This is a genomic window from Paeniroseomonas aquatica (genome assembly GCF_030409335.1).
In the GTDB taxonomy this organism is placed as follows: Bacteria; Pseudomonadota; Alphaproteobacteria; order Acetobacterales; family Acetobacteraceae; genus Belnapia; species Belnapia aquatica.
Genome location: NZ_JAUFPN010000147.1, coordinates 1 through 56,009 on the forward strand (window position 1 = coordinate 1; position 56,009 = coordinate 56,009).

Genomic DNA, 56,009 nt, shown 5'->3' on the forward strand with positions numbered 1-56,009 from the left:
CACTTGCCGCCAGATCAACCTTGAGATCGTGAAGCGATCGGAGTTGCACGAGTTCGTCGTGCTGCCGAAGCACTGGATCGTCGAGCGCACCATCGCCTGGCTCAATCGCTGCCGACGATTGGCCAAAGATTGGGAATGCCTAAATCGCAGCGCGCTCGCCTTCCTGCAGTGGGCCTCCGTCTGCCGCATGCTCCGAAAGCTATGTCAGAAAACCACATGATCCCGGATGGACTCTAAGTGTCCGTCCGAGATCATCTCGTTCGCCCAAAACTGCTTCCTTGATGCGCCGACCGCCAGCTTTATCTCGGTTGGATTGAAAAATTCGTCGAAGAGTGGTGGCGCTTCGACCGGAACACATTGAAATTGTTCGTTATGTTTCGGGTCAGACACTAAGAGCTGCCGGTTTCCACGGTGCCCTGACCACCGCCGTCTTGCTAGACATTCAGCATCTCCGCGACGATGCAGCCAAGGGGAGAGCGGGCCGAAAGGAATCGGCCAGACCCATCCAGTCACAGCCATATTTGAAGATTGGCACCGCCCACATTCGCTTTTGGGCCTTGTATCCCGGGGGGAAGGCGGCGCTACGCGCCGCCGGGGGGCAGAGCCCCCGCCTGCTTGTGCCGCTGTCTTGAACTTGCACATAAAGGCGCACAAGTACGCGGGTTTTCTCAAGCTTATGGCTCACGCCTCTAGCCGCACACTGGAGCTGCTGTAGTTCAGATAAGGGTTCGAATCCCACCCCATCCGCCATGGCACCTTGTGCTTGCTGGCAACGCCGCCATCGATCCGAGACCGGCCTGCCGTTGTTGTCACGGGCCTGTGCGGTGCAGCATGGGTGCCGCCTAGGGTCAGTCGTCGAGGCCGCGCGGCAGCTCCCGCTCGATGACCCGGGCCAGCAACGCCGCGCCGTAGGGGATGGCCTCGTCGTTGAAATTATAGTGCTGGTTGTGGACCGAGGCGCTGTCGCCGTTGCCGACATGAAGATAGGCGCCGGGCACCTGCTGCATCATGAAGCTGAAGTCCTCGGAGCCCATGCCCGGCTGGTTCGTGCGGGTGATCTTGTCCTCCCCGACCAGCTCGGCCGCCGCCGCAGCGAAGCGCTCGGTCTGCTCCGGGGCATTGATGGTGGGGGCGAAGATCAGCCGGAAGTCGAGGCTGGCGCTGGCGCCGAAGCCGGCGGCGACACCCTCGGCCACGCGTTGCAGGCCGGTCTCGATCTGCGCCCGGGCCTTGTCGGAGAAGAAGCGGGCCGTGCCGGAAATCTTCGCGAACTGCGGGATGATGTTGTAGGCATCGCCGCCGGCGATCTTGGTGACGCTGACCACCACGGTATCCATCGGCGATACGGTGCGGGAGACGATGGACTGCAGCGCCGCGGTGATGTGGCAGGCGGCCAGCACCGGGTCGATGCCGGCTTCCGGCCGGGCGCCATGCGAGCCCTTGCCCTCCACGGTGATGTCGAAGAAGGCGCCGCCGGCGGCGGTCGGGCCGGGGCGGATGGCATATTGCCCGACCGGCAGGCCGGGCCGGTTGTGCATGGCGAAGATCTGGTTGCAAGGGAAACGCTCGAACAGCCCGTCCTTCAGCATGGCCAGCGCCCCGCCGCAGCCCTCCTCGCCCGGCTGGAATATGAAATTCACCGTGCCGTTGAAGGCGCGGGTCTCGGCCAGGTAGCGGGCGGCGCCCAGCAGCATGGTGGTATGGCCGTCATGGCCGCAGGCATGCATCCGGCCGTTGGCGGTGCTGCGGTAGGGCAGGTTGTTGGCCTCCTCCATCGGCAGCGCGTCCATGTCGGCGCGTAGCCCGATGGCCTGCTCGCCATTGCCCGAGCGGAGCACCCCGACCACCCCCGTGCCGCCGACGCCGCGATGCACCTCGATGCCCCATTCCTCCAACTTGCGCGCCACCAGCTCCGCGGTGCGGTGTTCCTCCATGCCGAGTTCGGGATGGGCATGGATATCCTGGCGGATGGCGACAAGCTCCGCCTGGGTGCGGGCGATGGCATCGAAGGCGGACATGTGGGCTCCTGGGGTGCGAAAGGCCCAGGAGACAGCCTCGGACAGCACGAGACAAGGGCGGGCCGGCGCGGTGGCCAAGGGGCACGGCTCTGATCAATCCACGGCGGGTTAATCAGCCGGCAACCGCCATGATCAAAAAATCGGCGTGAGGCGATAGTGCTGCCAGGACCCTGACCCATGTCCACCTCATGTCGTTTGCCATGCCCCCGGTGATGAAAGACCCCGCCGAGGGACAGAGCTCCGAGCCGCACCGGGATCCGCTGACCGGTGCCGTGACGGAGGCGGCGCTGCTCCGCTTCCTCGAGGCCGTGCTCGGCATGGCCGAGCCCTCAGGCCCGCAGATCGGGATGCTCTGCCTCGGGATCGACGGGCTGGATGCGCTGGAAGCCTTCCACGGTCCGGCGGTGCGGGATGCGGTGCTGCTCGGCATCGGCGACCGCATGCATGAGCGGGTCCGGGTGCAGGACTTGGTAGGGCGGATCGACGACGGCTTCGGCATCTGCCTGGCCGAGATCTTCCCGGCCCAGGCGGTCGGGGCGGCGGAACGGCTGCTGCGGGCGGTGCGCCGGCAGCCGGTGCCGACCTCGGTCGGGGCGCTGCCGCTGACCTGCAGCGTCGGACTGGTCCTCAGCCGCGGCGGCCTCGACAGCGCGTCCGCCCTGATGGCCCGGGCCCGGGGCCTGCGGGATACCGCCCGCCAGGCCGGCGGCAATGCCCTGTTGACCGCATAACCGGGTCCGCCCCGCCTCCAGGCCCATCGCGCTGCGGCTGCGCTTTGGCCTATGATGGTGCCGTGAACCTGCTCTCCCCACCCCGCGCCCGGCTGCCGATCGAGGTCGTCTTCGACCTGGTCTGCCCCTGGTGCTTCCTCGGCATCCGCCGGCTGCGGCGCACCCTGCGGGCGCGTCCGGACGTGGCGGCCGACCTGGTCTGGCGCCCCTTCCTGCTGAACCCGGACCTGGCGCCGCAGGGCGTGCCGCGGCACGACTACCTCATCCGGAAATTCGGCGGCGAGGACCGGGCGCGGCGGCTGCATGGCACGATCACCGACCTCGGCCGGGTGGAGGGCATCGATTTCCGCTTCGACCGCATCCGCCGGGTGCCGCATTCCCTGGATGCGCACCGGCTGGTGCGCTGGGCCGGTCGGTTCGGCGCCGCCGACCAGATGGTGGAGGCGGTCTTCGAAGCTTACTTCACCGGCGGCGCCGATATCGGCGACCACCAGGTGTTGGCGGGCATCGCCGCTCACCAGGGGCTGGAGGGCACCCTGGCGCGGCGCTTCCTGGCCACCGTGGCCGAGGTGGAGGCGGTGCATGCCGACAACCTCCGGGCCCATCGCCTCGGCATCAACGGCGTCCCCTGCTTCGTCATCGCCGGGCGCAGCGCTATCGCCGGGGCGCAGGAGCCGGAGGTACTGGAACGGCTGCTGGACGTGGCGCTGGTCGAAGGCTGAGCGAGGCTCAGCCGTTCGCTACCCTCCCCTCGATCACGTATTGCGGGTCGTTATAGCCGGGTGTCGAAGGGTGTCCCGGCGAGACCAGGCGGTTCACCAGCGCTTCATCCGCCGCGGTGAAGCGGTAGGCTAGCGCCGCCAGATAATCATCCAGATGCGCCTCGGTGCGCGGGCCGACGATGGTCCCGGTGACGAGCCGGTTGTGCAGCACCCAGCCGATGGCGAAGTGTGCCGCGGTCGTCCCCACCGACTCGGCATGCGCGCGGATTGTCTGGGCGATCTCGAGCGACTCGGCGCGCAGCTCAGTTTCCAACATGCGCTTGTCCTGGCGAGCAGCTCGGCTGCCGGCTTCCGGTGCCTCGCCGGGGCGATACTTCGCGGTCAGCACGCCGCGGGCCAGTGGGCTGTATGGCACCACGCCGAGGCCGTAGCGTATGGCCGCCGGGATTTGCTCGACTTCCGGTTGCCGGTTCATGGCGTTGTAATAGGGTTGCGAGACGATCGGGCGATCAATGCCAGCCTGGTCGCAGAGGTGGCAGATCTCGGCGATGCGCCAGGACCGGTAGTTGGATACGCCGAAGTGGCGGATCTTTCCGGCACGAACCAATTCGGCCAGGGCACGGACCGTGGTCTCGAGCGGCGTCGCATGATCCTCCTTGTGGAGGTAGAGGATGTCGATGAAGTCGGTGCCGAGCCGCTTGAGGCAGGCTTCGGTCGCCTGAATGACCCACTTGCGGGATAGGCCACCCTCATTGGGTCCCTGCCCTACCCGGTTGGCAATCTTGGTGGCCAGTACCCAGGCGTGACGGTTGGCGGCAATGGCGGCTCCTGTGACTTCCTCGGAGCGACCGGCGTTGTAGGCATCGGCGGTATCGATGAAGTTCAGGCCCGACTCGGCGGCCTTGGCGATCAAGCGGGTGCTGGTCACGGGGTCGGTCGGACCGCCGAACATCATCGTGCCAAGACAAAGTCGGCTGACCTTTATTCCGCTGCGGCCAAGGGTTCGGTATTCCATGGAATTCCTCCGAGTCAGACGTCTTTGCTGATGCTGACTCGGGGGTTCGTCAAGCTTCGTAGAAGTGTTTTTGCCGCACTATTCAAGCCGTGGCGTAACGGCTCAAGGCAAGGTCGTTGCTGTCGATCTCGGGTCGTCGTCCGGTGACGAGATCGGCCAGGAGCCGACCGCTGCCGCAGGCCATGGTCCAGCCGAGGGTGCCGTGGCCGGTGTTGAGGTGCAGGTTCCGGTAGCGGGTGGGACCGACCACCGGCGTCCCATCGGGTGTCATCGGCCGCAGGCCGGTCCAGAAACTGGCCTGGGCGATATCCCCTCCCCTGGGGAAAAGATCGGCGACTGAATGAGCCAAGGTTTCCCGTCTTGGTTTCCTCAATTTTAAAGAAAAACCAGCGAGTTCGGCAGTACCCCCAACGCGGATTTTGTTACCGAGTCGGGTGACTGCTACCTTGTATGTCTCATCCATCACAGTGGATACTGGCGCGGCAGCAGCATCAGTGATGGGAAGAGTCAGCGAATAGCCTTTCACCGGATAGACCGGAACGGCAACACCCAACGGGCGGAGCAAGGCCGTGGAATAGCTTCCCATCGCCACCACGTAACTGTCGGCCAAGACCCTCCCCTGGTCGGTGCGCACGCCGATGATCCGATCGCCCTCGGTGTCGAGACCCTCGACGGTCACGCCATGGCGGAAGATCACCCCTTCGGCCGCAGCCAAGGCTGCGAGGCGCTGGGTGAAGACATGCGCATCCCCCGTCTCGTCACCGGGCAAGCGCAGGCCACCGACATACTTGCCGGGCACCAAGCCAAGGGCCGGCTCGGCGGCGATGCAGCCGGCGGGGTCCAGCAGCTCATAGGGAACATTGAAGCTGTCCAGCACGGCGGTATCGCCGCCGACGGCATCGAGCTGCTTCTGGGTGCGAAAGAGCTGCAGCGTGCCCTGGGTGCGCTGGTCATAGGCGATGCCGGTTTCGTCCCGCAGGTCCCGCAGGCAATCGCGACTGTACTCGGCCAGCCGTACCATGCGCGCCTTGTTGGTGGCGTAGGCTTCCTCGGTGCAATTCGCCAGCATGCGGGCGAGCCAGGGGTAGAGGCCGCCGTTCGCCTGCGGCCAGAAGACCAGCGGACGATGCCGCATCATCAGCCACTTCAGCGCCTTGACCGGAATGCCCGGTCCGGCCCAGGGGGCGGAATAGCCGGGCGAAACTTGGCCGGCATTGGCGAAGCTGGTTTCGAGGCCGGCCGCAGGCTGGCGGTCCAGCACGGTCACCTGATGGCCAGCCCGGGCCAGATACCAGGCGCTGGTCACGCCGACCACGCCGCTGCCCAGGATCAACACCTGCATCACCGCCTCCGCTTCACTGCCTGACGGATCAGGGTAGATGGCGGGACCTGCGAATTTCACGCCGCATCGGCGCAGGAACTACGCAATCAAGCCAAAATATTGCATAATATGCGCCGGCTTCGCAGATAATTGCATGCAGGATACTGACGACACCGACCTCGCCATGATCCGGCTGCTCCGCGCCGATGGGCGGATGAGCAATGCTGCCCTGGCCCAGGCTATCGGGCTTTCGCCTTCGGCCTGCCTCAGGCGCCTGCGGCTTCTGGAGCATCGCGGGGTGATCCGCGGCTATACCGCGCTGGTCGGGGATCCCTCCCCCCGCGACGGTGTCGTGGTGATCGTCCAGATCACGCTGGAGCGGCAGACCGACGAACACCTGAAGCGGTTCGAGGCGGCGGTGCGGGGCTGCCCGGAAGTGCGGGAATGCTACCTCATGACGGGGATCGCCGATTACCTGGTCCGGGTGGAGGCGCGCGATGCGGCGGATTACGAGCGCATCCACAAGGAAGCGCTGTCGCGCATGCCGGGCGTTGCCCGGATCCAGTCGAGTTTCGCCATCCGCACGGTCATCCGAGGCAGTTGACGCCTGCGCCATCAGGGCGGCGCAGCATACGGATGGTAGGCTGCCGCCGGGTGATGGCAGCGGGACGGTCCGCTGTCCCCTGGAGCCGGTACAGGCATGGCACGGGTGAGGATCGCCAGCGGAGAGCTGGCAGCGGAGGTGGATCCTGCGGGTGCGGAACTGGTCCTGCTGCAGGATCGCCAGGGCCTGGACTACCTCTGGAATGCCGGCCCCGCATGGCCGCGGCACGCGCCGGTGCTGTTCCCCATCGTCGGCAAGCTGGCGGGAGATGCCTATCGCCATGCCGGGCGGCTCTACCCCATGCGGCAACATGGCTTCGCCCGGGACCGCGCCTTCACCCTGATCAGCAGCGGGGAGGCAGGCTGCGCCTTCCGGCTGGAGGACGACGCCACCACCCGGGCGGTCTATCCCTTCCGCTTTGGGCTGGAGCTGCATTACGCCGTCGAGGGCGCCAGCCTGCGGGTGCGCTACCGGCTCGACAACCCGGGCGAGGTCGCGTTGCCCGCCTCGCTCGGGGCACATCCGGGGTTCCGCTGGCCCTTGCCGGGTACGGCGGGCCGGCCGCATGCCATTCTCTTCGAGCAGCCGGAACCCGCGCCGGTGCGGCGGCTGGCCGGCGGCCTGCTGCGGCAGACCCCGGAGCCGAGCCCGGTGGTGGGACGCCGGCTTACCCTCGATGACACGCTCTTCGCCGCGGATGCGGTGATCCTCGACCACCCGGCCAGCCGCAGCCTCGCCTACGGACCGGTCGACGGAGCAAGGATGCGCTTCGCCTTCACCGGCTTCGACGTGCTCGGCCTGTGGAGCAAGCCGGGGGCCGGATTCCTCTGCATCGAACCCTGGCGCGGCTACCACAGCCCCGAGGGCTGGGACGGCGAGCTGGCGGCGAAGCCGGGAATGCTCTCGGTGCCGCCCGGTGGCCGCTTCGACGCCAGCTGGACGGTGACGCTGCCCGAGGGCTGAGGCGGCAGTGGCGCGCCCGGCAGGGTTCGAACCTGCGACATCGCGCTTAGAAGGCGCGTGCTCTATCCAGCTGAGCTACGGGCGCGAACTGGCTCAATGGGTCCAGTTGTCGGTCCGGCCGAAGCGGAAGTTGTCGGCATAGACCTTGGCCTTGATGCGGACCGGCTTCGGCTCCTCGACCTCATAGGCGAGGCCCCGGGCCTCCGCATAGGCTACGGCATCCTCCCGGCTGTTGAAATGCAGGGAAACCTGGGCGTTGGTATCGCCCGAGCCGGCCCAGCCCATCAGCGGGTCGAGACGCTGGCGCTCACCCGGCTCAAAGGACAGCACCCAGCCCTGGGCCTTGCCGCGGCCGGACTGCATGGCGGAGCGCGGCGGGACGTAGATGCGGGCAAGCTGCGACATGCGTGGTTCCCAATAAGGTATCGGGGCGAGAGGATTCGAACCTCCGACCCTCTGCTCCCAAAGCAGATGCGCTACCAGACTGCGCCACGCCCCGACCGGGGCGCAAACTAGGCTTGGCGCCGCGCCACGGCAACTACCGAAGCGCGGCGCCGGCCATGCGGCTCAGCGCATGGGCCAGGAATACATCAGCCCGCCGTCGGTCCAGAGCCGGTTCAACCCCCGGTCCAGCCCGATCGCGGTCTTCGGGCCGAGATGCCGCTCGAACAGCTCCCCGTAGTTCCCGATTGCCTTGATGACGTTGACGGCCCAGGCCGGATCCAGCTTGAGCGCATTTCCCAGCAACGGATCCACCCCGACCAGGCGGCGGATATCCGGGTTGGGGCTGGACTTCATCGCCTCAAGGTTGGTGCTGTTCACCCCCAGCTCCTCGGCCTGAATCAGGGCGGAAACCGTCCAGCGGACCACGTCGAACCATTCCTGGTCGTCGCGGCGGACCACCGGGCCGTAGGGCTCCTTGCTGAAGCGCTCCGGCAGGATGACGTAGTTGCCGGGCTGCTGGAACTGGCTGCGCAGCGCGGCGAGCTGGGTCGCATCCGTGCCGATGGCGTCGCACCGCCCGGCCTGCAGGGAGGTCGCATTGTCCTGCATGCGCTCCTGCAGCAGCGGGGTGAAGCGCAGGTTGTTGGTGCGGAACCAGTCGGCGGTCACCAGCTCGTTCGTCGTGCCGGGCGAGAGGCAGATGGTCATCCCATCCATCCCCTTGGGATCGGTCACGTTGGCGTCCCGGCGGACCATGAAGCCATGGCCGTCGTAGAGGTTCACCGTGACCATGCGCAGGCCGAGCGAGGTGTCGCGCGACATGGTCAGGGTGGTCTGGCGGATCAGCACGTCGATCTCGCCCGACTGCAGGGCGGTGAAGCGCTGCACGGCGGTCAGCGGGACGAAGCGGACCTTGGCCGGGTCGCCGAACATCGCCGCGGCGAGGCCCCGGCACAGATCGGCATCCATGCCGCGCCAGGTGCCCTGGCTATCCGGCAGGGAGAAGCCGGCGACCCCGACATTGACGCCGCAGATGAGGGTCCCGCGCGCCTTGATGGCATCGAAGGTCTGGCCCGCCTGGGCCGGGGCGCCGGAGACGAGGCCGAGCGCCAGGGCGGCGCCGGCCAGCAGCTGGGTGAAGGACCGCATGGCCTAGCGGATCGGCGAATTGGCGGTCGGCTTCAGCAGCATGGTGGTCTGCTGCTTCAGCGCGCCCAGGGATCCGGTCGCCTTCTGGAACTCGGCCCAGCCGGGGTCGGCCATCATCGCGGTGCGGCGGCGGTCGCGGTCGGCCATGGAGCTATAGGCCCAGGCGAAGACCGCCTGGTTGATCGGCCCGCATTCGGTCACGCCGAACCACAGCAGCTGGCCCAGCAGGCGGTCCTGCACCGGCTTGCCGAGCTTCTCATAGGCATCGATCCAGGCACTCGCCTTGCCGGGATGGAAGTCGTAGGTGCGGTGGTCGACGAACATGCCGGTGCCCTCGATCTTGCGCTCGAAGGGCTGGCCGACCTTCTGCAGCGGCGAGAAGGGCACGGTCTTGATGAGCTTGGCTTCCTGCATCATCAGCGCGTTGATCGGCCGGGTCTCGCCGAGGAAGCGCTGCCACTCCGGATCGGCATCGCGGCGAGCCATGCCGGCCTCGCGCTCGTCGATGTCGTCGAAGCCGCGGACGAAGAGGACGCGGTTGATCTGGCCGAATTCGACCGTGAACATGCCGATCAGCGGCGTCAGGGTGCGGCTCGAGGCCGGGCCGCCGATCTCGGCATAGGCCTTCAGCCAGGCCGGCAGCTTGCCGGGATGCGCGGTGTACATGCGCTGTTCGAGAAACATGGAATTTCCTCCGCCGGATGGGGCCGCACGAGGGCGCGGCCGGGCCGGCCGAGTGCCGCATGTTCGTGCCGCGCGGTCAATGTCGTGCCGTGGACCGGACGGCGGCGGCCGTGGGTCCCCGGGCCGGGTCCCGGGGACGCCCATGGATGCCTCAGGCGGTCAGCGGCGCCAGCTCGTCGAGCCGCCGCAGGATGCCGTCGCGGTCGAGGTCGGGGACCTCCAGCAGCACCCGGGTGATGCCGGCCGCCCGATAGGGCTCGAGCTGCGCCGCATCGGCCGGGCCGCGGAAGACGGTGACATCGAAACCCGCCATGTCCCGCCCGGACCGCTCCGCCATGGCCCGCAGCCGCCCCATGGCGACTGCCGGGTCGAAACCGGCGCCGGCCCGGGGGAACCACCCGTCGCAGAATTCGACCACCCGCCTGAGGGTGTGATCCGTCTCGCCGCCGAGCAGGATGGGCGGGTGCGGCTGGCGCAGCGGCTTCGGGTAGCACCAGACCGGGTCGAAGTTGACGAACTCGCCGTTGAAGCTGGCAGCCTCCTCGGTCCAGAGCGCCTTCATCGCCAGCACGCGCTCCCGCATCAGCTTGAACCGGGTGGGGTAGCGGGCGCCGTGGTTTTCCATCTCCTCGACGTTCCAGCCGCCGCCGATGCCGAAGACGAAGCGCCCGCCGGAAAGCCGGTCGAGGCTGGCGACCGTCTTTGCCGTGATGATCGGGTCCCGCTGCGGGACCAGGCAGACGCCGGTGCCGAGCAGCAGGGTCCTGGTCGCCGCCGCAGCGAAGGACAACGCCACGAAAGGATCGTGGGTATGGACGTAGCGCTTCGGCAGCTCTCCGCCGCCCGGGAAGGGCGATCGCCGGCTGGTCGGGATATGGGTGTGTTCGCAGAGAAAGAGCGAATCGAAGCCGCGGTCTTCCAGAGCCTTGGCAAGCTCGGCCGGGTCGATGCCGTAGTCGGTGGGGAAGTAGAAGACGCCGGTACGCATGGATCCCTCCCTGGTTTCGGCGGCAGCTTGCCCCAGCGGGAGGGTCACGCCTACTGCGGCATGGCACCGGATCCTGGGCCGAAGCGGGAAAGGATGGTGAGCCGGGTGGGACTCGAACCCACGGCCGCGAGATTAAAAGTCCCGTGCTCTACCGGCTGAGCTACCGGCTCACATCCGCCTTCGGGCGGGCGCCCCAGAAGCCCGGGATGCCCTGCCCTGTCAAGGTCTCAGGCGGCGGCCGCGTCGGCCGCGATGGTCGCCTTGATCAGCTTGTCGGGGCCCTGGACCATGCCATTGCCGCCGCCGCCGCGCTTGATCTTGTCCACGGCTTCCATGCCCGAGGTGACCTTGCCCCAGATGGTGTACTGGCCATCCAGGCTGCTGGCCGGCGCGAACATGATGAAGAACTGGCTGTTGCCGCTGTTCGGATTGCCGGACCGCGCCATGCCGCAGGTCCCGCGCACGAAGCGGGCCTTGTTCGGCGGCGAGAATTCGGCCGGCAGGTCGGCGTGGCCGGCATCGCGGGCACCGCCCATGCCGGTGCCGGTCGGGTCGCCGCCCTGGGCCATGAAGCCTTCGATGACGCGGTGGAAGACCGTGCCGTCGTAGAAGCCGGCACGGACCAGGGTCTTGATGCGCTCGACATGCAGCGGTGCCAGCTCGGGCAGCAGCTGGATGGTGACCTTGCCGTCCTTCAGCTCGAGGATCAGCGTGTTCTCCTGGGCCGGATCGGCGGCCTTGGCTTCGTTGGCCATCGCCGCCGGGGCATCGGCGGGGGGGATCTCGGTCGGGATTTCGGTGGGCGGGGTACCGGCTTCGTCGCTCATGGCGAACTCCTTTGGATCGATTGGTTCAGGCGTTGACGATGCGGGCACGGACCAGCTTGTCCGGGCCGCTGACCACGCCGCTGCCCGGGGCGCCGCGCTTGATCTTGTCCACGGCGTCCATGCCGGCGATCACCTTGCCCCAGATGGTGTACTGGTTGTCGAGGCTGGGCGCCGGCGCGAACATGATGAAGAACTGGCTATTGGCGCTGTTCGGGTTCTGGCTGCGCGCCATGCCGCAGGTACCGCGGATGAAGCGGTACTTGTTGGTAAACTCAGAGGGCAGGTCGGGGAGGTCCCGAGCGCCGCCGGTGCCGGTGCCGGTCGGGTCGCCGCCCTGGGCCATGAAGCCCTCGATCACCCGGTGGAAGGGCGTGCCGTCGTAGAAGCCGCGGCGGACCAGCAGCTTGATCCGCTCCACATGCTTCGGCGCCACATCCGGCAGGAACTGGATCGTGACGGTCCCGTCCTTGAGGTCGAGCAGCAGGCGCTCCTCGGCCCCTTGGGCCAGGGCGGGCGCGGCAAGGCTGCTGGTCGCCGCCATGGCGGCGAGCCCGGTCAGGTCGCGTCGGCGCATCATGTCTCTCCCGAGGTCTCGGTGGTGTTGGCGTGGCTCAACCCGCGGCCGGGTTGCGCACCCGGGCCAGGGTCCGCTCCAGGGTCAGTTTCGGTACGAAGGTGCTGACGTCCCCCCCCAGCCGGGCGATCTCCTTCACAAACCGCGAGGAGATGAATTGGTTCGTCTCGCTGGCCATGAGGAAGACGGTTTCAATCGACTGGTCCAGCCGGCGGTTCATGCCCGCCATCTGAAACTCATAGTCGAAGTCGGAGACCGCCCGCAGGCCGCGGACGATCATGCCGGCACCGACCTGCTGGGCGAAGCCGATCAGCAGACCTTCGAAGGGCACCACCTCGATGACCGCCCCGGTCCGCTCGGCGATGGGGCCGCATTCGGCCCGCACCAACTCGACCCGTTCCTCCAGCGGAAACAGCGGGCCCTTGCCGGTATTGATGGCGACGCCGATGACCAGCCGGTCCAGCAGCCGGGCAGCCCGGCCGATGACATCCATGTGGCCGTTGGTCACCGGGTCGAAGGTGCCGGGATAGAGGCCGACGCGCTCGGTCATGGCGTGGCCTCCGGCTCGGCAGCATCGTCGGGGGTTTCATCCACCACCGGGAAGCAGCTGGTCACGGCCTCGCCTTCATCCAGCCGCAGCAGGGTCACCCCCATCGCCTGTCGCCCGGTGACACGCACCTGGTCGGCCGGCAGACGGATCAGGCGCCCGCCGTCGGTAATCAGCATCACGCCATCCCCGGGCCGTACCGGGAAGGTGGCGACCACCGCCCGCCCCGTCCGCTTGGTCAGGGTGATCCCGGTGATCCCCTGCCCGCCGCGACCGGTGACGCGGTACTCGTAGGCCGAGGTTCGTTTGCCAAAGCCGCCGTCGGTGGCGACCAGCAGGTATTCCTCCGCCTGCTCCATCGCCTCGAATTTCTCGGGCGGCAGGGCGATCTCGGCGACCTCCTCGCCCTCCTCGGCCACCGCTTCGGGCATCGGCGCGTCGACATCCTCGCCGGTCGCCCGGCGCTTCTGCGCCGAAGCCTTCAGATAGGCCTGCCGCTCATCCGGGGAGGCATCGACATGCCGCAGCACGGCCAGGCCGATGACCCTGTCGCCCTTGCCGAGGCGAATGCCGCGCACGCCAGAGCTGTCGCGGCTGGCGAAGACCCGCAAGGTATCGTCGGTCACCTGGAAGCGGATGGCCCGGCCGAGATGCGTCGCCAGCAGCACGTCGTCGCCATCCCGGCAGGTCTGCACCCCGATCAGGCTGTCGCCGTCGTCGAGCTTCATCGCGATCAGCCCGGCGGCGCGGACATTGCGGAAGTCGGACAGCCGGTTGCGCCGGACGTTGCCCTGCAGCGTGCCGAAGACCAGGTGCAGCCCCTCCCACAGCGTCTCGTCCTGCGGCAGCGGCAGCACGGCGGTGACCTGCTCCTTCTCCTGCAGCTGGAGCACCTGGCGCAGGCTGCGGCCCTTGCCGGTGGCGCCGCCTTCGGGCAGCTGCCAGATCTTCTCGCGGAAGGCGATGCCGCGGCTGGTGAAGAACATCACCCATTGATGGGTATGGGCGATGAAGCTGCGCACCACCACATCGTCCTGCCGGGTGCCGGCGGCGTTGCGGCCGCGGCCGCCGCGATGCTGGGCGCGGAAGGTCTCGAGCGAGGTGCGCTTCACGTAGCCGTCGCGCGTCAGGGTCACCACCATGGTGCCGGGCTCGATCAGGCTCTCGTCGTCGAGGTCGGCAGCGTAGTCGACGATCTGGGTCAGGCGCGGCGAGGCGATCTGGCCGCGCACGATGCGCAGCTCCTCGGCCATCACCTCCATGCGGCGGGGATAGCTGCCGAGGATCTCCAGCAACTCGCGGATGCGGCCGCCGACCTCCTCGAGCTCCGCCGTGACCTTCTCGCGCTCGAGGCCGGTCAGCCGGTTCAGGGTCAGCGCCAGGATGCCACGGGCCTGGGCCTCGGTCAGCCGGACGGTATTCTCGGGCGTGACGATGTTGCCGGCATCGTCGATCAGCGCCAGCAGCGCGCCGACGTCGCCGGCCGGCCATTCGCGCGCCATCAGGCTGGCGCGGGCCTCGGCCGGGTCGCGGCTGGCGCGGATCAGCCGGATGACCTCGTCGATGTTGGCGACCGCGATGGCGAGGCCGATCAGCAGATGGCCGCGCTCCCGCGCCTTCGACAGCCGGAAGCGCGAGCGCCGGAGGATCACCTCCTCGCGGAAGGAGATGAAGGCGCGCAGCGCGTCGAGCAGGCCCATCTGCTGCGGCCGGCCGTTGTTCAGCGCCAGGAAATTGACCGGGAAGGAGGTCTGCAGCTGGGTCATGCGGTAAAGCTGGTTCAGCACCACCTCCGCCGTCGCGTCCCGCTTCAGCTCGATCACCACCCGCATGCCGTCGCGGTCGCTCTCGTCCCGCAGGTCGGAGATGCCCTCGATCTGCTTGGCCCGGACCAGCTCGGCGATGCGCTCCATCAGGGTCGATTTGTTGACCTGATAGGGAATCTCGGTGGCGACGATGGCCTGGCGGCCGCCGCGCATCTCCTCGATCTCGCATTTGGCCCGCAGCGGGATCGAGCCGCGCCCGGTCTCGAAGGCGCTGCGGATCCCGGCCCGGCCGAGGATGAGGCCACCGGTCGGGAAGTCGGGGCCGGGCACGATCTCCATGATCTGCGCCAGCGTCGTATCCGGATCGGCAATCAGCGCCAGCGCCGCGTCGATCACCTCGGTCGGGTTGTGCGGCGGGATATTGGTCGCCATGCCGACGGCGATGCCGTTGGCGCCGTTCACCAGCAGGTTCGGGAAGGCCGCCGGCAGCGCCTTGGGCTCCCTCTCCGACTCGTCGTAGTTCGGCTGGAACTCGACGGTGTCCTCCTCGATGCCTTCGAGGAGCGCCGTCGCGGAGCGGGCGAGGCGGACTTCGGTGTAGCGCATCTGCGCCGGCGGATCGCCGTCGACGCTGCCGAAATTGCCCTGGCCGTCGATCAGCGGCACCCGCATCGAGAAGGACTGCGCCATGCGCACCATGGCGTCGTAGATGCTGGCGTCACCATGGGGGTGATACTTGCCCATGACGTCGCCGACCACGCGGGCCGACTTGCGATGCGGCTTGTCGGCAGAATAGCCGCTTTCCTGCATGGCATAGAGGATCCGGCGATGCACCGGCTTCAGCCCGTCGCGCGCATCGGGCAGTGCCCGGGCCACGATCACGCTCATCGCGTAATCGAGGTAGCTGCGCCGCATTTCCTCTTCGAGGGCTACCGGGGCCGTGTCGCCCGTGCCGCCGTTCTCGGTGTCGCTCACGCCTATCGGCTTCCTTCGATGGGGCACCCTGCCCAGCAATTCACCCAGGCCCGGAGCGAGGCCATGGGGGATGGCCCCGGCGCGCCGGCGGCCGTGGAGTCAGGCTGCTTATATAGGCGTTCGGCGGCCATCCGCCAAATCGCCGGCGGCGATTGACACCCCCCTTCCCGGGCGAAAGACTTTTGCCTCCCGGTCGAGAGGACCCCCGTCGCATGCTCCCTATCACCGGCTATGCCGATCGCTGGAGCGCCAAGCCCGGCGAGACCATCCGTTTCATGGTCAGCGTCGAGGGCGGGGCGGACTACACGGCCCGGATCGCCCGCATCCATTGCGGCGACCCGAACCCGGCCGGCCCTGGCTACCGGGAACAGCCGATGCCCTCCGCGGTCGATGGCCGCCACGCCGGGCAGGACCAGCCGATCCGGCGGGGGAGCCGGGTGGATGTCCCGGCGGTGGCGCTGGAGGCGGGCGGGCGGCCGCTCGGCCTGGTGGCTACCGTCTGGCCGACCCTGGCCGGGACGCCGGGCGTGGTGCTGGCCTGGCAGGGGAACGGCGTCGAGGTGGCGCTGGGGGTGGGGCCGCAGGGGGCCTTCTGCCGGGTCGGCGGCGAGGTCCTCGCCACCGGGGTGCCGCTGACCGAACGCTGCTGGCACGACATCGCCCTGGTCCTCGACCCGGTGGCCGGGACCACGACCCTGGTGCAGCAGCCGCGTCGGGCCAGGCTGGACCTGGTGGAGTCGGCAACGGCAACCAGGCCGCTCGGCGCCGTGCCGGCAGGGATGGGCGCGGCGAGCATCGCCGCCGACCGGGCCGCGGCGGGCCATTTCAACGGCAAGATCGAGCGGCCGCGAATCGCCCGGGGGCTCGGCGCGGCGGCGCTGCTCGCGGCCCAGGCGGGCGGTGCGCCGCTGCCGCAGGGCTGCACCCTGGCGGACTGGGACTTCGCGCTCGGCACCACCGGCGACCGGGTGGTCGATACCGGCCCGGGCGGGTGGCATGGCCGCTGCGTCAACCTGCCGACCCGGGCCATGACCGGGTCTCGCTGGACCGGCGCGGTGCAGCGCTGGACCGAGGCACCGGCGCAATACGGCGCCATCCATTTCCACGACGACGACATGGGCGATGCCGGCTGGCAGCCCTCGCTCAGCCTCACCATCCCGGCGGACTGGCCCAGCGGCGTCTATGCGCTGCACCTCGAGGGGGCCGGCTGGAAGGACAACATCCCCTTCTACGTCCGCGCCGCGGTGCCGGGGGCGCGGGCCCGGGTGGCCTTCCTGGCGCCGACCTTCACCTACACGATCTACGGCAATTTCGCCCGGCCTGGGCGGCAGGCGGTGCTGGCTGACCGAGCGCGGGCCTGGGGCGCCCTGCGGCAATCCCCGGATGGACACCCCGAATATGGGCAGTCGACCTACAACTGGCACAGCGACGGCAGCGGCGTGGGCTATGCCTCGATGCGGCGGCCGATGATCGACAAGCGGCTGAACCACATCCAGATGATCGACCCCTCGCCCGAGGGCTCCGGCACCTATTGGCTCACCGCCGACAGCTACGTCACCGACATGCTGGAACGCGCCGGCATCGACTATGAGGTGGTGACCGACCACGACCTCCATGCCGAGGGGGCGGCGGCGCTGGCACCCTACAGCGTCGTCCTGACCGGCCAGCACCCCGAATACCATTCGGTGCAGTCCCTGGACGGGGTGGCGCAGTACATCGAGGGCGGCGGTCGCTTCATCTACCTTGGCGGCAACGGCTTTTACTGGAAGGTCGTGCCGCACGAAGACGGCCCCTGGGCCCTCGAGGTTCGCCGCGCCGAGGGCGGCATCCGGCTCTGGGCGGCGGAGCCCGGCGAATCCTACCACGCCTTCGACGGCAGCTATGGCGGGCTCTGGCGCCGGCTGGGGCGGCCGCCGCAGGGCATCGTCGGCATCGGCTTCAGCACCCAGGGAGACTATACCGGCCACCCCTACCGCTTCGCTCCCGGCATCCTGGACCCGCGCGTCGCCTTCCTGCGGGAGGGAATCGACGCCCGGCCGGGCACCGAGTTCGGCGACCGCGGCTTCATGGGCGGCGGCGCGGCGGGGCATGAGCTCGACCGGGCCGATGTGCGGCTCGGCACGCCGCGGCACGCGCTGATCGTGGCGACGGCCATCGTCACCGAACCGAGCTATGCGCCGGTGAACGAGGAACGCTACGACCACACCCTCTGGCCGCGCCGGCATGACGAGGTGATGCGCTCCGACATCACCTTCTTCGAGGCGCCGCACGGCGGGGCGGTGCTGTCCTTCGGCTCGATGAACTACATCGGCGCCCTGCCGGTGGATGGCTACACGACGGCGGCGGCGAGGCTGGTGCTGAATGCCATCCGCCGCTTCGCCGATCCGGCGCCCTTTCCTGGCCTGACCTAGCCGATGAGCCCCGTAGCCGCGGCACCCCGGCGGATTGCGGGAAGCTTCGGCTGCCGAGGACCCGGTCCTCCAGCCCCAGGTGCTCGGCCAGCACGCCCTTCATCATCGCTCGCAGGTCGGTGGTGGGCGCCAGAGCCCGCCCCTCCCGCAGCTGGTGCTCCGCTAGCCCCGGCCAAACCGCGAGCACCCGTCCGCCCTTCACCGCGTCACCGAGCAGGAAGGCGACCGTCGCGGTGCCATGGTCGGTGCCGCAGCTGCCGTTCAGCCGCACCGTGCGGCCGAATTCGGTGAGCACCACCACCACCGTATCCGCGCCAGGGTATCGTTCAGGACAACATCGACCGACCAGCCCGTCAGGACGCGGGCCAAGCCGATGACATCATCCCAGATTCTCGTTCAGCCCGGCCCTGCGGCGAATCCCGCGAGGCAAGTTCAGACCGGTGGAGGTCCGGTTGTCGAGGTAGCAGAGCATGGCCGGATGGGTCGCGGTGGCCAACAGCATATCCTCGAACTGCCCGAGGATATAGGGCCGCACGGCCTCCTGCTCGAAGGCGGAGCCGAAATAGCCGACATAGAACGGCACGGCGGTGGCCGAGACGGTGAAATGGTTCAGCCAGTGCAGCGCCAGCCGCTCCAGCAGCGGCGAGCGCGTGCCGATGGGGCTATCCATGCGATGATCGAGATCCGCCTGCAGGATCTGGGCCGGCTTGGGAAAATCGGCGACCTCGGGGGTCGACGCCGGTACCTCGGCCAAGCCCCCGGCCGTGTCCTCGGGCCAGGAGGCAACGCCCCGTGTCCTAGCGTTGCCGGATCACCAGATCCATCGCCGCGACCGTGTCCGGCAGGCCGGTCCCACGCGCAGGTGCTGCCGTTTTCGTCAACTGACGAAGCAGCCCGGCAACGGGATCCCGGCCCAGGCCAGCCACCTCACCGCTGGCGGCGCCGAGGCCAAACGCTAGACCGCAGCAAGGGGCTGCATGCCCGCATCTTACACCCAACCCAAGGGGTCAGGTGAGAGTCAAACCATCTCTCGCCTCAGGCAAGGATCAGAAAGGGATGTCGTCGTCGAGGTCGCTGCCGCCACCGCCCTTGGGCTTGTCCCAGCCACCCCCACCGCCGCGGCCGGCCGGCGCACGGTCCCCGCCTCCGTAGCCGCTGGAGCGCTCACCGCCCGAGGCCCGGCCACCGCCGTAGCCACCGCCCTCGCCGGCCTCGCCACCACCGCGGCTGTCAAGCAAGGTCAGTTCGCCCTTGAAGCGGCCCAGCACGATTTCCGTCGTCTCGCGCTCCTGGCCGTCCTTGTCGGTGTACTTCCGGGTCTCGATCGAGCCCTCCAGATACACCTTGCTGCCCTTCTTCAGATACTTCTCGGCAATCTCGCCGAGCTTCTCGTTGAAGATGGCGATGCGGTGCCACTGGGTCTTCTCCTTCCGCTCGCCGGACGCCTTGTCGTTCCAAGTGTCCGACGTGGCGATGGAGAAGGAAACCACCTTGCCACCGTTCTGCATGTTGCGGGCTTCCGGGTCGCGACCCAGATTGCCTACGAGGATTACCTTATTCACGCCGGCCATGCCGCCAAAACCCCTGGAACCGAGTTGGATGACCTAGCGCGGCCCGGTCCCAAGGACCAGCGCCGTGTCACGAAGACCCTATCCGTGGTTCCGATATAATGGCATCACCCTTAGAACACAAGGCGAACGCGGGCCCTGCGCCCCCCCTTGTTGCGCCGCCCTGGAGCACGACCCCTTATGGCCAGCCCGACCCCTCCCCCCGTTCCCATGTCCGGTGCCGGCTTCCTGCGCATCCGGGGCGCCCGCACGCATAACCTGAAGAATCTCGACCTCGACATCCCGCGCGGGACGCTGACCGTCATCACCGGCCTGTCCGGGTCGGGCAAGTCCTCGCTCGCCTTCGACACCATCTATGCCGAGGGCCAGCGCCGCTACGTCGAGTCGCTGAGCGCCTATGCCCGGCAGTTCCTCCAGCTTATGCAGAAGCCGGATGTGGACAGCATCGAGGGGCTGAGCCCGGCGATCTCGATCGAGCAGAAGACCACCAGCCACAACCCCCGCTCCACCGTCGGCACGGTGACCGAGATCCATGACTACATGCGGCTGCTCTGGGCCCGGGTCGGCGTGCCCTACAGCCCTGCCACCGGCCTGCCGATCGAGGCGCAGACCGTCTCCCAGATGGTCGACCGCGTCATGGCCATGCCGGAGGGCACCCGCCTGCTGCTGCTCGCCCCCGCGGTGCGCGGCAAGAAGGGCGAGTACAAGAAGGAACTGGCCGAATTCCAGCGCCGCGGCTTCGAGCGGGTGAAGGTCAACGGCACCCTCTACCAGATCGCCGAGGTGCCGGCGCTCAGCAAGAAGCTGAAGCACGACATCGAGGTGGTGGTGGACCGCATCGTGGTCCGCGACGGCATCGCCCCGCGCCTGGCCGACAGCTTCGAGACCGCGCTGGGTCTCGCCGACGGCATCACCTATGCCGAGAACGCGGATACCGCCGAGCGCACCGTCTTCAGCGCCAAATTCGCCTGCCCGGTCAGCGGCTTCACCATCGAGGAGATCGAGCCGCGGCTGTTCTCCTTCAACAGCCCGCAGGGCGCTTGCCCGACCTGCGACGGGCTCGGCACCCAGACCTTCTTCGACCCGATGCTGGTGGTCCCCGACGACCTCCGCACCCTGGCAGAGGGTGCCGTCGCCCCCTGGTCCGGGGCGCAATCGCCCTACTACGACCAAACCCTGGAAAGCCTGGCCCGCCACTTCAAGGTCGCCACCGCGACGCCCTGGGGCGACCTGCCCGCCAAGGTCCGCCACGCCATCCTGCACGGCAGCGGCGAGGAGGTGGTGACCCTGCGCTACAAGGACGGCCTCCGCAGCTACGACGTGAAGAAGCCCTTCGAAGGCGTGCTGCCCAACCTCGAGCGCCGCTACCGCGAGACCGACAATCCCTGGGTGCGGGAGGACCTCTCGCGCTACCAGGCGGCCAAGCCCTGCCCCGCCTGCGACGGCCACCGGCTGAAGCCCGAGGCGCTGTCGGTGAAGATCGCAGGCCGCCACATCGGCGACGCCGCCCGCCTCTCGATCCGCGACTGCGAGCGCTGGTTCGGCACGGTCTTCGAGACGCTGACGCCGCAGCGCCAGGAGATCGCCCGCCGGATTCTGAAGGAGATCGCCGAGCGGCTGAAATTCCTGGTCGACGTCGGGCTAGACTACCTCTCGCTCGGCCGCTCTTCTGCCACCCTCTCGGGCGGTGAATCCCAGCGCATCCGGCTGGCGTCCCAGATCGGCAGCGGTCTCACCGGCGTGCTCTACGTGCTGGACGAGCCCAGCATCGGCCTGCACCAGCGGGACAACGAACGCCTGCTCGGCACGCTGCGGCGCTTGCGCGACATCGGCAATACCGTGCTGGTGGTCGAGCACGACGAGGATGCGATCCGCGCCGCCGACTATCTGGTCGATATCGGCCCGGCCGCCGGCGCCGGCGGCGGCCGCGTGGTGGCCCAGGGCACCCCGGCCGAGGTCACCGCCAACCCCGCCAGCCTGACCGGCGACTACCTCTCGGGCCGCAAGCGCATCCCGGTGCCGGAAGTGCGGCGCAAGGCGGACCGCAAGCGGGTGCTGAAGGTCATCGGCGCCAGCGGCAACAACCTGAAGAACGTCAGCGCCGAGTTCCCGCTCGGCACCTTCACCTGCATCACCGGCGTCTCCGGCGGCGGCAAGTCGACGCTGGTGATCGAAACGCTGTACAAGGCCGCCGCGCGCCGGCTGATGGGCGCCGGCACCGTCCCCGGCCCCTACGAGAAGATCGAGGGGCTCGACCAGCTCGACAAGATCATCGACATCGACCAGTCGCCGATCGGCCGCACGCCACGCTCCAATCCCGCCACCTATACCGGGCTGTTCGCGCCGATCCGCGACTGGTTCAGCGAGCTGCCGGAAAGCCGCGCCCGCGGCTACAAGCCCGGCCGCTTCTCCTTCAACGTCAAGGGCGGCCGCTGCGAAGCCTGCCAGGGCGATGGTCTCGTCAAGATCGAGATGCACTTCCTGCCCGACGTCTACGTCACCTGCGACAGCTGCAAGGGCAAGCGCTACAATCGCGAGACCCTGGAGGTGAAGTTCCGCTCCAGGTCCATCGCCGACGTGCTGGAGATGACGGTGGACGAAGGGGTGGAGTTCTTCTCCGCCGTCCCCTCCATCGCCGAAAAGCTGCGGGTGCTGAAGGAGGTGGGGCTCGGCTACATCCACCTCGGCCAGCAGGCGACGACGCTTTCGGGCGGCGAGGCGCAGCGGATCAAGCTCTCGAAGGAGCTGGCGCGGCGCGCCACCGGCCGCACCCTCTACATCCTGGATGAGCCGACCACCGGGCTGCATTTCGAGGATGTGCGGAAGCTGCTGGAGCTGCTGCACCAGCTCGTCGATACCGGGAATACGGTGGTGGTGATCGAACACAACCTCGAGGTCATCAAGACCGCCGACTGGATCCTCGACCTCGGCCCGGAGGGCGGTGACGGCGGCGGGGTGATCGTCGCCCAGGGCACGCCGGAAGACGTGGCGGCCACCCCCGGCAGCCATACCGGTCGCTTCCTCGCCCCCCTGCTGGAAGCGCCCGTCCCCGCGAAAAAGCGCAAGCGCGCCTGAACTAGGAAAGATAGAAGGTAAGGCCAGGGAGGGGATACCTCCCTGGCCTTACCTTACTCCGCCGCCAACCGCTTCGCGGGCATCAGTCCCGCCGCCGCCAATGCCTCCCCGATCCGCCCGATCTCCGCGGCGCTGATCTTCTTCAGCGGCGGCCGCACCACCGCCCGCGGCAGCCTGCCCAGCAGCACCAGCGCCTCCTTCATGCGGTTGTGCATGTCGAAGAAGGGCTCGGCGTAGAAGACCTCCGTGGTCGGCCGGATGCGGACGTTCAGCGCCTGGGCCTCCGCCATGTCCCCACGCTGCACCGCCTCGAAGAGTGCGACCTGCAAACCCGCGATGACGCTGCCGGAGCCCGAGAGCAGCCCCTGGCACCCCGTTACCAGGGAGGGGAAGAGCCAGGCGCTATGGGTGCTCAACACGTTGACCGGCCGGCGCAGGGCCGAGAGCGCCACCACATGGCGTTCCGCCACGGTCGGGTCGCCGCTCCAGTCCTTGATGGCGCGGATGGTCGGCACCTCTTCCGCCAGTTCCTGCAGGGTCGCCAGCGGGTAGGTGAGGCCTGAGGCCAGCGGGTACTGGAACAGGATCAGCGGCAGGTCGGTCGCCGCGGCGATGGCGCGCACGTGGTCCGCCAGGCACTCGGGCCGCGCCTGGGTCCCCCGCGCCAGCACCGTCGGCGGGAATACCAGCAGCGCCGAGGCTCCGCCCGCCGCGGCCGCCTTGGCGAGGCGCATCGCCTGCAGCGTCCCGTCGGAATAGACGCCGGCCACTACCGGGATGCGGTCGCCCACCTCCTCCATGGACAGGGCCAGCACCGCCTCCTGCTCGGCCGGGTCGCAGGAGGCGACCTCGGAGGCATGCGCATTGGTGGTGATGGCACTGATGCCGCGCACGCCGCCGAGGTCGCGCAGATGCGCCCGGTAGCTGGCGGCATCGATGGAGAGGTCCGCGTGGAAGGGCAGCAGCGCCGCCGGGATGACCCCGGCGCAGTCGAAGGCGGGGAAGTGGGGCATCTTGGGCTCCTCAATCCATGAACAGGTTGAACTCGGTGGCGATCTGCCTGTAGCGGGCATATTCGCCGGCGATGAAGGCGCCGAAGCGCCCGGTGCCGCCGCCCTGCGGCTCGAGCCCGGCCTGGGCCAGCCGCGCCCGCACCGCGCCATCGTGGATGGCAAGGTTGGCCGCGACATTCAGCGCGCCGATGATCCCGGCCGGCGTCCCGCGCGGCGCCACCAGCCCGTTCCAGCCGACCAGATCCATGCCGCGGAAGCCGAGCTCGACCAGCGTCGGCGCCTCGGGGAAGACCGACCAGCGCGCCGACCCGGTCGTCGCCACCGGGAACAGCGCCCCGGCCTCCACCTGCGGCCGGGTCGCGGCGGCGTAATGCATGTCCAGCCGCCCGGCGAGGACTTCCTGGATCGCCGGGGCATCGCCGGCGAAGTGGATCGGCTCGAAGGTCACGCCGGTCTGCTGCGTCAGCATCAGCGCCAGGATATGCCCGGTGCCGCCCGGCCCGGTGGTGCCGAAGGTGACGCGCCCCTCCCGCCGGGCCAGCGCGATCAGGTCGTCCATGCTCCGCAGCGGCCGGTCCGCCCGCACCATCAGGGCGAAGGGGGAGATCACCCCGAGCATGACCGGGGCGAAATCCTCCACCGGATTGTAGCCGACGTTGCGCCGCAGCGCCGGCGCCTGGGCATTGCTCGCGGCATTGGCGGCCAGCAGCGTATAGCCATCCGGCGGCGCCACCCGCACCAGCGCCGCGCCGATGGTGCCGGCGGCGCCCGGCCGGTTCTCCACCACCACGCCCTGGCCAAGGGTGCGGGTCATATGGGCGGCGACCAGCCGGGCCGGGATATCGGTCAGCCCGCCCGGGGCGAAGGGCACCACCAGGCGGATCGGCCGGTTCGGAAAATCCTGCGCCAGCGCCGGTGCGGCGATAAGGGGGGCCAGCAGCAAGCCTCGGCGTCGCAGCACGGCCCCACCCTCCCTTCGCTATCCCGGCAGTTTGCTCTTCTTCGCGCCCATGCCGCGCATGAAGCGGTCGCGGATCTGCACCGGGTCGCGCTCGGTCTGGGTTACCGGCCCCTGGTCATCCAGCTTGAGGCCGATGAAATGCGGCCCGTCGGTCTCGAGGCACTGCTGCACCAGCCGCTCGAAATCCGCCTCATCCGCGGCCCAGCCGGCATTGGGCAGGCCGCAGCCGCGGGCGATGGCGGCATAGTCGGCGCCCCCCGCGGCCGGCGTCCCCTGCCCGCCGGTGATCTGGTAGACCCCGTTGTCCATCACCAGGATCGTCAGGTTCTTCGGCGCCAGGGTAGCCACGGTGGCGAGGCACCCAAGCTGCATCAGCAGCGAGCCATCGCCCTCCAGCGCGAACACCTTCCGGTCCGGCTGCGCCAGCGCCACGCCGAGGGCGATCGGGATGGCGAGCCCCATGCTGCCCAGCATGTAGAAGTTCTGCGCCCGGTGCCCGGCCGACCAGAGATCGAAATTGGTATGGCCGATGCCACCCACCACCGCCTCGTTCTTCGTCAGTCTGGCGACCAGACGCTGGGTCAGGTCGAAGCGGTACATGCGCTTGGCGTTGTGCGCCGTGGTCAGGATCTCAGCCATCACTGCGCCACCACTTTCGGGGTCACGGACTTGCCGCCGGTCAGCAGCGGCGAGAGGATCAGCGCCGCCGGCTGCTGCGTCAGATGCGCCTGGCGGATCGTCCGATCCACGACGAACTCGCATTCATCCAACCGGGTGACGACGTGATAGGGCATCGCCAGGGATTCGAGCGTCGGCCGCATGGTCCGCCAGACCGCCGCCTGGCCGATGTTGAACTCGCCGAGCGTCCCGCGCTCGCTCACCATCATCAGCACCGGGATCTGATAGGCACAGGGCAGGCTGGCCAGCACATTGGCCAGGGTGGCGAAGCCGCTGGTCTGCATCAGCACCATGCCGCGCCGCCCCGCCATGACGGCGCCGGCGACAATGCCCACGGCCTCCTCCTCCCGCGCTACGGTGAAAGCCTCGAAGAAGGGGTCGGCATGGATGCCGGCAATCAGCGGTTTCAGCACGTTGTCCGGCACATAGGGGATGAGGCGAACCTCATTCGCCTTCAGCACGTCGATGACGATCTGGTGCCAGGCGCGGCCTGCGGATTCCATGCGGTCTCTCCCTATTCAGCCGCGATCCTGGCCTGCCGGATGACCTCGCGCCAGAGGGGCACCTCCCGCGCCACCCGCGCCTTCAGCCCCGCGGCCCCCTCCGGCAGGGCGATGACCCCGCCGGCGCGGTAGCGATGCTGCACCTCCGGCCGGTGCAGCACGGCCAGCACCGCCTCGTCCAGCCGGCGGATCACCGCCGAAGGCGTTGCGGCCGGGGCGTACAAGGCGTTGAAGGTTTCCGAGACCGCATCCTTCAGCCCCAGCTCCGTCAAGGTCGGCACATCGGGAATATCCGGGGCGCGTTCCGCCCCAGTCTGCGCCAGTGCCTTGATCTGGCCGCTGCGCACCGCGATCTCCACCTGGCCACCCTGGCTGGCGATCAGAACCTCCGTCGTGCCGGCGAGGATGGCCTGCACCGCCGGCCCCGCCCCGAGGAAGGGCACATGGGTCAGGTTCACCCCGGTGCGGAGCTTCAGCACCTCGCCCGCCAGATGCGGCGTCGTGCCAATACCCGGGCTGGCGTAGTTGAAGCGCTCCGGATTGGTCCTGGCCGCGGCGATCAGCGCCGCGAAGCTGGTGATGCCACTGTCAGAGCGCACGCAGATCAGGTTGGGCGAGGCGCCCAGCGTGCCCACCGGCGCGAAGTCGCGGAACGGGTCGTAGGGCGCGGTGCGGTAGAGGCTGGCATTCACCACGAAGACGGAGGAGGCGACCAGCAGGGTATGGCCATCCGGCTGGGCCCGGGCGACCACGCCGATGCCGATATTGCCCCCCGCCCCAGGCCGGTTCTCAATCACTACCGGCTTGCCCAGCAGCTCGGACAGGCCGGGCGCCACCATGCGGGCGGAGAAATCGGTCGAGCCTCCCGGGGGGAAGCAGACGACGATGGTGACGGGGCGTTCCGGCCAGGCGGAGGACGCCCCGGTTTGCGCCCGAGTGTCGGCACCGACCAAGCCGGTGGCGGCCGCGATCAGGCCCCGGCGGCCAAGCTGGCCGGTTCCTTGCTGTTCTGCCACCGCTTCCTCCCCGCCCTTCCGTTGCCCGGCCGGGCTTCAGCGCATCAGACGGCCGCGGTCTCGTCGGATGGGTAGTTCAACTCGACCGCCACCCCGTCCGGGTCAACCAAGAACAGCTGGGTCTGCCGGTCGCGCGGAATCACCCGCTCCTCATGCTCGATCCCGCGTTCGGCCAGATTGGCCTTCATCGCGGCGAGGCCGGTGCAGGAGAAGGCGATATGGTCGAGCAGCCCGGTCGGGCCGACGTTCCGCGGGATATGCGCATCCCGCTCCCGCGGGCCGATGAGGTGCACCGTCGGCTGCCCGCCGCAATAGAGCCAGTAGCCGTCGAAGCCGAGCGGCGGCCGGTAGCCGATCTCGAGCCCCAGGATCTGCGTGTAGAAATCCTTGGTCCGTTCCAGATCCGCCGGGCGGATCGTGTAGTGGTTCAGCCCATTAAGAGCCATGTTCGCCTCTCCCCTGCATCGGTTGTCGTGCCCTGGATGAATCGCGCCTGGGGCTGCAGACCCAGGAATACCGTGCCTGACGGGCGACAGGATCATTCCGCTGGCACGGTGTCGCAGGGCCGGTCGCTTCGCATGCCGCGCACATGCTATGCCTTCCATGAAAGCAGTCGGTCGATCGACCATATCTCGGCGTCCGGGCGACCCCGTGTCAAGCCGAATGGGCCGCGGTATAGGGCGACAGCATCATGGGAAGATTGGCCAGCGTATGGCGGTAGGCGAGAAGACGAAGCTGGTGCCCGAGGCGGGGCCCAGCGTGCGGGACCGAATCCTCGACATGGCGCAGTCCCTGTTTGCGGAACATGGCTACTCCGCCGCATCGACCCGGGCGATCGCCCAGGGCGCCGGGGTCAATCTCGCCCAGCTGCACTATCATTTCGGAGCCAAGCGGGACCTCTTCAAGGCCGCCTACATGCGCGGCGCGGTGCAGGTGACCGAAGCCCGCAGCCGGGCGCTGGCCGATGCGCGGGCGCAGCACGGCGAGGGCCCGATCCCGCTGGAGGCGCTGGTCCGCAGCTTCGTCACCCCCTTCATGCTGAACGGCCAGACGCCGGAGGGGCGGGCCACCATGCGCATGCATGCCCGGCTGCACACCGAGCCGGACGACATCTCGAAGGACGTGCTCAGCACCGTCTACGACGACACGACCCTGGCCTATACCGCCGAGTTCCAGCGGGTACTGCCACAGCTGGCGCACGAGACGATCTGCTGGCGGCTGTATTTCATGATGGGCGCCTACCGCTACACCCTGCTGCGCACCGGGCGGCTGGAGGCCATGTCCGGCGGAGCCTGCGACAGCGGCGATTTCGAGCGGGCGGTGGCGGAGATCGTGCCCTTCCTCTGCGCCGGGCTGTCCGCACCGGCCTGACCGCCGCCTGGGGTGGGCGGCCGAAGCCCCCCCGAGCGAGGCCGGTCAGGCGGCCTTGGCCTGGGACACCACCTTCACCAGCGCGCCCAGAAGCTCCTTCGCCACCCGGATGCGCTGCGGCAGCTCCATCTCCCGCAGCAGCGCCAGCTTGTGGTCGGGCCTCAGCTTCACCAGCCCCTTCTGGGCGGTGACCCAGCTGATCAGCCCGCCGGGGTTGCGGAACTGGTTGCGGTGGAAGCCGAGCACCACGCCCTTCGGCCCGGCATCCAGCTTCTCCACCCCGGCAGCCCGGCAGAGCGCCTTGATGGCGACGACCTGCAGCAGGTTCTCGACCTCGGGCGGCAGGGTGCCGAAGCGGTCCGCCAGCTCGGCGGCCATCGCCTCCACCTCCGCCTCGCTGGCCAGGGTGCCGATGCGGCGATAGAGGCCGAGGCGGACCGGCAGGTCGCGAACGTACTCCTCCGGGATCAGCACGGGCAGGCCGAGGTTGATGTTGGGCGTCCAGTCGCGGGCATAGTCGGCCTCCGACTTCTTCCGGCCCTGGCCGGACTTGATCTCGGAGACGGCATCCTCGAGCATCTGCTGGTACAGCTCGATGCCGACCTCGCGGATATGGCCGGATTGCTCGTCGCCCAGCAGGTTGCCGGCCCCGCGCAGGTCGAGGTCGTGGCTGGCGAGGGTGAAGCCGGCGCCGAGGTTGTCCAGCGTCTGCATCACCTCCAGCCGCTTCTGCGCCGCGGCCGAGAGCCGGTGGCTCTGCGGCCAGGTCAGGTAGGCATAGCCACGCTGCTTGCCCCGCCCGACCCGGCCACGGAGCTGGTAGAGCTGCCCCAGGCCGAACATGTCGGCGCGGTGGATGATCAGCGTATTGACCGCCGGCATGTCGAGACCGGATTCGACGATGTTGGTCGAGAGCAGGATATCGTGCTTGCCGTCACCGAACTCGGTCATCACCTGCTCGAGCCGGGTCGGGGCGAGCTGGCCATGCGCCTCGATGATCCGGGCCTCCGGCACGATCTCCCGCATCCGGTCGGCGACCTTGGCCATGTCCTCAAGGCGGGGGACCACGCAGAAGATCTGGCCGCCACGGAAGCGCTCGCGCTGGATCGCCTCCCGCAGAACCACCCCGTCCCAGGGCATAATGAAGGTCCGCACCGCGAGCCTATCGACCGGCGGCGTGGCGATGATGCTCATCTCCCTGACGCCGGTCAGCGCCAGCTGCAGGGTGCGCGGGATCGGCGTCGCGGTCAGCGTCAGCACGTGGACGTCGGTCTTCAGCGACTTCAGCTTCTCCTTGTGGGCGACGCCGAAATGCTGCTCTTCGTCGACGATCACCAGCCCCAGTTCGGCGAACTCGACCGATTTCGCCAGCAGCGCATGGGTGCCGACGATGATGTTGATGGAGCCGTCCTTCACCCCCTCCCGCACCGCCGCCGCATCCTTGGCCGTCACCATCCGGGAGAGCTGAGCGACCTTGATCGGCAGCCCCTCGAAGCGGGCGGTGAAGGTGCGGTGGTGCTGGCGGGCCAGCAGGGTGGTCGGCACCACGACGGCCACCTGCACCCCGGCCATGGCGACGACGAAGGCGGCGCGCAGCGCCACCTCGGTCTTGCCGAAGCCGACGTCGCCGCAGATCAGCCGGTCCATCGGCCGGCCGGAGGCCAGATCCTCGATGATATCGGCGATGGCGCGCTGCTGGTCTTCGGTCTCGGCGAAGGGGAAGCGGGCGCAGAACTCGTCCCAGGCCCCCTCCGGCGGCGTCGCCAGCATCCCCTCCTTCACCTGCCGCTCGGCGGCGATGCGGATGAGCTGGCCCGCCATGTCCTGGATGCGCTGCTTGGCGCGGGCCTTGCGCGACTGCCAGGAGGTGCCGCCGAGCTTGTCGAGGGCGATGCCCGCCGTCTCGGTGCCGAAGCGCGACAGCACCTCGATGTTCTCGACCGGGACGAACAGCTTGTCGCCGCCGTCGTACAGCAGCCGGAGGCAGTCGTGCGGCGCGCCGTTCACCTCGATGGTCGAGAGCCCATCGTAGCGGCCGATGCCATGGTCCTGGTGCACCACCAGGTCGCCCTGCTCGATGCCGGTCGCATCGGCGATGAACTGGTCGGCGCGCTTGCGCCGGCGTGGTGGCCGGGCGATCCGCTCGCCCAGCAGATCCTGCTCGCCGACCACGGACAGGCCGAACTTCGCCCCGGTGGCGCTGGCCGGGGCGAGGAAGCCGCGTTCCAGCCCAAGGATCGCCAGCGCGACCACCCCGGGCTTCAGCCCGGCGATCTGGCCGATGTCGTCGACCGGCTCGGCGGCGAGCCGGTTCTCCCGCAGCAGGTTGCCCAGCCGCTCGCGCGAGCCCCGGGTCCAGGCGGCGACCACCGGGCGGCGGCCGGCCTTGACCATGGCCTCGGCATGCTCGGCATAGGCGGCGAAGACGTTCTGCCCGGCGGTGCGGGCCTCGGTGAAGAGCCGGCCGGGACGGCCGCCGGCATCGATGCCCTCGGCCTCCTCGACCCTGGCGAAGGGCGAGAGCCGGAACAGCGGGCCGCCCGAGAGCATCGCGTCCCAGCCACCCTGGGTCAGGTACAGGGCGCCGGGCGGGGACGGGCGATAGGGCACCTCGCCCTCATGGGTGCGGACCGGGGCGCGGCGCGCCTCGTAGTGGTCGGCGATCATCTCCAGCCGGGCGGCCAGCACGTCCCCGGCCTGGTGGTCCAGGCTGACGGAGGCGCCCGGCAGATAGTCCAGCAGGGTCTCCAAGCTCTCATGGAACAGCCCGGCCCAGTGCTCCATCCCCGGGTGCTTGCGCCCGGCACTGATGGAGGCATAGAGCGGATCGGAGGCGGCGGCGGCGCCGAAGAGGTCACGGTAGCCGGCGCGGAAGCGGGCGATCGATGCCTCGTCGAGGAAGACCTCGCCCACCGGCCGCAGCCACAGCTGGCCGAGGGCCTCGCCGCTGCGCTGGCTGCCGGTATCGAAGCGGCGGATGCTCTCGATCTCGTCGCCGAACATGTCGAGCCGGATCGGGTCCGGCTCGCCCGAGGGGAACAGGTCGATGATGCCGCCGCGGACGGCGTATTCACCCGGTTCCATGACGGTGCCGGAACGTCCATAGCCATTGGCCTCGAGGAAGGCGGTCAATACCTCGGGCTTCACCCGGCCGCCCTTCTTGAGCAGCAGGGTGGCACCCTGGAAGACCGCGCGCGGCGGCACCTTCTGGACCAGGGCATTGACCGTGGTGACCACGATCCGTGGCCGTGGCCCGGCCTCCAGCAGCCGGGTGAGGGTCGAGACCCGCTCGGCCACGATCTCGGGGTTGGGCGAGACCCGGTCATAGGGCAGGCAATCCCAGGCCGGGAAGCGCAGCACCTCCACGTCGGGCGCGAAGAAGCCCAGTGCCTCGATCATCCGGGCGGTACGGGCATCGTCGCGGCAGACATGGATGATCGGCGCGTCGGTCTCCGCCCGCCGGCGCGCCAGCAGCAGGGCATCGAAGCCCTCCGGCGCGCCATGGATGGTCAGGCCGCGGCTGGGTGCCTGCACCTCACTCATGGGCGGCGTAGTTCCGGTGGCAGGCCGGCGCCGAGGCCGGCGCATTCGACCAGCATCCGCTCCAGCATGGGGCTGCGGCAGTCCTCCGGGACCGGGCGGCGCCCGGTGAGCCAGTCCGAAAGCTCGACATCCGGGAAATCCAAGGTGGCCTCGAGGTCGTCAAGCTCGGCCTCGGTCAGCTCGGCCGCCCACCGCCTGACGAAGGCGCCGATCATCAGATCCGCCTCCTTGGTCCCGCGATGATGCGCGCGGAACAGCAGCCGCCGGCGCCGCGCGTCAAGGACGGGCGGGTCGGGGTCGGTTGGATCGGAAGCGGATGGACTGGCGTCTGGATCTTGGGGCATGTCGTCGATGCGTCTGGGGGCTGGCATATAGAGGCGCATGGGAATCCTGTCAGCCCGACGCAGCAGCCTCAGTGATGGTTCCGCATGACGAATGTGGAAGAAATGCCCCTGTCCCTCCCCGGGGCCGGCATCGGCGGGGCTGACCTGGCTCCGCTGCTGACGCCGCTCGCCAGCCTGACCGGGGTCGGACCGCAGATCGCCAAGCGGCTGGCCGAGGCGGTGGGGGGAGACCGGGTGCTGGACCTGCTCTTCCATATGCCCGAGCGCTATGCCCGGCGGCTGCGGATCGAGCACCCGGAGGAGGCGCTGCCGGATACCGAGGTGATTCTGCCCGCCCTGGTGCTGGGCCTGCGCGCGGCTCGGTCGAAGACCGGCCGGCCCTTCGTCGAGTTGCGCGCCGAGGCGGCCGGCGGCAAGCGGCTGATGGTGCGCTTCATCAACGGCCGGCTGGACTGGCTGAGCCGGCTGCTGCCGGAAGGCACCGACCGGCTCTTCGCCGGCAAGCTGCAGGCCGAGGGCGGCGGCTTCTCCATGATGAACCCGCTGACCGCGACCGGCCCCGAGGGCCTGCCCGAGGTGGAGCCTGTCTGGCCCCTGGTGCAGGGGCTGCGGCTGGCGACCGTGGTCCGGGCCATGGCCGCGGCGCTGGAGCGGCTGCCGAATTTCCCCGAATGGCATGACGCCGCCCTGCTGCGGCGGGAGGCTTGGCCCGGCTTTGACGCGGCGCTGCGGCTGGTCCAGGCGCCGGATGGGGCACCGCCGCCTGCCGCCCGGACCCGCCTCGCCTATGACGAGGCGCTGGCCGGGCAGCTGGCCCTGGCACTGGTCCGCCGCCGGGTCCGGCTGCGGCCCGGTCGGGCCCTGGCCGGCGATGGGCGGCTGCGGGCTGCGGCGCTGACGGCCTTCGGCCATCCGCTGACCGGGTCGCAGGCGCATGCGCTGGCCGAGATCGATGCCGATCTCACCGCGCCATACCAGATGCTGCGGCTGCTGCAGGGCGATGTCGGCTCCGGCAAGACGCTGGTCGCCCTGTTGGCCATGCTGCGGGCGGTCGAGTCGGGCGCCCAGGCGGCGCTGATGGCACCGACCGAGTTGCTGGCACGCCAGCACATCCGGACCCTAGACCGGCTCTGCACCCCGGCCGGGGTCAGGGTCGAACTGCTTGCCGGCAGCGTGAAGGGCGCCCAGCGCAGGCGGGTGCTCGGTGGCCTGGCCAGCGGCGCCGTGCAGATCATCGTCGGCACCCATGCGCTGTTCCAGGAGGGCGTGGTCTTCCGCGACCTCGCCCTGGCGGTGGTGGACGAGCAGCACCGGTTCGGCGTCGCCCAGCGCCTGCTCCTGGCGGGCAAGGGGTCCGGTGGGGAGAATCCGGCAGATCTCCTGGTCATGACCGCGACCCCCATCCCCCGCACCCTGCTGCTGACCCAGTGGGGGGAGATGGCGGTCTCCCGCCTCACCGAGAAGCCCGCGGGCCGCAAGCCCATCGCCACCACCCTGCATGGGCTGCGCAGCCTGCCCGAGGTCGTCGCCGGTATCGGCCGGGCCATGGAACGCGGTGCCCGGGTCTACTGGGTCTGCCCGCATGTCGCCGAATCCGAGCTGGTGGATATGGCGGCGGCCGAGGTCCGGTACGCCGAACTGTCCGAACGCTTCCCAGGACGGGTCGGCCTGGCGCATGGCCGGCTGGATCCGGAGGTGCGGGAGGCCGCCATCCGCGCCTTCGCCGAGGGCCGCACCCAACTGCTGGTGGCGACCACGGTCATTGAGGTCGGGGTCGACGTGCCGGAGGCAACGGTCATGGTGGTGGAGCATGCCGACCGCTTCGGCCTGGCCCAGCTGCACCAGCTGCGCGGCCGGGTCGGCCGGGGCTCGGCCGCCAGCTACTGCATGCTGCTGTACGACGAGGGCCTGGGCCTGGCCTCGCGCGAGCGGCTGTTGACGCTGCGCGACACCGAGGATGGCTTCGTCATCGCCGATGCCGACTTCCGCCTGCGCGGCGGCGGCGAGGCGCTCGGGACTCGGCAGTCCGGCGCTCCGGTCTTCCGCCTTGGCCTGCCGGAGGCCGAGGCGCAGGACGGGCTCATCACCATGGCCAACCGCGACGCGGCTTTGCTGCTGGAGAAGGACCCCACCCTGGCCAGCCCCCGGGGACAGGCCGCGCGCGTGCTCCTGAGGCTGTTCGGCCGGGAGGCGGCAATGGAAACCCTGCGGGCGGGCTAGCGGGAGGGGGGTTTTGCAACCCGGCCGTTGCGAGTAAGTGCGGCGGCCTTAGGGATTTCTCAGGGGGTATGCCTTGGCCGCACTGATCGAGATCGAGCGCCTCACCAAGCGCTTCTCCGGCTTCACCGCGGTCGACGACGTGTCCTTCACCGTGGCGCGGGGCGAGGTGCTTGGCTTCCTTGGCCCCAATGGCGCCGGCAAGTCGACCACCATGCGGATGCTGGCCGGCTTCATGCCGCCCAGCGCCGGCACCGCCCGCATCTGCGGCGCCGACGTGGTGGACCAGCCGGTGGCGGCGAAGCGGAACCTCGGCTTCCTGCCCGAGGGCGCGCCGACCTATCCGGAGATGAGCGTCACCGGCTTCCTCGCCTTCACCGGCCGCATCCGCGGCTTCCGCGGCTCGGAGCTCGACGACCGGGTGGCGCATGCCATGCTGCTGACCCAGCTCGAAGGGGTCCGGCTGCAGCCCATCGAGACCCTGTCCAAGGGCTTCAAGCGCCGCGTCGGCCTGGCCCAGGCGCTGCTGCACGACCCGCCGGTGCTGGTGCTGGACGAGCCGACCGACGGGCTCGACCCCAACCAGAAGCATGAGGTGCGCGAGCTGATCCGCCGCATGGCACCGGAGAAGGCCATCGTCATCAGCACCCATATCCTGGAGGAGGTCGGCGCGGTCTGCAGCCGCGCCATCATAATCGCCCGCGGCCGCATCGTCGTGGATGCGGCGCCGACGGTGCTGGAAGAATCCGGCCGCAGCCTGGAGGAGGTCTTCCGCAGCCTCACCCTCGGCAATCATGAGGAGGCCGCCTGATGGCGCCCGCGCTGATCGTCGCCCGGCGGGAGCTGTCCGGCTACTTCGCCACGCCCGTCGCCTATGTATTCATCGTCATCTTCCTGGTCCTGGCAGGCGCCCTGACCTTCACGCTGGGAAACTTCTTCGGCCGCGGCCAGGCCGACCTGATCCCCTTCTTCTCCTTCATCCCCTGGCTGTTTCTCTTCCTCGTGCCGGCGCTGACCATGCGGCTCTGGGCGGAGGAGCGCCGGCTCGGCACGATCGAGCTGCTGCTGACCCTGCCGCTGCCGCAGTGGCAGGCGGTGCTCGGCAAATTCCTCGCCGCCTGGGCCTTCTGCGGCATCGCCCTGGCGCTGACCTTCCCGCTCTGGATCACCGTCAACGTCCTGGGCACGCCCGACAACGGCGTCATCCTCTCGGGCTATGTCGGCTGCCTGATGGTTGCCGGCGCTTATCTCGCACTCGGCGCGGCGATCTCGGCCGGCACCAAGAACCAGGTCGTCGCCTTCGTCCTCGCCGTCGCGCTCTGCTTCGTCTTCGCGGCGGCCGGCAGCCCGGTCGTCACCGAATTCCTCGATACCCGCATTCCGCAGCTGGCCGAGCTCGCCCGGGCGCTTTCGGTCGCCGACCGCTTCGGCGGCTTCACCCGGGGCGTGATCTCGGCGCGCGACATCCTGTTCTTCGCCAGCTTCATCGGCTTCTTCCTGTTCGTGAATGCCGTCGTGCTCGACCATCGGAAGGCGGATTAGGCGCATGAGCGACACCGCACCCCTGTTCCAACCGGCCCCGCCGCCGCCGCGCGCGCGCAGCCGCCGCCTCGGCACCTCGGCGCTCGGCCTGCTCGCCGCTGCCGTGCTGGCCATCGGTATCAACATGGTCGCCGACCGGGTGCTGACCCGCGCCCGGATCGACCTCACCAGCCAGCGGCTCTACACCCTCTCGGACGGCACGCGGCAGGTCCTCGGCGGCCTGACCGACCCGGTCACCCTGCGGCTGTTCTACTCGAAGCGCCTCGGCGCCGAGATCCCGATGTATGGCGCCTATGCCGACCGGGTGCGGGAGATGCTGGCGGAATACGTCTCGCTCTCGAACGGCAAGGTGAAGCTCGAGGTCTTCGACCCCGAGCCCTTCTCGGAGACCGAGGATCGCGCCATGGCCTACGGGCTGCAGGGCGTCCCGGTCGACCAGTCCGGCGAGCAGGTCTATTTCGGCCTCGCCGGCACCAACCTGGTGGACGACGAGAAGACCGTCGCCTTCTTCCAGCCCGACCGCGAGCGCTTTCTCGAATACGATCTGACGCGGCTGGTCTACGACCTCTCGAACCCGCGCCGCCCGACCATCGGGGTGATGACCGCCCTGCCGCTGAACGGCGACCCGCGGGCGATGATGATGCGCCAGCCACAGCTCGGCCAGCCGGCGGTGGTGATGAACCAACTCCGCCAGTTCTTCACCGTGAAGGACGTCCCGCTCGATGCCCAGGTGATCGAGGCCGACGTCCAGGTCCTGGTCGTCGCCCACCCGCAGGGCCTCAGCGAGGCCGCGCAATACGCCATCGACCAATTCGTCATGCGCGGCGGCAAGCTGATGGTCCTGACCGATCCCCATTCCGAGAGCCAGGCCAGCCGCCCCGGCCCCACTGGCCAGCCGCCGGCCGAGACCGCCTCCTCGCTGGAGCGCCTGCTGAACGCCTGGGGCGTCGAGGCGCCCTCCGACAAGGTGGTGCTCGACCTCCGCGGCGCCTGGCGGGTCCGGGCCGGGCCGCAGGACCGGGTCCAGGCGGTGGACTACGTCGCCTGGTACAACCTGCAGGCCGATAGCCTGAACCGCGCCGACGTGGCGCTCGCCCAGCTCGAGCAGATAACCGTCGCCTCGGCCGGCGAACTGCGGAAGAAGGAGGGGAGCACGGTGGAGTTCACCCCGCTGCTGACCACCTCGCCGCAGTCGATGGTGGTGGATGCCGCCCGGGTCCGGCAGGACCCGAGCCCGACCCGGCTGCTGGCGGATTTCCACGCCGACAACACCCGCCACGTCATCGCCGCCCGGCTGCGCGGCCAGCTGCCGACCGCCTTCCCCGATGGCCCACCCGCCGTGTCGGAGGGCCAGGAACGCCCGGCCGACTTCCCCGCCCACCTCGCCCGGACCGAGGGTGCGGCGAACATCGTCCTCGTCAACGACACCGATATCCTCGAGGACCGCTTCTGGGTGCGGGTGCAGGACTTCTTCGGCCAGCAGGTGGCGACGCCGATCAGCGGCAATGGGGCGCTGGTGACGAATTTGGTCGATACCCTCGGCGGTTCGGATGCGCTGATCTCGCTGCGGTCGCGCGGCGAGAGCCTCAGGCCCTTCGATCTGGTCGAGGACATCCGCCGCAACGCCGATGCCCAGTATCGCCAGACCGAGCGGCAGCTGACGCAGAAGCTCGAGGAGACCGAGCGCCGCCTGCGCGACCTTCGCCAGGGCACGCCCACGGGCCCCACCGGCGAACGCAACCAGAACCAGTCGGTGATAACGCCCGAGCAGCGCGCGGAAATCGACGCGGCCCGGGAGGAGATCATCCGGACCCGCCGTCAGCTGCGCGCCGTGCAACTCGAACTGCGACAGGAAATCGAGCGACTGGAGACGGTGCTGCGGGTGTTCAACATCGCCCTGGTCCCGGCGCTGTTGACCGCCTTCGCCGTGGGCCTCGCCGTGGTCCGCACCCGCCGCCGCGCCGCGGCGCGGGCCTGAGGGGGGCCGCCGCATGGAACGCCGGACCCTGCTGCTGCTGGGCACCGCGGCCGTCGTCTCGGTCGGTGCCGCCCTGGTGCTCACGCCCGATGGCCTGCGCCAGCGGGACACCTCCCCCGGGACCCTCGCCTTCGAGGGCCTGGCCCCGAAGCTGCGGGACGCGACCAGGATCGAGGTCCGCAAGTCCGATGCGACCCTGGTGCTGCTGCGCCAGGGCGAGGCCTGGGTGCTGCCGGACCGCGGCAATTATCCGGTCCGCCCCGAGAAGCTGCGCGAGATGCTGGTGGGCCTGACCGAGCTGCGGCTGGTCGAAGCCCGCACCGCTGACCGCGCCCAGCTCGACCGCCTTGGCGTCGACGACCCGGCGCGGCCGGGCAGCACCGCGGTGCTGCTGCGCATCCTTGGCCCGCAGGATCAGCCGATCGCCGAGCTGGTGGTCGGCCGCCGCCGCGTCCGCACGCAGGGCAATGTGCCCGAGACCATCTACGTGCGCCGGCCGGCGGAGGCCCAGGCCTGGCTGGCCGAGGGGCGGCTGGCGGTGGATGCCGACCCGCAGCTCTGGGTCGACCGGGATATCGCAAACTTCCCCCAGGACCGGATCCGCCGCGTGGTGGTCAGGCGCCTGGGGGAGCCGGAGCTGGTGCTGGGCCGCGGCGAAGGGCCGGAGGACAAGCTGCGTGTAACAATCCCGGCCGACCCGCCCCCCTTGGACGAGGTGGCGCTGGACGAGGTGGCCCGCAGCTTCGAGTACCTGACCTTCCTCGATGTGAAGCCCGAAGGCGCGGTACAGGGCACCGCCCTTGGCGAGGCTCGCTTCGAGCTGACCGAGGGCATGGCGGTGACGGTCTGGCCGAGCCGCGAGGCGGAGACATTGTGGATCCGGCTGCGCGCCGAGGATGGCCCTGATGCCGCCGCGTTGAACGCCCGCTGGACTGGCTGGGCTTATCAACTCGGGGTTTGGAAGGAGAAAGCTTTCACCCCGCGGCTGCAGGAATTGCTGGAACGTGAGGCCGCTCCCGAGACGGCCCCGGCACGGTGACCGGACGGGAGTTTCCGGACCGGCCCTGGGTCGGCATCGGCATGATCGTCTTCGACGGCGAACGGGTGCTGCTGGCCCGTCGCGGCAAGGCGCCGCGTATCGGCAGCTGGTCCCTGCCCGGCGGCGCCCAGCACCTGGGCGAGCGGGCCGAGGCCGCCGCTCGGCGCGAGCTGCTGGAGGAGACCGGCATCGAGGTCGGCCCGCTGGAGCTGGCGGCCGTTGTCGATGCCATCACCACCGATGTGGCCGGTGGTGTCCTCTACCATTATACCATCGTCGATTACTGCGCCCGCTGGGCGAGCGGCGAGGCCCGCCCCGGCGACGACGTCGCCGCCGTCGCCTGGGTGCTGCCCGAGGAGCTGCCCAGCTACGACCTGACGCCAGACGTGCTGCGGGTCATCGCCGAAGCGCGCCGCCGGCTGTAGGCTTTCCGGAAAAGGAGACCAACCCATGCCGGGACGTCGTGATTTCCTGCTCGCTGGGGCCGCGTCGCTGATCGTTCCGCTGCGCGTGTCGGCGCAGCCAATCGCCGGCGGCCGGGCGCTGCGGCTGATCGTCCCGTTCCCGCCTGGCGGCGCCGTCGACATCCTGGGGCGGTTGCTGGCCGAGCGGCTTGGCCCGGCGCTCGGGCAGACGGTCATCGTCGAGAACCGGGGCGGCGCCGGCGGCAACATCGGTGCCGATGCGCTGGCCAAGGCGGCCCCGGATGGCAGCAGCATCGGGCTGATCAGCGCCACCACGCTCTGCGCCGCGACCGCGCTCTACCGATCCATGGCCTATGACCCGCAGCGGGACCTGGCCCCCGTCTCGATGATCACCACCGGCGCGGTGCTCTGCGTGGTCAATGCCGAGACGGCGGCGAAGCGCGGCTGGAGCGATTTCGCCAGCCTCATCGCCTGGGCCAGGGCGCATCCGGAGGAGGTGCGGATGGGCTCCTCCGGCACCGGCACCACCAGCCACCTGACCATCGCCGCGGTGAACCAGGCGACCGGCGCGCGAATCACCCATGTGCCCTATCGCGGCGGCGGCCCGGCCATCAACGACCTGCTGGCGGGGACGATCGACATGATGTTCGACGTGATGCCAGCGCTGATGCCGCATGTGGAAAGCGGCAAGGTCAGGCCCCTGGCGGTGAGCAGCGCCCGGCGGCTGGCGGTTCTGCCGGAGGTCCCCGGCATGGCCGACCTGGCCCCGCTCGGCCTCGGCGACCTCGATATCCAGAGCTGGAATGCGGTGATGACCACTACCGGCACGCCTGCGCCGGTCATCGCCCGCCTGGCCGAGGCGGTGCGGGCGGTGGCGGCCGAGCCCGCCTTCGTCGAGCGGCTGCGGCCGCTGGGCTACCAGGTCATCACCAGCGAGACGCCGGCGGCGCTGACGGCGCGTATCCAGGCCGAGACGCCGCGTTGGCAGCGGCTGGTGGAAATCTCCGGCGCCCGGCTCGACTGAGTCCCGGGCCGGCCCCTGGCCTGCGTGGTCCAGCCAGGGGAATGCCGCCAGGAAGGGCCGCGGCGCTGCCCCCTGGCCGGACACCAAGGGGATCAGCGGCTCAGCTTTAGGCCCACAGCCTTTCGCTCTGCAGGCCGGTATAGAGGTCGCTGACGAACTCGCCGTAGCCGTTGAACAGCTTGGTCGGCACCCTTTCCCCGGTTCCGAGGATCCGCTCGCTCGCCTGGCTCCAGCGGGGATGCGGGACCTCAGGGTTGATGTTGCCCCAGAAGCCGTATTCCTGTGCTTGGATCGCCTCCCAGAAGGTCTTCGGCCGTTCGGCAACGAGGCTGATCCTGACCAGCGACTTGCCGGCCTTGAAGCCGTATTTCCAAGGCTGGTGGAAGCGGATCGGCGCGCCATTCTGCGGCAGCAACGGCTTGCCATAGGCACCAAGCACCACGAAGGAAAGGTCGTTGCCTGCCTCCGCCACGGTGCAACCCTCGATATAAGGCCAAGGGTACCAGCTCTGCCGGAGCCCCGGCATGACCGCCGGCATTGCCGCGGTCTCGAAACGGACGTATTTCGCACCGGACTTCACCCCGACCTGGGCGAGCAGCGCCGACAGCGGGAACCCGGTCCAGGGCACCACCATCGACCATGCCTCGACGCAGCGCAGGCGATAGGCGCGCTCCTCCATCGGCATGCTGCGGATCAGTTCGTCCACCGAGAACTCTCGGGGGGTATCGACCAGCCCATCCACCTTCACCGTCCAGGGCCGCAGCGGCAGCTTCTGGGCAGCCCGGTAGATCCCCTTGTCGGTGCCGAACTCGTAGAAGTTGTTGTAGGTGGTCGCCTCCCGCTCGGCGGTGAGGCCACGCTCGGGTTGGTACCGTGGGTTGCGAGCCGGGGTCGGAAACTCCGGCGTGGCGGCCGTCTGGGCCTGTCCGTGGCTGGGCAAAGCAAGACCCGACAGCGCGATGCCGGCTGCACCGCCCGCTTGCAGCAAGGCACGGCGGTTGAACACCAGCGCCTCTGGGGTGACCTCGCGGTCCGGGATTTCCCAGCCGCGGCGAATACGGATCAGCATGTCTGGCCTCCTTCGAACCTAGAAGGGCTGGCCCAGGCCTGCGTCAAGCGCTCCTTGCCCCGCCGCCTCCAGGGCGCCTCTGTCTTGGGTGTTTCGCCGGGGCCACAGCGCTGGTTACGTATGCACCCATAACGCGAATTAGATTGTATTCTTTATCCTTAACACTATCCTGTGAGGACAGGTGGTTCCCCTCCTCGTGATCATAGCCCATCGGCGGAGCAGCGCATGCATATCCTCCTCGCCTCCCTCTCGACCAGCACCACGACGCTCGTGGCCGGGCTTGCCGATCTCGGCATCCGTTGCGACGAAATCGATCAGCTGGACGATCTGGCTTCGGTCCTTGCGCTTAGCGGCCCCTACGACGCGCTGCTGCTCCGGCTCGATGGTCCGACGGGGGAGGCGCAGGCCGCAGTCTGCGATCTGCGGCGCCGTGGCCTTGCCGTGCCGGTTGCGATCCTTTGCGGTCGCAGCCCGCTGCCGGCGGAGGAAGAGGCCCTGCTGCACGCCGGCGCCGACGACGTGCTGCACAATCCCATCCACCTGCGCGTCCTGCTGGCCCGGCTGCAGGCCTTGGCCCGGCGCGCCCGCGGTCATTCCTGTGCGCGGCTGCTCTGCGGCAATGTCGTGCTCGATCAGGCCCAGCATGCCGCCTCGGTCGACGGCCGCCGCGTCCCCCTGACCGCCCGGGAATTCGATTTCCTCGAGACCCTGATGCTGCACAAGGGCGTCCTTCTCACGAAGGAGCGCTTCATGACCAACCTCTACGCCGACGGGACTGCGCCGGATTCCAAGATCGTCGACGTCTTCGTCTGCAAGCTGCGGCGCAAGCTGGCCGAATGCGGCGCGGCCGAGATGATCCGCACGGTCTGGGGCCGGGGCTATGTCGCCTTCGAGCCGAGCCCGGCGACCATCGAATCCGCCCGGCGCGACCGACGGCCCGAAGCGGCCATCGACCCGGTGCCGCGCGGCTGGACCCGGCGCAGCGAGGTGCTGGCCACCGCCTGAACCATGGCCAGCGCTGCCCGGGCGCTGGCATGCCGGTTGCTGCAGCACCGGCGCCCGCATCCGGCGGGTGCTGGATCCCATGATGCCCCGCTGTCCCACCCCGCGGCCACTGCCGCCCCGTGCCGGCGCCCGTCTTCCCATCCGGGCCGTGTTCCTTGCCGCAGGCCTCGCCTCGCCAGCCTTGGCCGATCCACCGCCAGGCGCCGACGCCGGGCGCCTGTGCCAGGCCGCACTGGCGACGGCGGAGCGCGAGGCCGGCCTGCCGCCCCGTCTCCTCGCTGCCATCGCCCGGGTCGAGTCCGGCCGGCGGGACCCTGTCAGCGGCGCCGTGCAGCCCTGGCCCTGGACCATCAATGCCGAGGGTCGCGGCAGCTTCTACCCGGACAAGCCGGCAGCAATTGCCGCGGTGCGGGCGCTGCAGGCCCAGGGGGTTCGCTCGATCGACATCGGCTGCCTGCAGGTGAACCTACGGCATCACCCACAGGCCTTCGCCAGCCTGGAAGAGGCCTTCGATCCATTGGCCAATGCCCGCTACGCCGCCCGCTTCCTCAATGAGTTGCAGCTCGGCCGCAACGACTGGATGGGCGCGGCCGGCGCCTATCACTCCCAGACGCCCGCATACGCCTCCCCCTACCGTGCCCGGGTCGCCGCCGCCTGGGCGCTGGAGCGGGATTTGCCGGCAACGCCGCCAATCGCCAGCCTGCCTGGCCCGGCCCGGCCCAGCCTGGCCGCGCCGAGCCAGGCAGGGGGCGGCTTCATGCTCTCGAACGGGGCCGAACGCGTCACCGTGCTGGCCAATGCCAACCCCGGCAGCGGCCGTGGCCTGGAGGCCTATCGGGCCATGCCGATCCCGCTCGCCGGCCGTGTCCTGCCGCCGCGGCGGCTGTAGCGATCGACCTGGACCGTCAGGGCGCGGTGCCGAAGATCCGCTGGATCACCCGGTCGCCGACCCTGAGGCCGAGCCGCTCCGCCGTGCCTGCCGCCAGTTCCAGGGTCGCCCGCACCGGGCCGCGGCTGTCGATGGCCGCCAGGGAATAGGGCACGGTGCGCTCGGCGATGCGGTGGATGTGGCCATCCGCGGTGATGAAGATCATGTCGAGCGAGGTGATGGTGTTGCGCATCCACATGCTGGATTCGCGGGGCACGCCCCAGTCGAAGAGCATGCCCTCGGCGGCGCCGACGCTCGGGCGGAACATCAGCCCGACCATCTGCTGCTCCGGCGCGAGGGCCATCTCGACCTTGAACTCGTGCCGGCGGCCATCCCGGGTGATGAAGGCCAGCGGCTCCTCCGGCAGGCGGGGCTGGGGTTCGGTCTGCGCCATCGCCCGATCGGCGAGCGGTGGCGCGGCGAGGAGCAGCCCGGCGAGGCCGAGCACTGAGCGGCGGAGCATGAAGCCAGCATGGCACCGCCTGCCCCGCCCGGCCATACTCGGCGGATGATCCACAGCGTCCAGACCCCAGTCCTTGACATCGCCTATACGCAGCACGGCCCCGAGGATGGCCCGGCGGTGGTGCTGCTGCACGGCTTCCCCTATGGCCCCCAGGGGTATGATGCGGTGGTGCCGCCGCTGGTCGATGCCGGCCGGCGCTGCATCATCCCTTGGCTGCGCGGCCATGGCCCGACCCGCTACCGCGACCCCGCCACCCTGCGCTCCGGCCAGCAGGCCGCCCTGGGCAAGGACCTGCTGGACCTGCTGGATGCGCTCGCCATCCCCCGCGCCGTGGTCGCCGGCTATGATTGGGGCGGCCGCGCCGCCTGCATCCTGGCCGCGCTGTGGCCCGAGCGCGCGGCCGGCCTGGTCACCTGCACCGGGTACAACATCCAGGACATCGCCGCTGCCGCCCGCCCCGCCCCGCCCGAGCAGGAGCACCGCTGGTGGTACCAGTACTATTTCCACACCGAGCGCGGGCGGGCCGGGCTGGAAGCCGACCGCCAGGGCATTGCCCGGCTGCTCTGGCGCCTCTGGTCGCCCAACTGGGCCTTTGACGAAGCGACGTTCCAGGCCAGCGCCGGCGCCTTCGACAACCCCGATTACGTCGCAACCGTCATCCAGTCCTACCGCCACCGCTTCGGCTACGCCTCCGGCGACCCGGCGCTGGAGCCCATCGAGGCGGCGCTGGCGGCGAAGCCCGCCATCCCGGTCCCGACCATCTGCCTGCATGGCGCCGGCGACGGCGTCGGCCCCGTGCAATCCTCCGCCGGCCACGCCCGCCACTTCACCGGCTCCTATGAGCGCCGGGTGATTCCGCTTGTCGGTCACAACATTCCGCAGGAGGCCCCGGCGGAATTCGCCAAGGCCATCCTCGACCTTCCGCTGCTTTGAGCGGCGATCCGCCTTGCCGGCCTTAGCGCAAGGCGAACGCCGGTCCCGTCAACAGGGGCACCGCACGTCCGAAGCCTCCCGCCGCGCCCTTCCCGGCGCGATGGCCGCCCTGGTACGCCCCGCGGTCGCCTTCAGCCTGCGGACCATGTCGTCGGCTCTGCGCCGGCGGGCTCAATGCCATCGTCAGCCGCGCCATGGCCCAGGCCTCGACACCGGGTGACCGTCGCGATGCCGGACTGATCCTTCAGCCCCTCACCGCCGCTGCAACCACCCGCTGCACCGCGGCCCGCACCACCCCGGGCCGCGGTGCATCGCGCATGGTGGTGAACCAATGCTCGGGCGGCGCCCGCCCGGCGGCGCGATGGAAGCTCAAGCCCCGCAACACCGCCTCCGCCGCCGGCGTCGTCCGCTCCGGCACTGCGATGCCGTTGAGGGTGGCCCAGACCCCGGCCCAGCAGCGGCCGACCGACCAGGGGTTGTAGCCACCGCCTCCCAGCACGACGAGGCGCGGCGCCAGCCCCATCAGCGCCCGCACCACCCCCCAGTGCGCGTTGTTGGACAGCGCCAAGCGGGAGAGCGGATCCTCCTCCAGCGCATCGGCGCCGCATTGCAGCATGATCGCCTGCGGCCGCAGCGCCCGGGCGATCGGCAGGATGGCCTGGTGCAGCACCCAGAGCATCTCGCTGTCGTTGAAGCCGGCCGGCATCGGCAGGTTGCGCGCCTGACCGCCTGCCCGGTCGTCGCTGCCCCCGGTGAAGGGCCATCGCCCGGCCTCGTGCACCGAGACGGTGTAGACCCGCCGGTCGTAGTGGAAGGCATCCTGCACGCCGTCGCCGTGATGGGCATCGATGTCGACGTACAGGATGTTGCCCAGCCCCTGGTCCAGCCAGGTCAGCAGGCCGAGCACCGGGTCGTTCAGATAGCAGAAGCCGCTGGCCCGATCCGGCCTGCCGTGATGGGTGCCGCCGCCGGGGCAGAAGACCACGCCGCCGTCCGCCGTCAGCCGCGCCGCCAGCATGCAGCCGCCGGCGCTGGTCGCGGGGCGGGAGAACACCTCGCGGTACACCGGGTTGCCATGGGCGCCGATGTGGAAGCGGGCGCGGTCCTCGGGGTCGGCCTGCTGCGCCGCCTCGGCCCGCTGCAGCGCGGCGACGTATTCTGGCGCATGGAAACGGGCGAGCGCCTCCGGACTGGCCCTGGGCGCCTCGATCCAGCCCCCGGGCGGCAGCCAGCCCATCGCCTCGATCAGGTCCAGCGCGGTCGAAACCCGCGGGATGGCCAGCGGGTGCTTCGGCCCGTAGCTGGACCGCCGGTAAATCTCGGAGCCGATGAGCAGCGGGCTCACGCGCCGGCGGCAGCCCCCGCGGCGATGGCCAGGAAATCCGCCGCGACGAGGCTCGCGCCGCCGACCAGCCCGCCGTCGACATTGGCCAGCGCCAGGATGGCGGCGGCGTTCGAGGGCTTCATCGACCCGCCGTAGAGAATGCGCAGCCCACCCCCGGCCGCACCGAAGCGGGCCAGGAGCTTGCCGCGGATCGCCTGGTGGATGGCGGCGATCTCCGCCTCGGTCGGGGTTCGCCCGGTGCCGATCGCCCAGACGGGCTCGTAAGCCACCACGCCGCCGGCGGCGGCGAAGCCCTCCGGCAGGCTGCCGTCGAGCTGGCCGGTCACCACCGGCTCCGCCTCGCCCGCCAGCCGCTGCGCCTCGCTCTCGCCGACGCAGACCACCGGGGTGAGCCCCGCCGCCAGCGCCGCCTCGGCCTTGGCCCGCACCACGGCGTCGGTCTCGCCATGGTTTGCCCGGCGCTCGGAATGACCGAGGATCACATGCGTCGCGCCGATGTCGCGCAGCATCGCCGCCGCCACGTCCCCGGTATGGGCGCCCTTGGCCGCCGCATGGCAGTCCTGGCCGCCGACCGCGATGGCGGCCCCGGCCAGGGCGGCGATCACCGGCTGAACATAGGGAAACGGAGGGCAGACCAGCAGCTCGGCCGCACCGGCCTCGGCCAAACCGGCCTTGATGGCGCCAGCGAGCGCCGCGGCCTCGCTGAGGCTTCCGTGCATCTTCCAGTTGCCGGCGATCAGCGGGCGCACTCCGGGGGTCATGGCAAAATCCTTCCTGGCTGGCTGCATGGGCCGGCAGTCCGGTATCCGGCGCAGCCTCGTTTGGCAACGGGGCCCGGCTCGGCTATGGACCGGGCACAAACGCCGCACGGATCAAGATGCTCACCGCACTCCGCCGTCTCGCCTCGACCTGGGTCGCCAAGCTGCTCTTCATCGTGCTGATCGCCTCCTTCGCGTTCTGGGGCATCGGCGACACCGTGCGCAACTTCGGCCGGGACAACGCCGTCGCCCGGGTCGGCGGCGATCCGATCGAGCTGGAGGAAGCCCAGGCGGCCATCCGCCGCGAAATGCAGCGCCTGGCCCGCCAGGTCGGCGCCGCCTTCGAGAACGACCCCCGCATCCGCCGCGCCGTCGCCAACCAGGCGATGGAACAGCTGGTCCTGGACCGGGTGCTGCGCGCCGAGGCGAACCGCCTCGGGATCGCGGTGCCGGATGCCTCGGTGCGCGATTTCATCTTTTCGATTCAGGGCTTCCGCGGCATGGACGGGCAGTTCTCCCGCGCGGTCTTCGAGAATTTCCTCCGCTCCAACGATCTGACCGAGCCGGCATTCCTGGCCCTGGTGCGGTCCGACCTGGCGCGGCAGCAGGTCTCGCTCGCGGTCCGTTCCGGTGCCGCCGCGCCGGCGGCCTTGGCCCGGCCGCTGCTGCAGTGGCAGCTTGAGCAGCGCAGCGCCACGCTGGTCGCCCTGCCGCTGGCCGCGGCGGCGGAACCGCCAGCGCCGGAGGAGGCGCAGCTCCGCCGCTACCACGAGAACAACCCGGAACGCTTCTCCAGTCCGGAGTACCGCGACGCCGCCGTGGCGGTCCTGACCGCCCAGCTGATCAGCCGCGAGGTCGAGATCTCCGATGCCGAGCTTGCCGCCGCCTATGAGGCCCGGCACAGCCAGTTCGAGACGCCGGAGAAGCGCACCCTGGCGCAGGTGCTGGTCCAGGACGAGGGGAAGGCCAAGGCCATCGCTGCCGCCTGGGCCGCGGGCGCCGATTTCGCCGCGATCAATGCCCAGGCCGAGGCCGCCGGTGGCCAGGCCATCGAGCTCGGCAGCCTCGACCGCGGTGGCCTGCCTGTGCCGGACCTGGCGGAGGCCGCCTTTGCCCAGCCCGAGGGCGGCATCACGGCCCCCGTCCGAAGCGACTTCGGCTGGCATGTCGTGAAGATCGAGAAGATCGAGGCCGGCTCGACCCGCAGCCTCGCCGAGGTGCGCGACCAGCTGCTGGAGGACCTCAAGCAGGAGAAAGCCGCCGATCTTGCATTCGAGCGGGCCAACCGGGTCGAGGATGCGCTGGCCGGAGGCGCCACGCTGGCCGAAGTGGCCCAGCGCTTCAACCTCGGCTTCGCCAGCGTCAAGGTCGATGCCACCGGCCGCGGCGAGGATGGCCAGCCGGTGACCCTGCCGGTGATCGAGGCCGCCCGCCCGCCTCTGCTGCAGGCGATCTTCCGTGCCGAGCGCGGCACCGCGCCGCGGCTCGCCGAGACCGAGGCCGGCTTCGTGGCGGTCGAGATCAAGGAGATCGTCCCGCCAGCGCTGCGCCCCTACGAAAGCGTCCAGGCCGAGGTGCTGGCCGCATTCCAGGCCGAGGCTCGCCGCCGGGCGCAGGAGGAGAAGGCCGCCGGCCTGCTCGCCGCCGTCAAGGGCGGCAAGGCCCTGGCCGATGCAGCCCGTGAGGCCGGGCTCGGCTTCCGCGAGGTCGGCGCCATCACCCGCGACCAGCAGCGCGACCCGACCGTGCCGCCCGAGCTGCTGGCGCCGCTCTTCGAGTTGAAGGCGAAGGAGCCGACCATGGTCCAGACCCGTGACGGCTATGCGGTCGCGCAGTTGCTAGAGGTCACCGCCGCCAACCCGGATGCCGACCCGGCGGGCCTGACCCGGCTGAGCGGGGAGGTCAGCCAGGCCATGGCGCAGGACCTCGAGACGCAGTTCATGCTGGCCTTGCGGGCCCGGGCCGATGTCCGGATCAATGCAAGGCTCGTCGATACCCTCGCCCAACCCTGACCTCGACCGAAGGAACCACCCCCATGCCGCTTCCCGACTTCGCCGCCTTCAGCGCTGGTCTTGCCGCCGGGCAGGGTCAGGTGCTGTGGCGGGAGCGGGTGGCGGACCTGGACACGCCGGTCGGGGTCTTCCTCAAGCTGGCCGCAGGCAAGCCCAACAGCTTCCTGCTCGAGAGCGTCGAGGGCGGCGCCGCCCGTGGGCGGTATTCCGCAGTGGGCATGGAGCCGGACCTGATCTGGCGCTGCCGCGATGGCCGCGCCGAGGTCAACCGCCACGCCCAGGCCGCGCCGCATGCCTTCGAGCCAGCGGCGGAGGATGCGCTGGCGAGCCTGCGCGCCGCGCTCGATGCAATGCGCATGACGCTGCCGGCCGGGCTGCCGCCGATCGCCGTCGGGCTGTTCGGCTACCTCGGCTACGACATGGTCCGGCTGATGGAGACGCTGCCGGCGCTGAAGCCGGACGTGCTGGGCGTGCCCGACGCGGTGCTGATGCGGCCGACCCTGATCGCGGTATTCGACCATGTGCGCGACGCGCTGAGCCTGTTCACGACGGTCTGGCCGCAACCGGGCCTCGACGCGCAGGCCGCCTGGGATGCGGCGCAGGCCCGGCTGGACGAGGCGGAGGCGGCGCTCGACCGGCCGCTGCCACGGCCCGCCGCGCCGGTGAGCCTGCCGAAGCCACCTGAGCCTGCCAGCAATTTCACCCGCGAAGGCTTCCTCGCCGCGGTGGAGACGGCGAAGGAGTACATCCGCGCCGGCGACTGCTTCCAGATCGTCCCCAGCCAGCGCTTCTCGGCGCCCTTCGCCCTGCCGCCCTTCGCGCTGTATCGGGCGCTGCGGCGGATCAACCCGGCGCCCTTCCTGTTCTTCTTCGATTTCGCCGGCTTCGCCGCGGTGGGCGCCTCGCCCGAGATCCTGGTCCGGCTGCGCGACGGCGAGGTGACCATCCGGCCGCTCGCCGGCACCCGCCGCCGCGGCGCGACGCCCGAGGAGGACAAGGAGCTCGAGGCCGAGCTGCTGGCCGACCCGAAGGAGCGGGCCGAGCACCTGATGCTGCTCGACCTCGGCCGCAACGACGTCGGCCGGGTCTCGGCGATCGGCAGCGTCAAGGTCACCAGCCAGTTTCAGGTCGAGCGCTATTCCCAGGTCATGCACATCGGCTCCGAGGTCCGGGGCCGGCTGCGGCCCGGGCTCTCGGCGCTGGAGGCGCTGGCCGGCGGCTTCCCCGCCGGCACCCTGACCGGGGCGCCCAAGGTACGCGCCATGGCGATCATCGAGGAGCTGGAGCCCTCCCGCCGGGGGATCTATGCCGGCGGCTTCGGCTATTTCGGCGCCGATGGCGGCATGGATACCTGCATCGGCCTCCGCACCGCCCTGGTGAAGGATGGGGTGATGTACGTCCAGGCCGGCGCCGGCGTGGTGGCCGACAGCGACCCGGTGGCCGAGTACGAGGAAACCCACCAGAAGGCCCGCGCCCTCTTCCGCGCTGCCGAGGAAGCCGTGCGCTTCGCCGCCGGACGTCGCTAGGGCCGCTTCGACGGAATGCTGCGGCGGCGGATTGACGTCCGGCCACGGTCGGCTCCAGGCTCCGGTGCCGCCCGGAGCTCCTTGCCGCATGACCCCCATCGCCGCCCTCAGCTCCGCCCTCGCAGATCCCGAGACCGGCTGGGGCATCGGCGTGCTCGGTGCCATCGGCGAGTTCTGCCGCGACGCGGGCGAAGCCTGCGAGGACGCCGACACCGCCGCCGGCTTCCGCCGCGTCACGCCACGCGGCGGCATCGCCATCCGGCCCGACCACCCGGCGTTCCGGCTGATCGCCTGGGAAGAGCCCTCCCCGGCTGCCGGGCTCTGGCGCCAGGGGGCCGGGATGTGCCTTCCGGAGGCTGAGGCGGCCATCGGCGGCGCCGCGGTGGTGACCGAGCTGGGGCCCGACACCATGGCGCTGCGTCCAGAGGACCGGGGCGATATCCTGTTCGACATGGGAGTTGGTTTCGCCCATCTGCGCGCCTGCGTCCGCACCGCGGATCCGGTGCTGCTGGCGGCACTGCGGGCGGGCGCCGGGACGCCGCTGTTCGACCCCGAGAACCCGGGCGGCGCGGCCATCCTGGTCGCCTCGCCGCACCGGGTCTTCCTGTCGCGGCTGGCGCGGATCGAGGTGTACCAGCCTATTCCGCCACCGGATGGGAAGTCCCCGGTCGGGCCGCATACGCATCTGCTGCCCGGGCTGCTGCGGGCCCACCGGGCGCATGGCGCGACCCGGCCGCTGCCCGAGGGCTGGGTCTCCTGCCTCGACCTCTACCCCGCCCATCCGCTGCGCGACGCGGTGGAGGCGCCGCGCCCCTTCGATCCTGCCCGGCATGCTGCCTTCCAGGCCCTGCTGGCCGACTTCGGCCTGCCCGAGCTGCGAGCCGAGAAGGCCCGGCTGGCCGCGGCGGTGCGGGCCAACATGGCGCCGGCCGAATTCATCCCCGCCGGTGACCGGCACGGCCGCGCTGCCGCGCGCATCACCCTCCGCCAGCTCGGCTGGACCGAGCCGACACTGCCTGCCCTGCCGGCTTGGCAGGTGGCGCTGGAGCCGGCTGCCGCAGGTTGACTCCGAGGACCCGGCATTGCCCGATGCCGCAAACGGAGGACCGATCCATGACCCGCCCCTGCCCCGGCGCCCGCGCCGTGACCAGCACCCCGAACTGGCAACCACCGGCGAACAGCACCGATTGCCACATGCATATCTTCGGCCCCTACGACCGCTATCCGCTCTCGCCGGGCCGCGGCTATACCCCGCCCGAGGCCTCCATCCAGGCCTACCAGGCGATGTGCACGGCCATCGGGCTCCGCCGCACCATCGTGGTCCAGCCCAGCATCTACGGCACCGACAATGCGGTGACGCTGGATGCCGTCGCGGCCCTGGGCCACGACCGGGCCAGGGCGGTGGTGGTGGTGGATGACAGCTTCGACCTCGAGGCACTCAGGGCGATGGGCGCGCAGGGCGCCTGCGGCGTCCGCTTCAACGCCGTCAGCGGCAACGGCACGCCGCTTGAGCAGCTCGAGGCGCTCGGCGAGCGGCTGGCGAGCCTCGGGTGGCATCTGCAGCTCTATGCCCACGCGGCCGAAATGGTGGCCCTCGAGCCGGTGCTGGCGAGGCTGCCCTGCCCCCTGGTGATCGACCACATGGGCGGCGTGAAGACCGCCGAGGGCGGGCTTGGGAACCCAGGTTTCAAGGCATTGCTCCGCCTGCTCGACGGCGGCGCCTGGGCCAAGCTCTGCGGCTACCGGTCGTCCACCGGCCACCCCTATGCCGACGTGCGCAGCATGGCCGAGGCCATGATCGCCGCCGCGCCGGACCGCTGCCTCTGGGGCACCGACTGGCCGCATCCTTCGCTGCTGACCCCGGAGGAAGTCCCCGACGACGGCCATCTGATGGATCTGCTGGGCGAATGGGCGCCGGCGGAGGCGCAGCGGCAGGCGATCCTGGTCGACAATCCCGCCCGCCTCTACGGCTTCTGATGCGCCTTGCCTTGCGGCGCCGGTCGTGGCTAGTCTGACCGCATGGTCAGGAACACCATCCCCGCGGCGCGATTTTGGTATAGCTGGTACACACCGGCGGCCTAGGATCAGCGCATTCATCGCAGACCCCCGAAGCCGCCACCTGCTGGCGGCTTTCGTGTTCCTGGACCAGTCCCACGACCCCCGCCTGCCTGGTGACGGCCCCCAAGCCCAGGAGGCCCTCATGCAACGCAGCGACTTCGACTTCGACGTGATCAGCGGACCATCCAGCCCGCCGCCGCGGCCCTCGGCCGGACCCGCCGCGCCTGCGCCAGTCCTTGCGCAGCCGGTCGCGCTTGACCCGGCTGCGCCACGGGACGAGATTCAGAAACCATGATCCTTCTGATCGACAACTACGACAGCTTCACCTTCAATCTCTATCACTTCCTGGGTGACCTTGGAGTGGAGGTCGAAGTCCGGCGCAATGACCAGCTGACAAGCCAGGAAGCCCTGGCCCTGCAGCCTGAGGCGATCCTGCTGTCCCCCGGTCCCTGCACGCCGAACGAGGCCGGCATCTGCCTGCCGCTGATCGGTGCGGCCGCCTCCGCCGGGGTGCCGTTGCTCGGCGTCTGCCTTGGGCATCAGGCCATCGGCCAGGCCTTCGGCGGCACCGTCGTCCGGGCACCGGACCCGGTGCACGGCAAGGTCTGGGAGATCCACCACCGCGGGACCGATGTCTTCGCCGGCCTACCGAGCCCCTTCCGCGCCACCCGCTACCACTCGCTGGTGGTGCGCCGCGCGGACCTGCCGGCCGAACTGGTGGCGACGGCCTGGACCGAGGATGGGCTGGTCATGGGCCTCGCTCATCGCGACCTGCCGATCTGGGGCGTGCAGTTCCACCCGGAAAGCATCGCCAGCCAGCACGGCCATGATATCCTGCGAAACTTCCTGACCCTGGCCAAGGCACGGCTGCCCGCAGCCGTGAGGGCTGCGTGAACAGCCTGAAGCCGATCCTGGCCCGCCTCGCTGCCGGCGAAACCATGGCGGAAAGCGAGGCCGAAGCGGCCTTCGGGATCATCATGGCCGGGGAGGCCACCCCGGCGCAGATCGCCGCCTTGCTGATGGCGATGCGGGTCCGCGGCGAGACGGTGCCCGAACTCACCGGCGCCGTCCGCGCCATGCGGGCGCGCATGCTGGCGATCGAGGCGCCGGTCGGCGCCATCGACATCGTCGGCACCGGCGGCGATTCGTCGGGCAGCCTCAATATCTCCACCGCGACGGCCCTGGTGGTCGCCGGCTGCGGCGTTCCGGTGGCCAAGCACGGCAATCGGGCGCTATCCTCCAAGTCCGGCGCCGCGGATGCGCTGGCGGCGCTCGGCATCAACCTCGATGTGCCGCTCGACCGGCTGGAGGCCGTGCTGGCCAAGGCCGGCATGGTCTTCCTGATGGCGCCCCGGCATCATGCGAGCATGCGCCACGCCGCCGGCCCGCGGGTCGAGCTGGGGACAAGGACGATCTTCAACCTTCTGGGACCCTTGGCAAACCCGGCCCGGGTCAAGCGCCAGCTGACTGGCGCCTATGCCACCGCCTGGCTGCGGCCGATGGCCGAGTCCTTGCTGCGGCTCGGCACCGAGGCGGCCTGGGTGGTGCACGGCCAGGGGCTGGATGAGATCGCGCTCTCCGGCGAAACCCAGGTCGTGGCGCTGGAAGCCGGCCGGCTGCGCGAGTTCACCATCGCCCCCGAGGATGCCGGGCTGCAGCGCGCGCCGCCGGAAGCCATTCGCGGTGGTGAGCCAGCGGAGAACGCCCTGGCCCTGACCGCGTTGCTGGCGGGTGCCTCCGGCCCCTACCGCGACATCGTGCTGCTCAATGCGGCGGCTGGTCTGGTTGTCGCCGGCCGCACGCGGGACCTCCGCGACGGGGCTGCGCAAGCCGCGCGTGCCATCGACAGCGGTGCCGCTTCTGCCGTACTGGGCCGCCTCAAGGACGCGACAGCAGCATGATTGCCCCCCAATGAACGCCCCGATCATCGTCACCCCCAGCCACGCCGTGCCGGACACCCTCGCCCGGATCCTGGCCGATAAGTACGAGGAGGTCCGCGCCCGTTCCGCCGCCACCCCCATGGCCGAGATCGAGCGCCAGGCCCATGCCGCGACGCCGCCGCGCGACTTCGTCGCGGCGCTCTGTGAGGTCGTGGCGGATGGCCGCGTCGGCCTCATCGCCGAAATCAAGCGCGCCTCGCCCTCCGGCGGCCTGATTCGAGACCCCTTCGAGCCGGCGGCCCTGGCGCAGGATTATGCCCGCGGCGGCGCCACCTGCCTCTCGGTGCTGACCGACGCGCCCTATTTCCAGGGCACCACCGAGCATCTGAAGACCGCCCGCGCCGCCTGTACCCTGCCGGTGCTGCGCAAGGACTTCATGGTGCACCCCTGGCAGGTCTTCGAGGCCCGGGCGATGGGAGCCGATTGCATCCTGCTCATCATGGCAGCGCTCGCCGACCGCCAGGCCGAGGAGCTGGAGGAGATCGCCCGCAGCCTCGACATGGCGGTGCTGGTCGAAGTGCATGACCGCGCCGAGCTGGACCGGGCGCTTGGCCTGCAGACCCGCTTGGTGGGCATCAACAACCGCAACCTCAGGACCTTGCAGACCGATATCGCGACGTCCGAGGCGCTTTGCCCCTTGGTGCCGGCAGACCGCATCCCGGTCGCCGAGAGCGGCATCCGCACCCCGGACGACGTGCGGCGCATGGCCGCGGTCGGCGCCCGCTGCATCCTGGTCGGCGAAAGCCTGATGCGGCAGCCGGATGTGGCCGCCGCGGCGGGCGAACTCGTGCACGCCCTCTAGCATGGCCGAGGCCCTCACCCACTTCGACGCCGAAGGCCGAGCCGCCATGGTGGATGTCGCCGGCAAGGCGGAGACCTCCCGCCGGGCGGTGGCGCGCGGCCGCGTGGTCATGGCGCCGGCGACGCTGGAGCGCATCCGCGAAGGGCAGATCGGCAAGGGTGACGTGCTCGGCGTGGCACGGATCGCCGGCATCATGGCGGCGAAGCGGACCAGCGATCTGATCCCGCTCTGCCACCCGTTGATGCTGTCCAAGGTCGCGGTAGACCTCACCCCCGTGGCGCCCGATGCGGTCGAGATCGAGGCCACCGTCAGCCTCACCGGCCGCACCGGCGTCGAGATGGAGGCGCTGACCGCGGTCACCGTGGCGGCGCTGACCATCTACGACATGTGCAAGGCGATCGACCGCGGCATGCGGATCGAGGATGTCCGGCTCTCCCATAAATCCGGCGGCAAATCCGGGGTCTACGAGGCAGAGTGATGCTGACGGTCGAGGAAGCCCGGGCCCGCATCCTCGGCGCCCTCACCGCCACCCCGGCCGAAACCGTCCCCCTGCCGGCGGGCTGGGGGCGGGTGCTGGCCCGCCCGGTGCTCTCCCGCGTGACCCAGCCTCCCGCCGATGTGTCGGCCATGGACGGCTACGCGGTGCGGGCCGCCGATGCGGAACTGGGCGCCAGCCTTGCCGTCACCGGCACCGCCCCGGCCGGCCACCCCTACGCGGGCTCGGTCGGGCGGGGCGAAGCGGTGCGCATCTTCACCGGTGGCATCATCCCGGACGGCGCCGATGCGATCCTGCTGCAGGAGGATGCCGAGCCCGCCGCAGGCCGTGTTCAGGTCAAGGAAGCGGTGCGCCCCGGCCGCTGGGTCCGCCGCCGTGGGCTCGACTTTGCCGAAGGCGAGGAATTGCTGCCGGCCGGCCGGCGTCTCACCGCCCGGGACATCGGCCTGGCCGCCGCCGCCAATACCCCCTGGCTCGCGGTGCACCGGGCGCCGCGGATCGGCATCCTGGCGACCGGCGACGAGATCGCCCTGCCCGGCGACCCGATCCCCGCCGGCGGCATCGTCAGCAGCAATGCCCATGCCCTCGCCGCCCTGGTGCGGGCGGCCGGCGGCGAACCTCTGGTCCTGCCCATCGCC

The 56,009-nt window shown here is 70.1% G+C and carries 52 protein-coding genes, 3 tRNA genes and 1 pseudogene (1 of these 56 running past the window's edge); 27 read left to right on the plus strand and 29 right to left on the minus strand.

Annotated elements, in window-relative coordinates; genetic code table 11:
- Positions 1-220: transposase (locus QWZ14_RS13415; protein WP_290317192.1), on the plus strand; the 220-nt coding region annotated here is incomplete at its 5' end.
- Positions 221-848: 628 nt separating this feature from the next.
- Here the strand turns inward: QWZ14_RS13415 and QWZ14_RS13420 are convergent.
- Positions 849-2,018, minus strand: a complete 1,170-nt coding sequence (locus tag QWZ14_RS13420) for a M20 aminoacylase family protein (RefSeq protein ID WP_290317193.1) — start codon at positions 2,016-2,018, stop codon at positions 849-851.
- A gap of 212 nt (positions 2,019-2,230) precedes the next feature.
- Here QWZ14_RS13420 and QWZ14_RS13425 point away from each other — a divergent pair, with 212 nt between their 5' ends.
- Positions 2,231-2,749 (plus strand): GGDEF domain-containing protein, encoded by a 519-nt coding sequence (locus QWZ14_RS13425; RefSeq protein WP_290317194.1) that lies wholly within the window; start codon positions 2,231-2,233, stop codon positions 2,747-2,749.
- Between the two features lie 62 nt (positions 2,750-2,811).
- Positions 2,812-3,471, plus strand: a complete 660-nt coding sequence (locus QWZ14_RS13430) for a DsbA family oxidoreductase (RefSeq protein WP_290317195.1) — start codon at positions 2,812-2,814, stop codon at positions 3,469-3,471.
- A gap of 7 nt (positions 3,472-3,478) precedes the next feature.
- Here the strand turns inward: QWZ14_RS13430 and QWZ14_RS13435 are convergent, their stop codons facing one another.
- Both QWZ14_RS13435 and QWZ14_RS13440 read right to left on the minus strand, forming a co-directional pair.
- On the minus strand, positions 3,479-4,486 hold the full coding sequence (locus tag QWZ14_RS13435; protein WP_290317196.1) for an aldo/keto reductase: 1,008 nt from the start codon (positions 4,484-4,486) through the stop codon (positions 3,479-3,481).
- Positions 4,487-4,568: 82 nt separating this feature from the next.
- The gene (locus QWZ14_RS13440; RefSeq protein ID WP_290317197.1) at positions 4,569-5,828 is read right to left on the minus strand and encodes a D-amino acid dehydrogenase; all 1,260 of its coding nucleotides are present in this window, start codon (positions 5,826-5,828) and stop codon (positions 4,569-4,571) included.
- Positions 5,829-5,961: 133 nt separating this feature from the next.
- Between QWZ14_RS13440 and QWZ14_RS13445 the strand changes: the two genes are divergently transcribed.
- Together QWZ14_RS13445 and QWZ14_RS13450 are read left to right on the plus strand one after the other, a co-directional pair.
- A complete protein-coding gene (locus tag QWZ14_RS13445; RefSeq protein WP_290317199.1) occupies positions 5,962-6,411 on the plus strand; it encodes an Lrp/AsnC family transcriptional regulator in 450 nt (149 codons plus the stop codon).
- Positions 6,412-6,507: 96 nt separating this feature from the next.
- Positions 6,508-7,374: an aldose 1-epimerase family protein gene (locus QWZ14_RS13450; RefSeq protein ID WP_290317202.1), complete on the plus strand. Its 867-nt coding sequence runs from the start codon at positions 6,508-6,510 to the stop codon at positions 7,372-7,374.
- 8 nt (positions 7,375-7,382) lie between these two features.
- On the opposite strand, the gene QWZ14_RS13455 is transcribed toward QWZ14_RS13450, so the two are convergent.
- The 11 genes from QWZ14_RS13455 to gyrA form a co-directional block, all read right to left on the minus strand.
- A tRNA-Arg gene (locus tag QWZ14_RS13455) sits at positions 7,383-7,459 on the minus strand.
- An 8-nt stretch (positions 7,460-7,467) separates the two neighbouring features.
- The gene (locus QWZ14_RS13460) at positions 7,468-7,779 is read right to left on the minus strand and encodes an ETC complex I subunit (protein WP_290317204.1); all 312 of its coding nucleotides are present in this window, start codon (positions 7,777-7,779) and stop codon (positions 7,468-7,470) included.
- A gap of 20 nt (positions 7,780-7,799) precedes the next feature.
- A tRNA-Pro gene (locus tag QWZ14_RS13465) sits at positions 7,800-7,873 on the minus strand.
- Positions 7,874-7,941: 68 nt separating this feature from the next.
- Positions 7,942-8,967 (minus strand): amino acid ABC transporter substrate-binding protein, encoded by a 1,026-nt coding sequence (locus QWZ14_RS13470; RefSeq protein WP_290317205.1) that lies wholly within the window; start codon positions 8,965-8,967, stop codon positions 7,942-7,944.
- 3 nt (positions 8,968-8,970) lie between these two features.
- The gene (locus QWZ14_RS13475) at positions 8,971-9,651 is read right to left on the minus strand and encodes an NIPSNAP family protein (RefSeq protein ID WP_290317206.1); all 681 of its coding nucleotides are present in this window, start codon (positions 9,649-9,651) and stop codon (positions 8,971-8,973) included.
- A gap of 151 nt (positions 9,652-9,802) precedes the next feature.
- On the minus strand, positions 9,803-10,639 hold the full coding sequence (locus tag QWZ14_RS13480; RefSeq protein WP_290317207.1) for an LLM class F420-dependent oxidoreductase: 837 nt from the start codon (positions 10,637-10,639) through the stop codon (positions 9,803-9,805).
- Positions 10,640-10,733: 94 nt separating this feature from the next.
- A tRNA-Lys gene (locus QWZ14_RS13485) sits at positions 10,734-10,809 on the minus strand.
- A 57-nt stretch (positions 10,810-10,866) separates the two neighbouring features.
- Positions 10,867-11,394 carry a peptidylprolyl isomerase gene (locus tag QWZ14_RS13490; protein WP_290317343.1) on the minus strand — a complete coding sequence of 176 codons (528 nt, stop codon included), beginning with the start codon at positions 11,392-11,394 and terminating at the stop codon, positions 10,867-10,869.
- A 97-nt stretch (positions 11,395-11,491) separates the two neighbouring features.
- Complete coding sequence (locus QWZ14_RS13495; protein ID WP_377754138.1) at positions 11,492-12,040, minus strand: peptidylprolyl isomerase; 549 nt, start codon at positions 12,038-12,040, stop codon at positions 11,492-11,494.
- Positions 12,041-12,077: 37 nt separating this feature from the next.
- A complete protein-coding gene (coaD, locus tag QWZ14_RS13500) occupies positions 12,078-12,590 on the minus strand; it encodes a pantetheine-phosphate adenylyltransferase (protein ID WP_290317208.1) in 513 nt (170 codons plus the stop codon).
- The gene (gene gyrA / locus QWZ14_RS13505) at positions 12,587-15,268 is read right to left on the minus strand and encodes a DNA gyrase subunit A (RefSeq protein WP_408903684.1); all 2,682 of its coding nucleotides are present in this window, start codon (positions 15,266-15,268) and stop codon (positions 12,587-12,589) included. Before gyrA ends, coaD begins: the two co-directional genes overlap by 4 nt.
- Positions 15,269-15,540: 272 nt before the next feature.
- Between gyrA and QWZ14_RS13510 the strand changes: the two genes are divergently transcribed.
- Positions 15,541-17,739, plus strand: a complete 2,199-nt coding sequence (locus QWZ14_RS13510) for a N,N-dimethylformamidase beta subunit family domain-containing protein (protein ID WP_290317212.1) — start codon at positions 15,541-15,543, stop codon at positions 17,737-17,739.
- A gap of 70 nt (positions 17,740-17,809) precedes the next feature.
- Here QWZ14_RS13510 and QWZ14_RS13515 read toward each other — a convergent pair.
- The 3 genes and pseudogenes from QWZ14_RS13515 to ssb form a co-directional block, all read right to left on the minus strand.
- Positions 17,810-18,043: pseudogene (locus QWZ14_RS13515) on the minus strand (DUF1501 domain-containing protein); the annotation flags it as partial.
- A 75-nt stretch (positions 18,044-18,118) separates the two neighbouring features.
- The gene (locus QWZ14_RS13520) at positions 18,119-18,493 is read right to left on the minus strand and encodes a DUF1800 family protein (protein WP_290317213.1); all 375 of its coding nucleotides are present in this window, start codon (positions 18,491-18,493) and stop codon (positions 18,119-18,121) included.
- Between the two features lie 292 nt (positions 18,494-18,785).
- Positions 18,786-19,310, minus strand: a complete 525-nt coding sequence (ssb, locus tag QWZ14_RS13525) for a single-stranded DNA-binding protein (protein ID WP_290317214.1) — start codon at positions 19,308-19,310, stop codon at positions 18,786-18,788.
- A gap of 207 nt (positions 19,311-19,517) precedes the next feature.
- On the opposite strand from ssb, the gene uvrA reads away from it, so the two are divergent.
- The gene (gene uvrA, locus QWZ14_RS13530; protein ID WP_290317345.1) at positions 19,518-22,382 is read left to right on the plus strand and encodes an excinuclease ABC subunit UvrA; all 2,865 of its coding nucleotides are present in this window, start codon (positions 19,518-19,520) and stop codon (positions 22,380-22,382) included.
- Between the two features lie 53 nt (positions 22,383-22,435).
- Here uvrA and QWZ14_RS13535 read toward each other — a convergent pair whose 3' ends face one another.
- Genes QWZ14_RS13535 through QWZ14_RS13560 form a run of 6 tightly spaced genes read right to left on the minus strand, consistent with a single transcriptional unit; the run spans position 22,436 to position 26,999 of the window.
- Entirely contained in the window at positions 22,436-23,395 is a 960-nt protein-coding gene (locus tag QWZ14_RS13535) for a dihydrodipicolinate synthase family protein (RefSeq protein ID WP_290317215.1), read from the minus strand.
- Positions 23,396-23,405: 10 nt separating this feature from the next.
- Positions 23,406-24,356 (minus strand): Bug family tripartite tricarboxylate transporter substrate binding protein, encoded by a 951-nt coding sequence (locus tag QWZ14_RS13540; RefSeq protein WP_290317216.1) that lies wholly within the window; start codon positions 24,354-24,356, stop codon positions 23,406-23,408.
- Between the two features lie 18 nt (positions 24,357-24,374).
- Entirely contained in the window at positions 24,375-24,995 is a 621-nt protein-coding gene (locus QWZ14_RS13545; protein WP_290317217.1) for a thiamine pyrophosphate-dependent enzyme, read from the minus strand.
- On the minus strand, positions 24,995-25,537 hold the full coding sequence (locus QWZ14_RS13550) for a thiamine pyrophosphate-binding protein (RefSeq protein WP_290317218.1): 543 nt from the start codon (positions 25,535-25,537) through the stop codon (positions 24,995-24,997). The genes QWZ14_RS13545 and QWZ14_RS13550 overlap by 1 nt, the downstream gene beginning before the upstream one ends.
- Before the next feature lie 11 nt (positions 25,538-25,548).
- On the minus strand, positions 25,549-26,553 hold the full coding sequence (locus QWZ14_RS13555) for a Bug family tripartite tricarboxylate transporter substrate binding protein (RefSeq protein WP_290317219.1): 1,005 nt from the start codon (positions 26,551-26,553) through the stop codon (positions 25,549-25,551).
- A gap of 44 nt (positions 26,554-26,597) precedes the next feature.
- On the minus strand, positions 26,598-26,999 hold the full coding sequence (locus QWZ14_RS13560) for a VOC family protein (protein WP_290317220.1): 402 nt from the start codon (positions 26,997-26,999) through the stop codon (positions 26,598-26,600).
- Positions 27,000-27,264: 265 nt separating this feature from the next.
- Here QWZ14_RS13560 and QWZ14_RS13565 point away from each other — a divergent pair, with 265 nt between their 5' ends.
- Positions 27,265-27,924 carry a TetR/AcrR family transcriptional regulator gene (locus tag QWZ14_RS13565; RefSeq protein ID WP_290317221.1) on the plus strand — a complete coding sequence of 220 codons (660 nt, stop codon included), beginning with the start codon at positions 27,265-27,267 and terminating at the stop codon, positions 27,922-27,924.
- A gap of 45 nt (positions 27,925-27,969) precedes the next feature.
- Here the strand turns inward: QWZ14_RS13565 and mfd are convergent, their stop codons facing one another.
- Together mfd and QWZ14_RS13575 are read right to left on the minus strand one after the other, a co-directional pair.
- Positions 27,970-31,467 carry a transcription-repair coupling factor gene (gene mfd, locus QWZ14_RS13570; RefSeq protein WP_290317222.1) on the minus strand — a complete coding sequence of 1,166 codons (3,498 nt, stop codon included), beginning with the start codon at positions 31,465-31,467 and terminating at the stop codon, positions 27,970-27,972.
- Entirely contained in the window at positions 31,464-31,727 is a 264-nt protein-coding gene (locus QWZ14_RS13575; RefSeq protein WP_353959307.1) for a succinate dehydrogenase assembly factor 2, read from the minus strand. The genes mfd and QWZ14_RS13575 overlap by 4 nt, the downstream gene beginning before the upstream one ends.
- A gap of 186 nt (positions 31,728-31,913) precedes the next feature.
- On the opposite strand from QWZ14_RS13575, the gene recG reads away from it, so the two are divergent.
- The 7 genes from recG to QWZ14_RS13610 all read left to right on the plus strand — a co-directional run bounded on the left by recG (position 31,914) and on the right by QWZ14_RS13610 (position 40,036).
- Positions 31,914-34,031 carry an ATP-dependent DNA helicase RecG gene (gene recG, locus QWZ14_RS13580; protein ID WP_290317224.1) on the plus strand — a complete coding sequence of 706 codons (2,118 nt, stop codon included), beginning with the start codon at positions 31,914-31,916 and terminating at the stop codon, positions 34,029-34,031.
- A gap of 73 nt (positions 34,032-34,104) precedes the next feature.
- Positions 34,105-34,839, plus strand: a complete 735-nt coding sequence (locus QWZ14_RS13585; RefSeq protein WP_290317225.1) for an ABC transporter ATP-binding protein — start codon at positions 34,105-34,107, stop codon at positions 34,837-34,839.
- On the plus strand, positions 34,839-35,570 hold the full coding sequence (locus QWZ14_RS13590; RefSeq protein WP_290317226.1) for an ABC transporter permease: 732 nt from the start codon (positions 34,839-34,841) through the stop codon (positions 35,568-35,570). Before QWZ14_RS13585 ends, QWZ14_RS13590 begins: the two co-directional genes overlap by 1 nt.
- A gap of 4 nt (positions 35,571-35,574) precedes the next feature.
- The gene (locus QWZ14_RS13595) at positions 35,575-37,548 is read left to right on the plus strand and encodes a GldG family protein (RefSeq protein ID WP_290317227.1); all 1,974 of its coding nucleotides are present in this window, start codon (positions 35,575-35,577) and stop codon (positions 37,546-37,548) included.
- Positions 37,549-37,561: 13 nt separating this feature from the next.
- Positions 37,562-38,587, plus strand: coding sequence for a DUF4340 domain-containing protein (locus QWZ14_RS13600; protein WP_290317228.1), 1,026 nt, complete (start codon positions 37,562-37,564; stop codon positions 38,585-38,587).
- Positions 38,584-39,012 carry an NUDIX hydrolase gene (locus tag QWZ14_RS13605; protein WP_290317229.1) on the plus strand — a complete coding sequence of 143 codons (429 nt, stop codon included), beginning with the start codon at positions 38,584-38,586 and terminating at the stop codon, positions 39,010-39,012. Before QWZ14_RS13600 ends, QWZ14_RS13605 begins: the two co-directional genes overlap by 4 nt.
- 25 nt (positions 39,013-39,037) lie before the next feature.
- Positions 39,038-40,036: a Bug family tripartite tricarboxylate transporter substrate binding protein gene (locus QWZ14_RS13610; RefSeq protein WP_290317230.1), complete on the plus strand. Its 999-nt coding sequence runs from the start codon at positions 39,038-39,040 to the stop codon at positions 40,034-40,036.
- Positions 40,037-40,142: 106 nt separating this feature from the next.
- Here the strand turns inward: QWZ14_RS13610 and msrP are convergent, their stop codons facing one another.
- On the minus strand, positions 40,143-41,105 hold the full coding sequence (gene msrP / locus QWZ14_RS13615; RefSeq protein WP_290317231.1) for a protein-methionine-sulfoxide reductase catalytic subunit MsrP: 963 nt from the start codon (positions 41,103-41,105) through the stop codon (positions 40,143-40,145).
- 225 nt (positions 41,106-41,330) lie between these two features.
- Between msrP and QWZ14_RS13620 the strand changes: the two genes are divergently transcribed.
- Both QWZ14_RS13620 and QWZ14_RS13625 read left to right on the plus strand, forming a co-directional pair.
- On the plus strand, positions 41,331-42,110 hold the full coding sequence (locus tag QWZ14_RS13620; RefSeq protein ID WP_290317232.1) for a response regulator transcription factor: 780 nt from the start codon (positions 41,331-41,333) through the stop codon (positions 42,108-42,110).
- Between the two features lie 82 nt (positions 42,111-42,192).
- Positions 42,193-42,999, plus strand: a complete 807-nt coding sequence (locus QWZ14_RS13625) for a lytic transglycosylase domain-containing protein (RefSeq protein ID WP_290317233.1) — start codon at positions 42,193-42,195, stop codon at positions 42,997-42,999.
- Positions 43,000-43,015: 16 nt separating this feature from the next.
- Here QWZ14_RS13625 and QWZ14_RS13630 read toward each other — a convergent pair whose 3' ends face one another.
- On the minus strand, positions 43,016-43,501 hold the full coding sequence (locus QWZ14_RS13630; RefSeq protein WP_290317234.1) for a DUF192 domain-containing protein: 486 nt from the start codon (positions 43,499-43,501) through the stop codon (positions 43,016-43,018).
- Between the two features lie 9 nt (positions 43,502-43,510).
- Here QWZ14_RS13630 and QWZ14_RS13635 point away from each other — a divergent pair, with 9 nt between their 5' ends.
- Complete coding sequence (locus QWZ14_RS13635) at positions 43,511-44,434, plus strand: alpha/beta fold hydrolase (protein WP_290317235.1); 924 nt, start codon at positions 43,511-43,513, stop codon at positions 44,432-44,434.
- Positions 44,435-44,678: 244 nt separating this feature from the next.
- On the opposite strand, the gene QWZ14_RS13640 is transcribed toward QWZ14_RS13635, so the two are convergent.
- Both QWZ14_RS13640 and tpiA read right to left on the minus strand, forming a co-directional pair.
- Complete coding sequence (locus QWZ14_RS13640) at positions 44,679-45,779, minus strand: acetoin utilization protein AcuC (protein ID WP_290317237.1); 1,101 nt, start codon at positions 45,777-45,779, stop codon at positions 44,679-44,681.
- Positions 45,776-46,528, minus strand: coding sequence for a triose-phosphate isomerase (gene tpiA, locus QWZ14_RS13645; RefSeq protein WP_290317346.1), 753 nt, complete (start codon positions 46,526-46,528; stop codon positions 45,776-45,778). Before tpiA ends, QWZ14_RS13640 begins: the two co-directional genes overlap by 4 nt.
- A gap of 128 nt (positions 46,529-46,656) precedes the next feature.
- Between tpiA and QWZ14_RS13650 the strand changes: the two genes are divergently transcribed.
- The 9 genes from QWZ14_RS13650 to QWZ14_RS13690 all read left to right on the plus strand — a co-directional run.
- A complete protein-coding gene (locus QWZ14_RS13650; protein ID WP_290317238.1) occupies positions 46,657-48,549 on the plus strand; it encodes a peptidylprolyl isomerase in 1,893 nt (630 codons plus the stop codon).
- Positions 48,550-48,572: 23 nt separating this feature from the next.
- Complete coding sequence (gene trpE, locus QWZ14_RS13655; RefSeq protein ID WP_290317239.1) at positions 48,573-50,075, plus strand: anthranilate synthase component I; 1,503 nt, start codon at positions 48,573-48,575, stop codon at positions 50,073-50,075.
- An 88-nt stretch (positions 50,076-50,163) separates the two neighbouring features.
- Positions 50,164-51,141, plus strand: a complete 978-nt coding sequence (locus QWZ14_RS13660) for a DUF6925 family protein (RefSeq protein WP_290317241.1) — start codon at positions 50,164-50,166, stop codon at positions 51,139-51,141.
- Between the two features lie 47 nt (positions 51,142-51,188).
- Positions 51,189-52,052 (plus strand): amidohydrolase family protein, encoded by an 864-nt coding sequence (locus QWZ14_RS13665; protein ID WP_290317243.1) that lies wholly within the window; start codon positions 51,189-51,191, stop codon positions 52,050-52,052.
- Positions 52,053-52,424: 372 nt separating this feature from the next.
- Entirely contained in the window at positions 52,425-53,027 is a 603-nt protein-coding gene (locus tag QWZ14_RS13670) for an anthranilate synthase component II (RefSeq protein ID WP_290317244.1), read from the plus strand.
- 44 nt (positions 53,028-53,071) lie between these two features.
- A complete protein-coding gene (gene trpD, locus QWZ14_RS13675) occupies positions 53,072-54,034 on the plus strand; it encodes an anthranilate phosphoribosyltransferase (protein WP_456307243.1) in 963 nt (320 codons plus the stop codon).
- A gap of 10 nt (positions 54,035-54,044) precedes the next feature.
- Entirely contained in the window at positions 54,045-54,875 is an 831-nt protein-coding gene (gene trpC, locus QWZ14_RS13680; RefSeq protein ID WP_290317246.1) for an indole-3-glycerol phosphate synthase TrpC, read from the plus strand.
- A gap of 1 nt (position 54,876) precedes the next feature.
- Entirely contained in the window at positions 54,877-55,353 is a 477-nt protein-coding gene (gene moaC / locus QWZ14_RS13685; protein ID WP_290317247.1) for a cyclic pyranopterin monophosphate synthase MoaC, read from the plus strand.
- Positions 55,353-56,009 carry the 5' portion of a molybdopterin molybdotransferase MoeA gene (locus QWZ14_RS13690; protein ID WP_290317248.1) on the plus strand. It continues 549 nt past the right edge of the window, so the window shows 657 of its 1,206 coding nt (coding positions 1-657); its start codon is at positions 55,353-55,355; its stop codon lies off the right edge, out of view. Before moaC ends, QWZ14_RS13690 begins: the two co-directional genes overlap by 1 nt.

Bases quoted from the DNA above. Each gene is read 5' to 3' on its own strand.
- QWZ14_RS13420 (WP_290317193.1), bottom strand. From the start codon at position 2,018: ATGTCCGCCTTCGATGCCATCGCCCGCACCCAGGCGGAGCTTGTCGCC.
- QWZ14_RS13425 (WP_290317194.1), top strand. From the start codon at position 2,231: ATGAAAGACCCCGCCGAGGGACAGAGCTCCGAGCCGCACCGGGATCCG.
- QWZ14_RS13435 (WP_290317196.1), bottom strand. From the start codon at position 4,486: ATGGAATACCGAACCCTTGGCCGCAGCGGAATAAAGGTCAGCCGACTT.
- QWZ14_RS13440 (WP_290317197.1), bottom strand. From the start codon at position 5,828: ATGCAGGTGTTGATCCTGGGCAGCGGCGTGGTCGGCGTGACCAGCGCC.
- QWZ14_RS13445 (WP_290317199.1), top strand. From the start codon at position 5,962: ATGCAGGATACTGACGACACCGACCTCGCCATGATCCGGCTGCTCCGC.
- QWZ14_RS13450 (WP_290317202.1), top strand. From the start codon at position 6,508: ATGGCACGGGTGAGGATCGCCAGCGGAGAGCTGGCAGCGGAGGTGGAT.
- QWZ14_RS13460 (WP_290317204.1), bottom strand. From the start codon at position 7,779: ATGTCGCAGCTTGCCCGCATCTACGTCCCGCCGCGCTCCGCCATGCAG.
- QWZ14_RS13470 (WP_290317205.1), bottom strand. From the start codon at position 8,967: ATGCGGTCCTTCACCCAGCTGCTGGCCGGCGCCGCCCTGGCGCTCGGC.
- QWZ14_RS13475 (WP_290317206.1), bottom strand. From the start codon at position 9,651: ATGTTTCTCGAACAGCGCATGTACACCGCGCATCCCGGCAAGCTGCCG.
- QWZ14_RS13480 (WP_290317207.1), bottom strand. From the start codon at position 10,639: ATGCGTACCGGCGTCTTCTACTTCCCCACCGACTACGGCATCGACCCG.
- QWZ14_RS13490 (WP_290317343.1), bottom strand. From the start codon at position 11,394: ATGGCCAACGAAGCCAAGGCCGCCGATCCGGCCCAGGAGAACACGCTG.
- QWZ14_RS13495 (WP_377754138.1), bottom strand. From the start codon at position 12,040: ATGCGCCGACGCGACCTGACCGGGCTCGCCGCCATGGCGGCGACCAGC.
- coaD (WP_290317208.1), bottom strand. From the start codon at position 12,590: ATGACCGAGCGCGTCGGCCTCTATCCCGGCACCTTCGACCCGGTGACC.
- gyrA (WP_408903684.1), bottom strand. From the start codon at position 15,268: ATGCGGCGCAGCTACCTCGATTACGCGATGAGCGTGATCGTGGCCCGG.
- QWZ14_RS13510 (WP_290317212.1), top strand. From the start codon at position 15,541: ATGCTCCCTATCACCGGCTATGCCGATCGCTGGAGCGCCAAGCCCGGC.
- ssb (WP_290317214.1), bottom strand. From the start codon at position 19,310: ATGGCCGGCGTGAATAAGGTAATCCTCGTAGGCAATCTGGGTCGCGAC.
- uvrA (WP_290317345.1), top strand. From the start codon at position 19,518: ATGTCCGGTGCCGGCTTCCTGCGCATCCGGGGCGCCCGCACGCATAAC.
- QWZ14_RS13535 (WP_290317215.1), bottom strand. From the start codon at position 23,395: ATGCCCCACTTCCCCGCCTTCGACTGCGCCGGGGTCATCCCGGCGGCG.
- QWZ14_RS13545 (WP_290317217.1), bottom strand. From the start codon at position 24,995: ATGGCTGAGATCCTGACCACGGCGCACAACGCCAAGCGCATGTACCGC.
- QWZ14_RS13550 (WP_290317218.1), bottom strand. From the start codon at position 25,537: ATGGAATCCGCAGGCCGCGCCTGGCACCAGATCGTCATCGACGTGCTG.
- QWZ14_RS13560 (WP_290317220.1), bottom strand. From the start codon at position 26,999: ATGGCTCTTAATGGGCTGAACCACTACACGATCCGCCCGGCGGATCTG.
- QWZ14_RS13565 (WP_290317221.1), top strand. From the start codon at position 27,265: ATGGCGGTAGGCGAGAAGACGAAGCTGGTGCCCGAGGCGGGGCCCAGC.
- mfd (WP_290317222.1), bottom strand. From the start codon at position 31,467: ATGAGTGAGGTGCAGGCACCCAGCCGCGGCCTGACCATCCATGGCGCG.
- recG (WP_290317224.1), top strand. From the start codon at position 31,914: ATGCCCCTGTCCCTCCCCGGGGCCGGCATCGGCGGGGCTGACCTGGCT.
- QWZ14_RS13590 (WP_290317226.1), top strand. From the start codon at position 34,839: ATGGCGCCCGCGCTGATCGTCGCCCGGCGGGAGCTGTCCGGCTACTTC.
- QWZ14_RS13595 (WP_290317227.1), top strand. From the start codon at position 35,575: ATGAGCGACACCGCACCCCTGTTCCAACCGGCCCCGCCGCCGCCGCGC.
- QWZ14_RS13600 (WP_290317228.1), top strand. From the start codon at position 37,562: ATGGAACGCCGGACCCTGCTGCTGCTGGGCACCGCGGCCGTCGTCTCG.
- QWZ14_RS13610 (WP_290317230.1), top strand. From the start codon at position 39,038: ATGCCGGGACGTCGTGATTTCCTGCTCGCTGGGGCCGCGTCGCTGATC.
- msrP (WP_290317231.1), bottom strand. From the start codon at position 41,105: ATGCTGATCCGTATTCGCCGCGGCTGGGAAATCCCGGACCGCGAGGTC.
- QWZ14_RS13620 (WP_290317232.1), top strand. From the start codon at position 41,331: ATGCATATCCTCCTCGCCTCCCTCTCGACCAGCACCACGACGCTCGTG.
- QWZ14_RS13625 (WP_290317233.1), top strand. From the start codon at position 42,193: ATGCCCCGCTGTCCCACCCCGCGGCCACTGCCGCCCCGTGCCGGCGCC.
- QWZ14_RS13630 (WP_290317234.1), bottom strand. From the start codon at position 43,501: ATGCTCCGCCGCTCAGTGCTCGGCCTCGCCGGGCTGCTCCTCGCCGCG.
- QWZ14_RS13635 (WP_290317235.1), top strand. From the start codon at position 43,511: ATGGCACCGCCTGCCCCGCCCGGCCATACTCGGCGGATGATCCACAGC.
- QWZ14_RS13650 (WP_290317238.1), top strand. From the start codon at position 46,657: ATGCTCACCGCACTCCGCCGTCTCGCCTCGACCTGGGTCGCCAAGCTG.
- trpE (WP_290317239.1), top strand. From the start codon at position 48,573: ATGCCGCTTCCCGACTTCGCCGCCTTCAGCGCTGGTCTTGCCGCCGGG.
- QWZ14_RS13660 (WP_290317241.1), top strand. From the start codon at position 50,164: ATGACCCCCATCGCCGCCCTCAGCTCCGCCCTCGCAGATCCCGAGACC.
- QWZ14_RS13665 (WP_290317243.1), top strand. From the start codon at position 51,189: ATGACCCGCCCCTGCCCCGGCGCCCGCGCCGTGACCAGCACCCCGAAC.
- QWZ14_RS13670 (WP_290317244.1), top strand. From the start codon at position 52,425: ATGATCCTTCTGATCGACAACTACGACAGCTTCACCTTCAATCTCTAT.
- trpD (WP_456307243.1), top strand. From the start codon at position 53,072: ATGGCGGAAAGCGAGGCCGAAGCGGCCTTCGGGATCATCATGGCCGGG.
- trpC (WP_290317246.1), top strand. From the start codon at position 54,045: ATGAACGCCCCGATCATCGTCACCCCCAGCCACGCCGTGCCGGACACC.
- moaC (WP_290317247.1), top strand. From the start codon at position 54,877: ATGGCCGAGGCCCTCACCCACTTCGACGCCGAAGGCCGAGCCGCCATG.